Origin of the sequence: Rhizobium sp. BK650, assembly GCF_014195325.1 — a bacterium.
Classification (GTDB): domain Bacteria; phylum Pseudomonadota; class Alphaproteobacteria; order Rhizobiales; family Rhizobiaceae; genus Rhizobium.
On the sequence record NZ_JACIBK010000002.1, the window covers coordinates 733,806 to 775,131 of the forward strand.

At 59.8% G+C, this 41,326-nt stretch carries 41 protein-coding genes (1 of these 41 running past the window's edge); 27 read left to right on the forward strand and 14 right to left on the reverse strand.

Annotated elements, in window-relative coordinates; genetic code table 11:
• On the reverse strand, nucleotides 1-160 hold the 5' portion of the coding sequence (locus FHX15_RS07910) for a DUF2093 domain-containing protein (RefSeq protein WP_184395230.1). It extends 68 nt beyond the left edge of the window; the window shows 160 of its 228 coding nt (coding positions 1-160); the start codon lies at nucleotides 158-160; the stop codon falls past the left edge of the window.
• Nucleotides 161-227: 67 nt separating this feature from the next.
• Nucleotides 228-2,042, reverse strand: a complete 1,815-nt coding sequence (gene mutL / locus FHX15_RS07915; RefSeq protein WP_184395232.1) for a DNA mismatch repair endonuclease MutL — start codon at nucleotides 2,040-2,042, stop codon at nucleotides 228-230.
• Nucleotides 2,043-2,223: 181 nt separating this feature from the next.
• Between mutL and FHX15_RS07920 the strand changes: the two genes are divergently transcribed.
• Both FHX15_RS07920 and FHX15_RS07925 read left to right on the forward strand, forming a co-directional pair.
• Entirely contained in the window at nucleotides 2,224-3,942 is a 1,719-nt protein-coding gene (locus FHX15_RS07920; RefSeq protein WP_184395236.1) for a response regulator, read from the forward strand.
• Nucleotides 3,943-4,069: 127 nt separating this feature from the next.
• Nucleotides 4,070-5,440 carry an EAL domain-containing protein gene (locus FHX15_RS07925; protein WP_184395238.1) on the forward strand — a complete coding sequence of 457 codons (1,371 nt, stop codon included), beginning with the start codon at nucleotides 4,070-4,072 and terminating at the stop codon, nucleotides 5,438-5,440.
• Nucleotides 5,441-5,506: 66 nt separating this feature from the next.
• Here FHX15_RS07925 and FHX15_RS07930 read toward each other — a convergent pair whose 3' ends face one another.
• The 5 genes from FHX15_RS07930 to FHX15_RS07950 form a co-directional block, all read right to left on the reverse strand.
• Nucleotides 5,507-6,130 (reverse strand): PRC-barrel domain-containing protein, encoded by a 624-nt coding sequence (locus FHX15_RS07930; protein WP_184395240.1) that lies wholly within the window; start codon nucleotides 6,128-6,130, stop codon nucleotides 5,507-5,509.
• A 222-nt stretch (nucleotides 6,131-6,352) separates the two neighbouring features.
• Nucleotides 6,353-7,240 carry an SMP-30/gluconolactonase/LRE family protein gene (locus tag FHX15_RS07935; RefSeq protein WP_184395243.1) on the reverse strand — a complete coding sequence of 296 codons (888 nt, stop codon included), beginning with the start codon at nucleotides 7,238-7,240 and terminating at the stop codon, nucleotides 6,353-6,355.
• 4 nt (nucleotides 7,241-7,244) lie between these two features.
• Nucleotides 7,245-7,877 (reverse strand): 2-dehydro-3-deoxy-6-phosphogalactonate aldolase, encoded by a 633-nt coding sequence (locus FHX15_RS07940; protein WP_184395246.1) that lies wholly within the window; start codon nucleotides 7,875-7,877, stop codon nucleotides 7,245-7,247.
• Between the two features lie 14 nt (nucleotides 7,878-7,891).
• Nucleotides 7,892-8,809, reverse strand: coding sequence for a 2-dehydro-3-deoxygalactonokinase (locus FHX15_RS07945; protein WP_184395248.1), 918 nt, complete (start codon nucleotides 8,807-8,809; stop codon nucleotides 7,892-7,894).
• Nucleotides 8,809-9,582, reverse strand: a complete 774-nt coding sequence (locus FHX15_RS07950; protein ID WP_184395250.1) for an SDR family NAD(P)-dependent oxidoreductase — start codon at nucleotides 9,580-9,582, stop codon at nucleotides 8,809-8,811. The genes FHX15_RS07945 and FHX15_RS07950 overlap by 1 nt, the downstream gene beginning before the upstream one ends.
• Nucleotides 9,583-9,699: 117 nt before the next feature.
• Here FHX15_RS07950 and FHX15_RS07955 point away from each other — a divergent pair, with 117 nt between their 5' ends.
• The 11 genes from FHX15_RS07955 to FHX15_RS08005 all read left to right on the forward strand — a co-directional run bounded on the left by FHX15_RS07955 (nucleotide 9,700) and on the right by FHX15_RS08005 (nucleotide 20,777).
• A complete protein-coding gene (locus FHX15_RS07955; RefSeq protein ID WP_184395252.1) occupies nucleotides 9,700-10,491 on the forward strand; it encodes an IclR family transcriptional regulator in 792 nt (263 codons plus the stop codon).
• A 272-nt stretch (nucleotides 10,492-10,763) separates the two neighbouring features.
• A complete protein-coding gene (locus FHX15_RS07960; protein ID WP_184395254.1) occupies nucleotides 10,764-11,495 on the forward strand; it encodes a helix-turn-helix transcriptional regulator in 732 nt (243 codons plus the stop codon).
• A gap of 530 nt (nucleotides 11,496-12,025) precedes the next feature.
• Complete coding sequence (locus tag FHX15_RS07965; protein ID WP_184395256.1) at nucleotides 12,026-13,180, forward strand: Mrp/NBP35 family ATP-binding protein; 1,155 nt, start codon at nucleotides 12,026-12,028, stop codon at nucleotides 13,178-13,180.
• 396 nt (nucleotides 13,181-13,576) lie between these two features.
• Nucleotides 13,577-14,554 (forward strand): magnesium transporter CorA family protein, encoded by a 978-nt coding sequence (locus FHX15_RS07970; RefSeq protein WP_184395259.1) that lies wholly within the window; start codon nucleotides 13,577-13,579, stop codon nucleotides 14,552-14,554.
• A 17-nt stretch (nucleotides 14,555-14,571) separates the two neighbouring features.
• Nucleotides 14,572-16,470, forward strand: a complete 1,899-nt coding sequence (locus tag FHX15_RS07975) for a potassium transporter Kup (protein ID WP_184395261.1) — start codon at nucleotides 14,572-14,574, stop codon at nucleotides 16,468-16,470.
• Nucleotides 16,471-16,675: 205 nt separating this feature from the next.
• Nucleotides 16,676-17,854 (forward strand): cell wall hydrolase, encoded by a 1,179-nt coding sequence (locus tag FHX15_RS07980; RefSeq protein WP_184395263.1) that lies wholly within the window; start codon nucleotides 16,676-16,678, stop codon nucleotides 17,852-17,854.
• 282 nt (nucleotides 17,855-18,136) lie between these two features.
• Entirely contained in the window at nucleotides 18,137-18,475 is a 339-nt protein-coding gene (locus FHX15_RS07985; RefSeq protein ID WP_184395265.1) for an AtpZ/AtpI family protein, read from the forward strand.
• Nucleotides 18,476-18,534: 59 nt separating this feature from the next.
• Nucleotides 18,535-19,287, forward strand: coding sequence for a F0F1 ATP synthase subunit A (locus tag FHX15_RS07990; RefSeq protein WP_184395267.1), 753 nt, complete (start codon nucleotides 18,535-18,537; stop codon nucleotides 19,285-19,287).
• 68 nt (nucleotides 19,288-19,355) lie between these two features.
• Nucleotides 19,356-19,583, forward strand: coding sequence for a F0F1 ATP synthase subunit C (locus FHX15_RS07995; RefSeq protein ID WP_003545854.1), 228 nt, complete (start codon nucleotides 19,356-19,358; stop codon nucleotides 19,581-19,583).
• Nucleotides 19,584-19,661: 78 nt separating this feature from the next.
• The gene (locus tag FHX15_RS08000) at nucleotides 19,662-20,282 is read left to right on the forward strand and encodes a F0F1 ATP synthase subunit B (RefSeq protein WP_184395269.1); all 621 of its coding nucleotides are present in this window, start codon (nucleotides 19,662-19,664) and stop codon (nucleotides 20,280-20,282) included.
• A 3-nt stretch (nucleotides 20,283-20,285) separates the two neighbouring features.
• Nucleotides 20,286-20,777, forward strand: coding sequence for a F0F1 ATP synthase subunit B (locus FHX15_RS08005; protein WP_184395271.1), 492 nt, complete (start codon nucleotides 20,286-20,288; stop codon nucleotides 20,775-20,777).
• Nucleotides 20,778-21,008: 231 nt separating this feature from the next.
• Here the strand turns inward: FHX15_RS08005 and FHX15_RS08010 are convergent, their stop codons facing one another.
• Both FHX15_RS08010 and FHX15_RS08015 read right to left on the reverse strand, forming a co-directional pair.
• Nucleotides 21,009-21,701: a ribonuclease HII gene (locus FHX15_RS08010; protein WP_184395272.1), complete on the reverse strand. Its 693-nt coding sequence runs from the start codon at nucleotides 21,699-21,701 to the stop codon at nucleotides 21,009-21,011.
• 227 nt (nucleotides 21,702-21,928) lie between these two features.
• Nucleotides 21,929-23,086 carry a PA0069 family radical SAM protein gene (locus FHX15_RS08015; protein WP_184395274.1) on the reverse strand — a complete coding sequence of 386 codons (1,158 nt, stop codon included), beginning with the start codon at nucleotides 23,084-23,086 and terminating at the stop codon, nucleotides 21,929-21,931.
• 139 nt (nucleotides 23,087-23,225) lie between these two features.
• On the opposite strand from FHX15_RS08015, the gene FHX15_RS08020 reads away from it, so the two are divergent.
• Entirely contained in the window at nucleotides 23,226-23,744 is a 519-nt protein-coding gene (locus tag FHX15_RS08020; RefSeq protein WP_184395276.1) for a glycosyl transferase, read from the forward strand.
• Nucleotides 23,745-23,841: 97 nt separating this feature from the next.
• Here FHX15_RS08020 and moaB read toward each other — a convergent pair whose 3' ends face one another.
• From moaB to FHX15_RS08040, 4 genes are all read right to left on the reverse strand, one after another.
• Nucleotides 23,842-24,393 (reverse strand): molybdenum cofactor biosynthesis protein B, encoded by a 552-nt coding sequence (gene moaB, locus FHX15_RS08025; protein ID WP_184395375.1) that lies wholly within the window; start codon nucleotides 24,391-24,393, stop codon nucleotides 23,842-23,844.
• The gene (locus FHX15_RS08030; RefSeq protein ID WP_184395278.1) at nucleotides 24,393-25,286 is read right to left on the reverse strand and encodes a 4-(cytidine 5'-diphospho)-2-C-methyl-D-erythritol kinase; all 894 of its coding nucleotides are present in this window, start codon (nucleotides 25,284-25,286) and stop codon (nucleotides 24,393-24,395) included. The genes moaB and FHX15_RS08030 overlap by 1 nt, the downstream gene beginning before the upstream one ends.
• A 6-nt stretch (nucleotides 25,287-25,292) precedes the next feature.
• Complete coding sequence (locus tag FHX15_RS08035) at nucleotides 25,293-27,125, reverse strand: tetratricopeptide repeat protein (RefSeq protein ID WP_184395280.1); 1,833 nt, start codon at nucleotides 27,123-27,125, stop codon at nucleotides 25,293-25,295.
• Nucleotides 27,126-27,324: 199 nt separating this feature from the next.
• Entirely contained in the window at nucleotides 27,325-28,341 is a 1,017-nt protein-coding gene (locus tag FHX15_RS08040) for a polyprenyl synthetase family protein (RefSeq protein WP_184395282.1), read from the reverse strand.
• Between the two features lie 109 nt (nucleotides 28,342-28,450).
• On the opposite strand from FHX15_RS08040, the gene FHX15_RS08045 reads away from it, so the two are divergent.
• The gene (locus FHX15_RS08045) at nucleotides 28,451-28,678 is read left to right on the forward strand and encodes a DUF2007 domain-containing protein (protein WP_184395284.1); all 228 of its coding nucleotides are present in this window, start codon (nucleotides 28,451-28,453) and stop codon (nucleotides 28,676-28,678) included.
• A gap of 4 nt (nucleotides 28,679-28,682) precedes the next feature.
• Nucleotides 28,683-29,459, forward strand: a complete 777-nt coding sequence (locus FHX15_RS08050; protein ID WP_184395286.1) for a tRNA1(Val) (adenine(37)-N6)-methyltransferase — start codon at nucleotides 28,683-28,685, stop codon at nucleotides 29,457-29,459.
• 14 nt (nucleotides 29,460-29,473) lie between these two features.
• Here the strand turns inward: FHX15_RS08050 and FHX15_RS08055 are convergent, their stop codons facing one another.
• The gene (locus FHX15_RS08055; protein ID WP_184395287.1) at nucleotides 29,474-30,817 is read right to left on the reverse strand and encodes an Nramp family divalent metal transporter; all 1,344 of its coding nucleotides are present in this window, start codon (nucleotides 30,815-30,817) and stop codon (nucleotides 29,474-29,476) included.
• A gap of 192 nt (nucleotides 30,818-31,009) precedes the next feature.
• Here FHX15_RS08055 and FHX15_RS08060 point away from each other — a divergent pair, with 192 nt between their 5' ends.
• From FHX15_RS08060 to FHX15_RS08110, 11 genes are all read left to right on the forward strand, one after another.
• A complete protein-coding gene (locus FHX15_RS08060) occupies nucleotides 31,010-31,870 on the forward strand; it encodes a S49 family peptidase (RefSeq protein WP_184395289.1) in 861 nt (286 codons plus the stop codon).
• A gap of 18 nt (nucleotides 31,871-31,888) precedes the next feature.
• Nucleotides 31,889-32,080 (forward strand): hypothetical protein, encoded by a 192-nt coding sequence (locus FHX15_RS08065; protein WP_184395291.1) that lies wholly within the window; start codon nucleotides 31,889-31,891, stop codon nucleotides 32,078-32,080.
• Between the two features lie 60 nt (nucleotides 32,081-32,140).
• Nucleotides 32,141-32,371 carry an AbrB/MazE/SpoVT family DNA-binding domain-containing protein gene (locus tag FHX15_RS08070; protein WP_184395293.1) on the forward strand — a complete coding sequence of 77 codons (231 nt, stop codon included), beginning with the start codon at nucleotides 32,141-32,143 and terminating at the stop codon, nucleotides 32,369-32,371.
• Entirely contained in the window at nucleotides 32,371-32,763 is a 393-nt protein-coding gene (locus tag FHX15_RS08075) for a PIN domain-containing protein (RefSeq protein WP_184395295.1), read from the forward strand. The genes FHX15_RS08070 and FHX15_RS08075 overlap by 1 nt, the downstream gene beginning before the upstream one ends.
• Nucleotides 32,764-32,847: 84 nt before the next feature.
• On the forward strand, nucleotides 32,848-33,807 hold the full coding sequence (locus tag FHX15_RS08080) for a glycine--tRNA ligase subunit alpha (RefSeq protein ID WP_184395297.1): 960 nt from the start codon (nucleotides 32,848-32,850) through the stop codon (nucleotides 33,805-33,807).
• 100 nt (nucleotides 33,808-33,907) lie between these two features.
• Nucleotides 33,908-34,459 (forward strand): LemA family protein, encoded by a 552-nt coding sequence (locus FHX15_RS08085; RefSeq protein WP_184395299.1) that lies wholly within the window; start codon nucleotides 33,908-33,910, stop codon nucleotides 34,457-34,459.
• 83 nt (nucleotides 34,460-34,542) lie between these two features.
• Nucleotides 34,543-35,814, forward strand: coding sequence for a 3-phosphoshikimate 1-carboxyvinyltransferase (locus FHX15_RS08090; protein WP_184395301.1), 1,272 nt, complete (start codon nucleotides 34,543-34,545; stop codon nucleotides 35,812-35,814).
• 41 nt (nucleotides 35,815-35,855) lie between these two features.
• The gene (locus tag FHX15_RS08095) at nucleotides 35,856-37,790 is read left to right on the forward strand and encodes a DUF2207 domain-containing protein (RefSeq protein ID WP_184395303.1); all 1,935 of its coding nucleotides are present in this window, start codon (nucleotides 35,856-35,858) and stop codon (nucleotides 37,788-37,790) included.
• A gap of 191 nt (nucleotides 37,791-37,981) precedes the next feature.
• Nucleotides 37,982-39,253: a phosphoribosylamine--glycine ligase gene (purD, locus tag FHX15_RS08100; RefSeq protein WP_184395305.1), complete on the forward strand. Its 1,272-nt coding sequence runs from the start codon at nucleotides 37,982-37,984 to the stop codon at nucleotides 39,251-39,253.
• A 105-nt stretch (nucleotides 39,254-39,358) separates the two neighbouring features.
• A complete protein-coding gene (locus FHX15_RS08105; protein WP_184395307.1) occupies nucleotides 39,359-39,811 on the forward strand; it encodes a plant virulence effector HPE1-like domain-containing protein in 453 nt (150 codons plus the stop codon).
• Nucleotides 39,812-40,175: 364 nt separating this feature from the next.
• On the forward strand, nucleotides 40,176-41,326 hold a 1,151-nt coding region (locus tag FHX15_RS08110), incomplete at its 3' end, for a cache domain-containing protein (protein WP_184395309.1).

The window sequence follows — 41,326 nt, forward strand, 5'->3', positions numbered from 1 at the left end:
CTTCCTGTCGCGCTACGCTCCAATAGCGGAGCTCATCGAGCGGAACCTGCTTGCCGGTGAGTGCGCAGACAACATAGGAGCCGGGCGACAGAATCTGGAAGTCGCCGTCGAGATAACGGATTTTCGCTTCGCGGTTCCCGTGCCCTTCAAACAAGTTCATGCGCTCCATTCCCTATGGCCTGTCATCCGCTTGCCATACTCCCCGAGAGGCCGTTTTGCCAGCTTTTTCAGCTCCGGCCGAACAGCCGTTCGATATCGGCAAGCTTGAGTTCGATATAGGTCGGCCGTCCGTGATTACACTGGCCGGAGCCCGGGGTGATTTCCATCTGGCGCAAAAGTGCGTTCATTTCTTCCGGCCGCATTCGCCGTCCTGATCGCACGGAGCCGTGACAGGCCATGGTCGCGGCCACATATTCGAGCTTGGTGGAAAGACCGGAGGCCGTATCCCATTCGGCAATCTCGTCGGCAAGCTGACGGATGAGGCCCGGCGCATCCACTTCGCCCAGCATGGCCGGCGTCTCGCGTACGGCAATGGCGCCCGGCCCGAAGCGTTCGATTGCAAGGCCGAGCTCGGCAAGCTCTGCCGCATGCACCATCAGCCGATCGCAATCCTCCTCGGGGATGTCGACGATTTCAGGGATGAGCAGTACCTGCGAGGCTAGCCGCTTCGAATGCAGCGCCTTGCGCATCGCCTCGAACACCAGCCGCTCGTGGGCCGCGTGCTGATCGACGATGACGATGCCGTCATCGGTCTGGGCCACGATATAATTTTCATGGATCTGCGCCCTGGCGGCACCGAGCGGATAGCGCGCCATCGCTTCGACTGCGGCCGCCTGAGCCAGCGGCGCTTGCTCGAAAACCGGCTCGGACCGCGCCGTCGGGTGGACGAGTCCGTCGAAGGAGGCTTGCGGCCTTTCGGCAAAACCGGCTGTCGGCTGGTATGGCCGGGAAGGGGATGTTGCCGCGGACCACGGCGCCTGCGGCCGCGGTGATGCCGCCTGGAAGCCGGGTCGGAAAGACCGCAGCATGTCGCTCGCGCCAGTCGTTGCCGCGCGACTGCCGTCGCGCGCCAGCGCCTCGCGGATCGCACCGACGATCAGTCCGCGCACCAGCCCCGGATCGCGGAAGCGGACGTCGGATTTTGCCGGATGCACGTTGACGTCCACCAGTGCCGGATCGAGTGTGATCGACAGCACCGCAACGGGATAGCGCCCGGCCGGGATCGTTTCGGCGTAGGCGCCGCGAATCGCCGAGAGGATGAGTTTATCCTGCACGGGCCGGCCGTTGACGAAAGCGTACTGGTGGGCGGAGTTGCCCCGGTTGAAGGTCGGCACGCCGGCGAAGCCAGTTAGCTGCACGGCTTCACGTTCGGCGTCCAAGGCGATGGCGTTGTCGCGGAATTCTTTGCCGAGCACCTGTGCCATGCGCGCCAGGTGATCCCCGCCGGTGGCCGGAAATTCCAGGCTCGAGCGATCAGGGCCTGACAGCACGAAACGCACGCCCGGAAAGGCAATCGCCATGCGCTTGACGATCTCGGTGATTGCTGCAGCTTCCGCCTTTTCCGTCTTCAGGAACTTCAGCCGCGCCGGCGTTGCGAAGAACAGGTCGCGTACTTCGACGATCGTTCCCGGGTTGGCGGCTGTTGGGCGCAGATGCACGATCTTGCCGCCGACGACTGCAATCTCGTTGCCTGCCGCGCTGTCGCGCCTGCGGCTCGAAATACTGAGCCGCGCCACCGAACCGATTGATGGCAGTGCTTCGCCGCGGAAGCCGAGCGTGCGGATATCGTCGAGCGTCTCCGATATCTTTGATGTGCAGTGACGCTTGACGGCAAGCTCGAGATCGGCGGCATCCATGCCGGTACCGTTGTCGCTGACGCGCAGCAGCGCCTTGCCGCCGCCGGCGGTCGCGATTTCGATGCGTGTAGCACCGGCGTCAAGCGCGTTTTCGATCAGCTCTTTCGCAGCACTCGCCGGCCGTTCGATGACCTCACCGGCGGCGATCTGATTGATGAGCGTTTCTGAGAGCTGTCTGATGACCATAGGTCTATTTTCCAGGATTCGCAGCCCCGAGGAAAGGATTTTGTCAGGTTGTAGGCAACTGCTTCAGGCTTCTCCCCAAATTTGGGGGTGGTCATTGTTAAGCGGCTTTTAAGACAAGAACGGCATTTTATTCATATACCTCCGAAACTGCGAAAATCGGACAGATATGGGATGTGAATGAATGAGTGCCGGCTTCGAAAAGGCGGACACATCATCTGTGAGTGACGCGTTGCCGCCTGAGGCTGACCTTCAGACGGTACTTTTCGATGCTGTATGCGACAGTCTTTCTGCTGCCTTCGTCATCTATGATCGCAATGATCTTCTTATCTTCGTCAGCCGCCAGGTCGTGGAATTCTTTGCAGTGCCTGCGGCTGTGCTGCGGCCGGGTACACGACTTCGTGATTTTCTGGGTGCGGTCTACGATACCGGCGTCCGCGAGCAGACCCTCGCGCGCGAGGTGGTTTCGCTCAGCCGCGAGGACTGGCTGTCCCAGCGTATCGCTTCCCACTGGCGCGAACGCTTCGAATCCGTCGAACGTCACGGCGCTGATCGGTGGGTGCGTTTTTTGAAGCGTCGCCTGCCGAACGGCTACGGCGTGACCGTCATCTCCGATATTTCCGAGGCGCGTAAGCGTGAGGAACAATGGCGCTACGATCTGGAGCGCGTGCAACTCACCGAGGACATTCTCGATCACCTGCCGTTCCCGCTATTCGTCAAGGATCGCAACCTCGCCTATGTCGCCGTCAACAAGGCCTTCTGTGAGAAGTACCAGACGACGGCGGACGAGGTTCTCGGCCGCAAGAGCGGCGATCTTTTTTCACCTGACATCGCTAAGCGCTTCGAGGAAAGCGACCGTCATGTGCTGGAAACCGGCGAGATGTCGGTCGTCCGCCAGCGTCAAATTGCCCGTGACGGTACTGAGCGCGATATCGTCAGCCGCAAACACAGGATCGGCAAGCCCGGACGTTACTTCCTCGTTTCGACCATGCAGGACCTGCCGCGTGAGGGCAACGATCTCGACGAGTTTAGTGAAGCCTCTGAGATCACCACCTCCAGCAACCAGACCTATCGCCGCGCCTACGTACCGATGCCGGACGCATCACAACGCCGCGAGCCCGCAGCGATGGAGGCGATCGTTCCGGAAAATTTCTCCGGCCGTAAAATCCTCGTCGTCACCTCAGATCTCGCCGCCGAAACTGCCGCGTTGCGAACGCTCGCCAAATACGGCTTCGAATCCTGTTCCGTCCGCGGCGAGGACGAGCAGGAGCATTTCCTCGAGATCGCCAGCTCTTCCGGCATCTCGCTTGATCTTCTGATCATCGATAACCAGATGGGTATGCGCTGCCTGGAACTTGCCGAACAATACGGCATACCCGCCCTCGTCATGGATGGCTTCCAGATCGCCAACGAACTGACTTTCCAGATCGCCCGCCACTTCAACCGCAACGGACGCGGCGCCGGTGCCGACGGAGACTGGGAAATCACCACGACAGATGAGATCGGCGTGGACCTTCAGGTCCTCGTCGCCGAAGACAACGATATCAACCAGATCGTGTTCTCGCAGATCCTCGAGGGCCTCGGTTACCGCCATCTGATCGCCGCAACAGGCGAAGAAGTTGTCCGCCTTTGGGCCGAACACCGGCCGCAGATCGTGCTGATGGATATTTCACTGCCGGTCTTCAACGGCTTCGAGGCCTCACGCCTCATTCGCCAAATGGAAGAAGGGCAGGGAGTACACACGCCGATCATCGGCGTGCTGACGCAGGCTTTCGAGCGCGATCGCACCGAATGTGCAAAGGCCGGCATGGATGACGTCGTCATGAAGCCTGTCAGCCCGGATATTCTCGAAACTGTATTTCAGAAGCACCTAATGGGTGGGACCATCAAGGCGCAGAAATAAACAAAATGCGGGTCAACTCCCCAGAATTTGGGAATGCTTCGGGTTGTATCGCCGCAAATTTACTATCGAATTGTTAAGGTTTGCCGATCATTCTTTGCCCTGGTGTGGAGGAAAGCTTGGGTTTGCAGTGATGGTGTCGGCGGAAATACCATTCATGACGGTAAGTCAGAACGAGCTGCAGGCGATGGCCTATACCGATCCACTGACCGGGTTGGGAAACCGGTATCGCATGCGGGACAAGGTGATGCAGATTTCTGCCGAGCGCGCCAGCGATCCGGCACCCTTCACCATCGGCATTGCAAATCTGGACAGTTTCAAGCCGATCAACGATCTCTTCGGCTCTGCCGCCGGCGATGAAATCCTTTGCCAGGTCGCCCATCGCCTGAAGGCTTGTATTCCTGATGGTGCTCTCGTGACCCGACATGACGGCGACGAATTCGCCTTCGTCCTGCCGCTTATTTTCGAGCGCGCCAGTGCGGAGAAATTCGGCCAGATGATCCGCGAAGTCCTGTCGGCACCTTATGATCTCGGCGACCGCAACGTGCGCCTTTCAGCCTCCTTCGGCTTTGCGATCTATCCCTTTGCCGGCGAGGAGTGGGAAGAGCTTTTGAAAAGCGCAGAAACCGCGCTCTATCGCTCCAAACGTCGCGGCCGCGGTCAGATCACGGTTTATTCACGCGAGATCGCGCAGGAGATGAAGCGGGCGACCCAGCTCGAACAGGCGCTCAGAAACGCCATCATATCAGATGCGATCGACGTGCATTTCCAGCCGATCGTCTCGCTTGCTAACAATCAGGTGGTGGGTTTCGAAGCCCTTGCCCGCTGGAACGACCCCGATCTCGGTTTCGTCTCCCCCGGCGTCTTCGTGCCGCTTGCCGAAGAGCGAGGTTTCATCGACGCCCTGTCGGAAGCACTGCTGCGCAAGGCAGCGGAAGCTGCACTCTCGTGGCCGCGAGAGCTCTTCTTGTCTTTCAATCTGTCTTCCGCCCAGCTCATGGACCCGGGCACAAGCAGCAGTATTCTGTCGATCCTCGGTCGCGTCGGTTTCGATCCGCACCGCCTCGAACTGGAGATCACCGAAACGGCTGTGATGAGCTCCGCCGATACGGCGCATCGGATCCTGGCCGATCTCAGGGCGGCCGGCGTGCGCATCTCCCTGGACGATTTCGGTACCGGTCAGTCGAGCCTCGGACGTCTGCGTGATTTCATCTTCGACAAAATCAAGATCGACCGCGCCTTCGTGTCACGCATCAATTCCGATCGCGCGTCCGAGCATATCATCAAGGCGATCCTTGCCATGTGTGAAGGCCTTGAACTGGAAGTCGTAGCAGAGGGCATCGAAGATTATTCGGAAGCAGTCAAGCTGCGTATGCTCGGCTGCGGCATGGGGCAGGGGTACCATTTCGGTCGGCCCGCCGATGGCATAGCCACCCTGCGATTCCTGCACGAAAACTACTACTACCACGATACTAACGCGACGGAACGTGCCAGCGCTTAGCCGCAGGAAAAACAAAACGACGGCGCCCCAAGGACGCCGTCGCCTAGGCCTCTATAGCCATTCGAATTACTTGTTGGTCGTCGAACCTGTCGCAGTGTTGTCCGTCGGCATGCCCGTACCGGTTGATGCCGGAGCCTTTTCAGCCGACTGCATTGCCAGTGTCTTGAATTCCGGGGCAGCCTTGAGCGACTCGGCGGTTTCCGTCGTGGTCAGCTTGACGGAGCCGTCCTGAGTGTTCTGAGCGACGGTGATCTTCCCGATCGGAACAGCGACTTTCTTTTCGCCGATACCGAGGAAGCCGCCGACACCGACGACTGCTGCAACCAGGCCGCCATCCTTCTTCATGATCAGGTCATCGACGTCGCCGATGCTCTCATTGTTGCCATTATAGACGGACTGGCCGATATAGGTGTTGGCGCTGATCTGGTCTGGAGCCTGCTGCGTCAGATAGCTGCCGCCACCTGCCTGAGCCGTATCGGTGCTCGCTGCCGGGGCCGGAGCCTGAGCGGCATCACCGCCTGCAGGCACCATGGGCTTTGCCGGTGCCGGAGATGCCGGATTGGCGGGGGCGGACTGCGTCGGGGCGGCGGGATTGGCCGGCTGCGAAGCCGTCTGCGAAAATGCCGCCGGTGCGAAGGCCGTGGCAAACAAGGCGCCAGCGGCAACGGTCGTCAGAAGTTTGCGTGTCATTTCGAACCTACCTTTGTTCCTTGAGTGATCCCTAGCCCGGCAGCGCCCGTTTTCCAGGCATTCCTGCCACGCCGGTTCAAGAGTGAAATGACCTGTGCGCTTATTGGTTCCGGACGAAGACACGGAAAATTTTGCGATTTTCACGGAACTTTGTTCAGAAAACAGCCGAAAAAGCAAAAGGCGCCCTGCAATGGAGCGCCTTCTGAATTCCTGGCGTTGCCCTCAGATGACATAGGCCGGATCGAAAACGCCCTTCACCGTGATCCCGAGTTCGAGTAGCGCGCCTGCGCTCGGCTGGGCGGAGCGGGCATCCTCGTCCAGCCCCTCCCAGGCCGTCGTTACCGCCAGCCGGTCGGCATTGACGCCGATGAAGGCCGGGCAGGAAGGCTGCACCGCCGGTACCTTGTAGCGGGCAATGCGCAGACCATCGGGGCTGTAGCGGTCGACGACGCCGGCGCCCCAGCGGGCGTTCCAGATATAGCCATCGGCATCGCAGACCGAACCGTCCAGCCCGCCGGGTTCGTCCATGCTGTCGACCATGACGATCGGCTCACCAGTCGGAAGGCCCGTGTGAGGATCGACCATCACGCGCATAAGACGACTGATACGCGTGTCTGTGAAATACCCGATTGTGCCGTCGGGAGAGAAGCAGATGGAGTTCGGGATGCTGATGCCGCTGAAGATCTTCGTCACCTTGCCGGCAGCCACATGATAGATTGCACCCGCCTGCTGCTCGGCGCGCTTGCTCATCGTACTGATCCACAACGCGCCGGAAGGATGCGTGCGCCCGTCATTAGAACGGTTTTCCGGTTTGTCGTTTTCCAGCGCCGCATAGAAGGTCAGGTTGCCTCCGGCTATATCTCGTACGAAAAGGCCCTCTTCGGTCGCCAATAACTGACGGCCGGAGTCGATGCGGGCTAAAACGCTCGCCATCATTGGCAGCGGATGCACCTTCTTTTCGTCAGTCGAAAGATTGAGTTCGTGAAGCTCCTTACCGAGGATATTGAACCACCAGACGGTATTGGAAATAGGATCGTAGGTGGGGCCTTCACCGAGAACCGAATTGGTATTGCAAAGCGTTTTGCCCTCGAATTCATAAATATCAGTCATACGTCTATGCTCCTATGGCCGCGTCATAGGCTAAGATGGTTGCCTTGGCGCGCTCGGCAACCTCTGCCTCGGTCATTCCAGGCTTGTAAATGCTGGTGCCGAGGCCGAAGGCGAGAATGCCGGCTCTGGTATAGTCTGAGAAGTTCTTGTCCGACACACCGCCGACCGCCGCAATGACCAGGTCCGGTGGGAGAATGGCGCGGATCGCGGTGATGCCGGAGGGACCGAGAACGCTGGCGGGGAAGAACTTGAGGCCGGTCGCACCCGCGCGGGCAGCCTGCAGCGCTTCGGTAGGCGTAAAGACGCCGGGCATGGTTACCATGCCATAGTCGCGAGCGTGGACGATGACGTCGGGTTCGACATTTGGGGTTACCAACAGTTTGCCGCCGGCGTCATGTAGGCTGTCGACGGCTTCGGTTGTCAGCACGGTGCCGGCACCGATCAGCACATTATCAGGCGCCATCTTCGCAGCGATCTCGATCGACTTGAAGGGCTCCGGTGAATTGAGCGGGATCTCGATCGCCGTCAGGCCGTTTTCGATCAGCGCGCCGACTACAGCTTCAGTTTCTTCGGGCTTGATGCCGCGCAGAATGGCGATCAGCGGGCGCTTCATGTCGGGAAAAGGGATACGGTTCATGGGAGATATCTTTCTCAGTTCGGCCATATGGCCTGGGCAGCGGCCGAAAGGCCGCCACGAACGGCAGCATCGGCATCGATGGCGTTGAAGGCGAGGGAGAGTGTGTGAAAGGCCCGCTCATAAAGCGTTTGCAGGCGTCCGGAAGCGACGAGAGTAATGGCCGCATCCTTTCCGGCATTCTGCAGAGCGCCTGCGATTTCGAGGCCGATGAGCGTGCCGGAAAGTTTCGCCTGTGCCGCGGCCGCCGAAATACCGTGCAGAAGTTGGCCTGAACGGGCGGTGAAAATCAGGTTGGACGCGAGCGCCGGCTGTTTGAACGCGGTCGCGACCGCAGCCTCGAAGGCCGCCGCGTCGGCCGGCTGGTCCTCGGCACCGGCGACCGCATGCGTGAGGATCGTATGTTTGGTAATGGCATCGAAAAGCTCGCCCGTCATGAAGGTGGAAAAGCCGATCACCTTCCCATCACTGACATGCACCCACTTGGAGTGCGTGCCCGGCATGCAGACGGACTGCATTCCCTTACTGGCAGACCCGAGTGCGCCGAGAAGCTGCGTTTCTTCACCGCGCATGACATCGGGTGCTGCCGCATCGCGCTGTGCGAGGCCCGGTAGAATGCGGACATCGCGGCTTTCCCCGGGCACTGAGACCGCACCTGATAGAATCGAGGAAAGCGAAGCCGGCACGTCGATATAACCGGCCTCCACCCAGCCCTGCCGCGCCCCTGCCATGCCGCAGACGATGACGGGCAGTTCTGCCGGGGCGCTGATTGCCGCTAGATGTCCGGCGAGCACCTCGGAAAAGCCGGTCTTAGCGGCCGTCGTCATGCCTTCGCCGCTGCGGCGTTCCGCAAGAACGCTGCCGTCTGCGCCGATAAGCCAGAGGCGGAAGCTGCTGGTGCCCCAGTCCACAGCGACGTAAGCGGGATTTGGCATCAGAGAACACCTCCATCGACGATCAGGGACTGCGCGGTCATGCCGGCTGCGCAGTCGGATGCAAGAAACAGAGCCGGACCAACGATTGCATCCGGTTTCAAGACGACCTTCAGGCATTGCCCTTGCACGGAATGGGCAATGCTCTCCTCCGTCAGCCATAATTTCATTTGCCGTTCGGTCACCACCATGCCCGGCAGGATGCAGTTGACGCGGATATTGTCGGGGCCGAGCCTTCCGGCCATGCTCTTCGTCAGGCCGACGATCGCAGCCTTGGCGGCGGCATAGGCGGGAAAGACGCCCATATTCAGCTTGAAGGCGATCGAGGACATGTTGATGATCGCGCCGCCGCCGGCTGCCCGCATCGAAGGGACAGCGGCCTGCGAGGTGAAGAAGACATGGCGCAGGTTGACCGCCTGGTTATTGTCCCAATAGTCCTCGGTCACATCATCGAATTCGTGCCGGTCATCCCAGGCGGCATTGTTAACGAGCACCCGGATTGGCCCGGACTTTTCGACAACCTCGTTCACCGTGCGTTTGATGGCTTTAATATCGCGCAGGTCGGTACGGTAGAAGCCGACCGGATGAGCGCTCTCTCGGGAAAGGCGTTCCGCCAGTTCCCGGCTTTCCACCTCAGCGATATCGAGGAAGGAAACCCTTGCGCCCTGCTTTGCGAAACCCTCGACAATGGCAGCACCGATGCCGGAACCGCCGCCGCTGACCAGCACCGTCCGGTCTTGGAATTCTGGGAATTGTGCAGACACAGCCCTTACCATCTCCTCCCGATATCCTTACTTCCATTATTTGGAACTTAATTTGATTATATGGAATTATTCGGTTAGGCTGCGTTTCATGTCAAGGACAGAAGAGCAATAGGCAGGATCGGCCACAGCATGGCGCAGACGGATGACAAAGGCGCACGGGATACTGGCACCCTCGGCAAGCTGATGGTCCTGCTCGATCTCGTCACCCATGCTGAGGCTCCCTTGCGCTTCACCGACATCCTGGCGCTTGCCAGACAGCCGCGCGGCACGCTCCACAGGCAGCTCGGCCATCTGGTCGACGAAGGGCTCCTCGAACTTGACGCCGAAGGCCGTTATGCACCGGGCCTTCGGCTGCTAGATCTTGCCTCCCGAAGCTGGGCGCGCAACGAATTCCGTCTGATTGCCGCGCCGCATCTTGCCGCCCTGCATCGGCAGACAGGAGAGACCGTCCATCTTGGGGTGTTGCGCGGATCCTCCATTATCTATCTCGATAAGGTCGAAGGGCATCAGCCGGTACGCATGTATTCACAGATCGGAAACGCCTCACCCTGCTATTGTACTGGTGTCGGGAAGGCAGCCCTCTCGGCTCTGCCGGCAGACAAGCTCCGCGAATTGCTTCCCGGCCTGCATTTTCACCGTTTCACCCCGGCGACACATGTGAATGCTGAAAGCTTGCTGACGGAGATCGGCGATATAGTTTCTGCCGGTCATGCCTACGACCGGGAGGAGCACGAAGCAGGCATCCGTTGCGTCGCGGCCCCAATCTGGTCGGACGACCGCTCCTTCATCGGGGGCGTCTCTGTCACCGGTCCCGCTTACCGCCTGTCAATGGAACTTCTCCACGAATGGGCCGTTCCGGCCCAGATGACTGCGCGGAAAATCATGGACGAAATGCGCATCCGCCTCGGGCCGAGGCGTTGACACCGATCTGGTTGAAACCGGTCTGACCGCGTCAACTGCTGGACGTGGTGTACGTAGCATGCTTATGATGAGTGCGTTATTGAGATTTGACGGCGAATCACGCCAACTGGGTCGTCCGCGAAATCATCGACAATTCACCGGCCGAGTGCGCTGCGGCGCCCTGGCTGAATCCTATTGATCTGACGGGCGTTGTGTAAACACCTGCACCTGACCGTTTTTCCACAGGCTGCCAGCGGTTTCCCCAAAGCCCGGTTCGAAGGCGAAAATATCTGATGGCAAGCTTACCGCAAATTCCGGTGGAAGACGCCTATGTGCAGGAGGTCGCCAGTCTTAAGACCCAGTTCGACATCTTCCGACTCATGAAGCGGGTGACGGAAGCCTATCGCAGCCGAGCTTTTATGGTCCTGAACCTGCCGCCGATCACTTCCTTCGATCTGCAGGGCAATACTATCATTACGAGCTGGCCGGCAGAACTGCTGTCCACCTACGACCAGGAAGGGCTGATGATGAACAGCCCGGTCTTACGGCGGCTGCGTACCTCAACCCTGCCGTTCTTCCACGATACGGGACGGACCGCCTGGCCGCGCGATGATGGCAAAACGGGCTTGGTTGCCGCTCTCTTCGAACGCTTCAAGATGGTGCGCAGCGCTTTTTTTCCGACACATGAACCATCAGGCGCGCGCGGTGCAGTCTCCTTTGCCGGCGATCGCGAACCCTTTACGCCAGCCGAGATGCGTGAGCTCAGCTACATCGCCATCCACGTCTTCGACCGGCTCGCCGAAATTCGCAATCTTGACACACGCATGACCGATACCTTGACGGATCGCGAGATCGACTGCCTCAACTGGACGGCTGCCGGCAAGACCAGCGCCGAAATTGCCGAGATCCTGGTTCTCTCGGAACATACGGTCAATCATTATCTGAACCGCGCTACCAAGAAGCTGGATACGGTCAATCGCACGCAGGCCGTCGCCAAGGCGCTGCGCATCGGCCTCATAAAGTAAGGCGCTGCCAGCCTAAAATTACGTCAGGTGCAGCCGGGCTGCTCAATATCTGAGCGTAGTTTCCTGGCCGGTTTGCCCAAACTGATAATTGTCATCCCTTTTCAGCGAATTTCGCAACTGGCATGCTTCCTGCATTCCTTCCGGTAGAGGTCCAGAGGGGGCTTTGAAAACAGCACCAATTCAATGGTGCGACCGACACGCCGCCGCCGATATCGCTGCCGCTTTCTCCCGGTCCCGATGTCGCGGTGGCTGTTGCGTTTGGGCAACCGCCTTCAGCTGCTGTTCCGAAACCGGACAATTTCTTCGAATTTTTTCTGGTCTTTTTTTCAGCTTGCGCTAACTCGCCTCCAATTGCGCTGGTTCTCGAGGAGCCGTTGCGACCATCAGGGCGAAAGCCCGGCGGACTTGATGGTCGCAACGGGAGAGAACGCGCCGCCCTTCCACTCTATATGCGATTTGCCGTTGCCCGATTTTGGTTGGCGAAGCCACTGGCCTCCACTATCTATGACAGGAAAAGCAGTGAGGGCGGAATGACCGAGGTCACCAAAGAACAAGTTCTGGAAACGCTGAAGACCGTGCGTGGGCCGGATCTGGAGCACAACATTGTCGAACTCGGCATGGTTTCCGACGTCTTCATTTCCGATGGCAAAGTCTATTTCTCCATCACCGTGCCGGCCGAACGCGCCCAGGAGCTAGAGCCGATGCGTCTCGCCGCCGAGCGTGTCATCAAGGAAATGCCGGGTGTGAAAGGTGCGCTCGTGGCACTGACGGCTGACAAGAAGGCCGCCGCTAACGCACCTGCAGCGCGCGCTGCACCCCATGCGAGCCAAAGCCATCACGGCCACTCCCACGCACCACAGCAACAGCAGCCGCACACGGCCAAGATCGGCGTTCCCGGCATTGGCGCCATCATCGCCGTTGCGTCGGGCAAGGGCGGCGTCGGCAAGTCGACCACAGCCGTCAATCTGGCGCTCGGACTGCTGGCCAACGGTCTTCGTGTCGGCATCCTCGATGCGGATATCTATGGTCCTTCGATGCCGCGCCTTCTCAAGATTTCCGGCCGCCCGACGCAGATCGATGGCCGCATCATCAATCCGATGGAAAATTACGGCCTCAAGGTCATGTCCATGGGCTTCCTGGTCGATGAGGAGACCGCCATGATCTGGCGCGGGCCGATGGTCCAGTCTGCGCTGTTGCAGATGCTGCGTGAGGTCGCTTGGGGCGAGCTCGACGTGCTTGTTGTCGACATGCCGCCCGGCACGGGTGACGCCCAGCTCACCATGGCCCAGCAGGTGCCGCTCGCGGGCGCCGTGATCGTCTCCACGCCGCAGGATCTGGCACTGATCGATGCCCGAAAGGGCCTCAATATGTTCCGCAAGGTCGAAGTCCCGGTTCTCGGCATCATCGAGAACATGAGCTATTTTGTCGCGCCCGATACCGGCACGCGCTACGACATCTTCGGTCACGGCGGTGCCCGCAAGGAGGCCGAGCGCATCGGTGTTCCCTTCCTGGGCGAAGTGCCGTTGACCATGAACATCCGCGAGACTTCGGACGCCGGAACGCCTCTTGTCGCTTCCGATCCGAATGGCATCGTGGCCGGTATCTACCGCGCCATCGCCGCCAGAGTCTGGGAGCAGGTCGGCGAAAAGCCGCAGCGCGAAGCACCTGCGATCATCTTCGAATAGCGAGAATCACGCTGCTCACCTTGAATTGTGGGGGAAATGAGATGAAAAGGCGCAGTTCACGTAAGATGTCTTGATTATTTTCCGGCTTTGCTTCATATGCGCGCCGGCGTCATGATGGCGTCTGCAAATGCTCTGCGATGGCCGCCTGTCGATGAAGTCTCGGCCTTACTGCATGTTCGGAGTTGACTTGTCGATCGAAGGATTGGTGACTGCGATGCGGTGGAGCGACCCGGCCGGAGGCCGCATGTGGCCGGAGTTGTATGAACTCTTTTTGTCTGCTTCCGTTACGATCGATGATGCGTGCGCCTGGCGGGACCGCGCTCGCGGCCGCATGGAAGGGCTTTCGATGAAAAGGATACGAGCGGCTGCGCGTTGCCGGCGCCGGAGATGCGGATTGTGATCACCGCATATTGTTCCAACTGCAAATCGATCGAGATTCGCGATCTTGCGACCCCACCAGAGTTTCCGGCAGATGTCGTTTGGATCGACATGATCGAGCCGACTCGCGAGGAGGAACTGCATGTCGAAAAGCTCCTTGGCATCGAAGTGCCGACCCGCGATGATCTCCGGGCGATAGAACCCTCCGCGCGGCTCTATGTCGAAAACAGCGCGGTTTACATGACGGCCTCGCTGATATGGAAAGCGGAAACGGAAGCGCCGACCCTGACGGATGTTGCCTTCATCCTCGCCGGCGACAAACTGGTGACCATCCGCTATGCCCATCCGAAGTCTTTCGCGCTTTTCATTGCTGCCCTGCCTCGCATACCCGAGCAATGGCGCAGCGGCGCTGCTCTTCTTGCCAAGCTGCTGGAAACGATCGTCGACCGCACGGCAGAAGTCCTGGAAGTCTCGGTATCCCGGCTGGACATTCTGTCGGTCCACGTCTTTGGTGATCGCGCCAAGAAAGTGCGCAAACCCTCGAACTATCTGGAAGAGAAGCTGAAAGACATTGCCGGTCATCACCGCATGATCAGCAAGCTGCGCGATAGTCTCGGTTCGCTCTCGCGCCTTCTCACCTTCTTCTATACGATCCCGGTCGTGCAGCACGATCAGGAAACCAAAGAACTCTGCCGAACGATCTCGCGCGACATCCAGTCCCTTTCGGAACATGCGTCCTTCGTCGCCGGCAATATCACCTTCCTGCTCGACGCTTCGCTCGGTCTCATCAACATCGAGCAGAATGCCATCATCAAGATTTTTTCCATTGCTTCGGTGGTGTTCTTGCCGCCGACGCTGGTCGCCTCCATCTATGGCATGAATTTCGAATTCATGCCGGAGCTGCATTTGACCGCGGGTTATCCCTACTCGCTGGGGCTCATGGTGATCTCCGCCGTTATTCCCTTCTTCTTTTTCCGCTGGAAAGGCTGGCTCTGAGGAGCCTGTATTGCTTCATGTCTGAAGAAAGCCATTCTCACGAACGTAACCTTGGGCCGCGTAAGCTCTTCTATCTTGCGCTGGGTTCGGTAGGCGTCGTTTACGGAGATATCGGCACGAGCCCACTTTATGCGTTCCGCGAGGCGCTGAAGCCGGTCGCCCATGACGGTCTCACTCGTTTCGAAGTCATCAGCCTCATTTCGCTGATGATCTGGGCGCTGACCATCATCGTCACCATCAAATACGTGCTCTTCCTGCTGCGCGCCGACAACGACGGCGAAGGCGGGACGCTGTCGTTGCTCGCCCTCCTGATGAAGACCGCCAACGGCCATACCGCGCTCTTGATGCTGCTTGGCCTGATAGGCGCGGCGCTCTTCCTGGGCGACGCCATGATCACCCCGGCGCTCTCGGTCCTGTCGGCCGTCGAAGGCCTGAAGCTCGTGACTCCGAGCCTGTCGGACTATATCGTGCCCATATCGGTGGCGATCCTGGCGTTGCTCTTCGTCGTCCAGTCCCATGGCACAGGTGCCGTCGCCCGCTTCTTCGGCCCGATCACGGCAATCTGGTTCCTCGTCATGGCTGCCGCCGGCATCGCCCATATTTCGGATGACTACGGTATCCTCGCCGCCTTCAATCCCTATTATGCCGTCAGCTTTCTGTTGCATGAAGGCTTCTACGGCGTTGTCGTTCTCGGCGCCGTCTTCCTGACCGTCACCGGCGCGGAAGCGCTTTATGCGGATCTCGGCCATTTCGGTCGGCGTCCAATCCAGTGGGCGTGGTTTGTGCTGGTCTTCCCCTCACTGACGTTGAACTATCTTGGCCAAGGCGCGCTCGTTCTCGGCAATCCGGCTACGATGTCCGATCCTTTCTACCTCATGTACCCACAGTGGGCGCTGCTGCCGGTCGTCATCCTCGCGACTGCCGCCACCATCATTGCCAGCCAGGCCGTCATCACCGGCGCCTTCTCGCTCGTACGCCAGGGGATCAACCTCGGCTTCCTGCCGCGCATGGAAATTCTCTTTACCTCTGAGACCAATACCGGTCAGATCTTTGTGCCCTCGGTCAACGCGGTTCTGTTCTTCGGCGTCATCTTCCTTGTGCTCGGCTTCAAGACCTCGGATGCGCTGGCCACCGCCTACGGCATCTCGGTCACCGGCGCGATGGTCGTCACCTCGATCATGGCCTTTGAATTCGTCCGCGTCCGCTGGAACTGGTCGCTTCCGGTTGCAATCATCGCCCTGCTGCCATTGGTTATTCTCGAGCTGATCTTCCTCGGCGCCAACCTTCTGAAAATCCATGACGGCGGGTATATCCCGATCATGATTGCGACGGCCTTCACCGTGATCATGTGGACGTGGCGTCGTGGCACGGCAATCCTGACGGAAAAGACCCGTCACACCGACATTCCGCTTGCCTCCTTCGTCAGTTCCATCGAGCGCAAGAGCGAGCATTCGCCGGCCCATGTTCCCGGCACCGCAATCTTCCTGACCAGCGACCCGGATTCGGCACCTGCCGCACTGCTGCACAATCTTAAGCACAATCACGTGCTTCACGATCGCAACGTCATCCTGACGATCCGCACGGTCAACAAGCCGCGCGTCTCGCCGCAGGAGCGCTACAAGGTCGAGCAGATTTCCGAACGCTTTTCCCGCGTCGAGCTGCTCTTTGGTTTCATGGAATCGCAGAACGTTTCGCAGGCGCTGGCCGCACTGCGCAAAACTGGCCTGAAGTTCGACATCATGACGACGTCTTTCTATCTCGGCCGCCGCAAGCTGGTGCCCGATGCAAAGTCCGGTATGCCCTACTGGCAGGACCGCCTCTACATCGCGCTCGCCAATGCCGCCGCCAACCCCTCCGACTACTTCCGCCTGCCGGCCAATCGCGTGGTGGAACTGGGTTCGCACGTCATCATCTGACGAGACGGAAGGAGAGGGCGCCATCTCGTCCTCTCCTGTTTCTCTGACGGCACACAACGAGATGATCCATCTCATGGAAGCGTCAGCCGAATTAGAACATCCATAAATCCTCATGGGCATATTCCGGCACGGAGCGTTAACCAGCTATCAAGGTTAATGCGAGATTTTCTTTGGACTGTCCTGCGTCCCATGTCCGGAGTCCGCGTTGCGTCGAAATGGCCGTTCTCGCAGCAAGCTGCGTCTCTTGCCCCAGAACTGGGTCTCTCCCGCAATCTTCGGTATTGCCGGATGGCTGATCTTCCCAAGCGTCGCTTCTCATGCCGATCTCGCCACCATGCTCGCCGGTCTCGACAATGATGGCGAAAGCTGGCGCATGGTGCTGACCAATTCGCCAGCCGGCTCCATTCATCAGGCCGAACTCGCCTTTGCCGATCGCGCTGCCACCGGTTCGATCGCTGTAGGTGCCGGCATGGTGCTGCCCGACGGCCGCAAGGTTGCATTCGTTGCCGGTGAGAAAGGCAAAGAAGCGACTCCGGACGAGGACCGAGTCAACCGCAACGCCAAGAAAGGCCGCGTCGTCGCCGTCGAAAAGGTGCAGCCGCCGAAGGACTTCTCCGCCGGTTCCATCCTCGAACGCACCAGACTTCTCTTCCGCCCGGTCCTCGATCTCAAGGACAAGTCTGCTTTCGTGAAGCCGACGATCAAAGGCAAGGAAATCGAGATCGCCACGGCCTTCTATAAAAAGCAGCCGGCTCCTCACCAGGACAATGCCGTACCGGCCATGCTGGCAAGCCTGGTGACCAGCGACAAGGCGGATGTATTGGCAACGGCCTACGCACCTGCTGCGCCGGATTATTCCCGCCAATCTCCTTTCGATTCGATCCTGACCGACAAGAATGAAGGCCGCTTCGTGCCGCAGATCGGCCCGAAGGATCATGCCTGGGCTGCCAGCATCCTGCCACCCACTGTCTTTTCCGCCCGCGAGCAGCAGTGTCTTGCGTCCGGCATCTATTTCGAAGCGCGCGGCGAGTCCGTGAAGGGCCAAGCGGCCGTTGCGCAGGTCATCCTCAACCGCGTCCGCAACCCCGCCTATCCGAAGACCATCTGCGGTGTCGTCTATCAGAACGAAGACTGGCGCAACCGTTGCCAGTTTTCCTTCGCCTGCGACAACATCAAGGACCGCGTGAATTCAGAATATCATTGGCGCGTTGCCCGCGACGTCGCCATGGCCGTGACCGCCGGCAGGATCTGGCTGCCGCAGGTTGGCTCGGCCACGCATTACCATGCCGTCTACGTCCGGCCGAATTGGGCGAGGACCATGGAAAAGGTAGGCCGCATCGGCATGCATGTCTTCTACCGGACTTATGGCGGCGGTTGGAGCTGAGGCAAAGGGCTGCTGATTGCGGATTTTACGCCGACCGGCGCCGATCAAAGACGGATTCTTTGGATGAAATCGTGTCGGAGCGGCCGGATTCCGCTTAAATATTTGATTTTATGCGGTTATTTTATGGCTGGACACCGGCTCTCTACGCCTTGACTATACTAATCCCTAAAACTATGTTGCGCGCGACTTCAGAACGGGCCGGAAGGTTCTTTAACCTTTGCGTCCGTGGTTCGGAAAACCGGGGTAGCGGGATTGCGGGCGACGGGAGCGGAGGAGAGCACGATGGCGGATGACCGCGAAGAAAGTCTTGAGCAGCGCCGTCGGCAGCTGGAAGCGGAACTTGCCTCCAAGCGTGTCGATGACATGAAGGAAGAAGCGCGGGAGGCCAGCGCCGAGCAGAGCCGCAAGGGCTATGCGCAGGCGATGAAGCTCTCGAGCGAATTCATTTCAGCCATCGTTGTCGGTGCTGTGCTTGGCTATCTCCTCGACCGTTTTGTCGGTACGGCGCCTTGGGGGTTGATTGTTCTTCTGCTTCTTGGATTCTGTGCCGGCGTACTGAATGTTCTGCGCGCAGCGGGGAAGGTCGCCCAACCCCTGGATCGCAGAACGCCTGAGAAATAAGGGCCGTCTGGCCCAGTGCAATTTTCGCCGTCCGGCGGATCAAAGAGAGAGAGCAACCGGTGTCAAGCGATCCGACTCATCAGTTCAAGATCTTCAAGATTGTGCCGATCGAGATCGGCGGAATTGATTTTTCGTTCACTAACGCATCGCTCTTCATGGTGGCTTCAGCCGCTATCGCTGCTGGTTTCCTCTATTTCTCGACTTCGAACCGCGCCATCATTCCTGGCCGCTCGCAATCGCTTGCCGAAATGTCCTACGAGTTCATTGCAGGAATGCTAAAGGAGGGCGCGGGCACAAAGGGAATGAAATTCTTCCCGCTGGTTTTTTCGCTGTTCATGTTCGTGCTGACGGCAAACCTGCTCGGCATGTTCCCGTATTTCTTCACGATTACCAGCCAGATCATCGTCACCTTCGCTCTGGCAATTCTGGTGATCGGCACGGTTCTCGCCTACGGTTTCTACAAGCACGGCTTCCATTTTCTGAATGTCTTTGTGCCCTCGGGCGTGCCGGGTATTCTGTTGCCTCTGGTCGTCTCGATTGAAATCATCTCCTTCCTGTCCCGTCCGATTTCACTGTCGGTTCGTCTTTTCGCCAACATGCTCGCCGGTCACATCACGCTGAAGGTGTTCGCAGGCTTCGTCGCCTCGCTTGGAGCCCTCGGTGCTGTCGGTGTCGGCGGAGCCGTTCTTCCTCTCATCATGACGGTCGCCCTGACCGGTCTCGAGTTCCTCGTCGCCTTCCTTCAGGCTTACGTCTTTGCGGTGCTGACTTGCATGTACCTCAATGACGCGATCCACCCGGGCGGGCACTAAGGATAACGACATCGACGTCTCCAGGGCGTCAGTCATTCGCCGCAACAACCATTTCAAAGGAGTTCAACATGGAAGCGGAAGCAGCAAAGTACATCGGTGCAGGCCTGGCTTGCTTTGGTATGGCCGGTACGGCTCTCGGCCTCGGCAATATCTTCGGCAGCTACCTCTCCGGCGCACTGCGCAATCCGTCTGCAGCTGACAGCCAGTTCGGCCGTCTGGTATTCGGCTTCGCCGTTACGGAAGCTCTGGGCATCTTCTCGCTGCTCGTCGCTCTCCTTCTGCTCTTCGCCGTCTGAGATCGGTGGATTGATGGATCACGGCCTGCGAACAGCGAGCCGTGATCCTTTGCATTTGCAGTACACCTGGAGGTGAGCATGTACTTTGTGACCCCGGCCTACGCTGAAGAGGCACCGGCGGGAACCGCGACGGATGCGCATGCCGCTCCGGCTGCCGGCGAGGTCCATACCGAGACCGGCGTCGCCGAAGGCGAGCACGCGCGTGGGCCTTTCCCGCCTTTCGATTCGTCGACCTATGCATCCCAGCTTCTGTGGCTGGTGATTACGTTCGTCATTTTCTACCTGCTCATGCAAAAGGTCATCGCCCCGCGCATCGGCGCCATCCTCGAGCAGCGTCACAACCGTATTGCGCAGGATGTCGAAGAAGCTGGCCGCCTGAAGGCTGAAGCCGACGCCGCCGTCGCAACCTACGAAGGCGAGCTTGCCGCTGCCCGCGCCAAGGCGAATTCGATCGGCACCGCCGCTCGTGACGCCGCCAAGGTCAAGGCCGAGGAAGATCGTCGCGCGGTCGAGGCAAGCCTGAACGAAAAGCTGAAGGCTGCCGAGGCCCGCATCGCCGATGTGAAGGCAAAGGCTTTTGCCGATGTCGGCGCCATTGCCGAGGAAACCGCGGCCGCCGTCGTCGAACAGCTCATCGGCGGTTCTGCTGCCCAACCCGATGTCGCTGCGGCCGTTGCAGCCGCCAAGAAGGAGGCTTGATCGATGGAATTTGCTTTTGATGCAACTTTCTTCGCCTTTGTCGGCCTCGTCCTGTTCTTGGCCCTCGTCGTCTACCTGAAGGTCCCGGGCATGATGGCGAAGTCGCTTGACGACCGCGCCGATCAGATCCGCAACGAGCTGGCGGAAGCCAAGCGTCTGCGCGAAGAAGCCCAGCATCTGCTCGCCGAATACCAGCGCAAGCGCAAGGAAGCAGAAGCCGAGGCCGCTCACATCGTTGCTGCTGCTGAACGCGAAGCCGAAATGCTGACTGCCGAAGCGAAGAAGAAGACGGAAGAATTCGTCGCCAACCGTACGGCTCTTTCCGAACAGAAGATCAAGCAGGCTGAAGCCGATGCAATGAAGGCTGTTCGCTCTGCTGCAGTCGATCTCGCCATTGCAGCCGCTGAATCGGTCATTGGCAAGCAGGCCGATGGCAAGGTCCAGTCCGAGCTCTTCGGTCAGGCCGTCGGCGAAGTGAAGACTCGCCTGAACTGAACTTCAGCCCTTGCAGATTAGAAAAGCCTCGCCTCGGTGGGGCTTTTTCTGTCTTGTGGCAGATGCTTGCTGTGCCAGGCGTGAGCTCTGATGCGCAGAGCTGAAAAATAACGGATAGCTCTTTCCGGAAGATTCCCGCTGAGACCTTTTGGTGCCGGCAACGGAAATGTCCCTGTCACCTTCCTATTCCTCCGTCCTGAGGGGAAACCGCGGCGGATTTCGCACTGGAGCCTATTCCTCCAGCATCTCTCCGTTCATCTCTTCCACCACGCCGTCCTTGCGCAGTGGCCGGAAGCTCATTCGGTGCAGCGAGCACGGCCCATGTTTCTCGATGCCGGAGCGATGCTGGGCCGTGCCATATCCGACATGAGCGGCAAAACCGTACTCGGGAAACACCAGATGCGCGCGCGCCATCATTCGGTCGCGCGTCACCTTCGCAACGATGGAGGCGGCCGCGATGGAAACGGAGCGCGCGTCACCCTTCACAACGGCCCGACCTGGGCAGTCGAGCCCCATAGGCACGTCCAGCCCATCCGTCAGCACATAACTTGCCGGTATCGAAAGGCCGCAGATTGCGCGGCGCATTGCGTCGAGGCTTGCCTTGCGGATATCGGTTTCGTCGATGCGTGTGGAACTGGACGAGGCGATGGAGACTGTCGCGGTCGCAAGGATCTGGACAAACAGCTCCTCGCGCTTCTCCGCCGAAAGCTGCTTGGAATCGTTGAGACCTTCGGGAATGCGCTTGGGATCGAGGATCACCGCGGCAGCAACGACAGGTCCGGCAAGCGGCCCGCGACCAGCCTCATCGGCGCCCGCGACAGGCCAGTGGCCAGCCTTGCGGGCTTTCAGCTCCAGCCGGAAATCCGGCACGAGGGGAGCCTCTTCAAAGAGCAGAGGAGAATCGGGTGACGTGCGACGTTTCATGCGGTTGAACCTCGCACGCCAACCCGATTTCCTGCAAGCCCCCGGATCAGGGCGGCGACGGCCGGGGGCGGTCCGGCGGATGGTGCGGTCAGGGCCATCCGCGGGAAATGCGCAAGGCAGAAGACGCAGGGCAGGTCTTCTTCACGCCTTACGCAAACTCGTTATCAAAGCATCGGACCGAAATCTGTGCAGCGGTTCCGTGTCCAGAATTGCGTAAAGACAATCAGTCAGAGCAGCGAAAGTTGCACGCCACTACCATTCGGCGGTACAAAGAGGTCGTCGCGCAGGGCAAGGCTTCGACGAGTAAGCTGCAGCCGCTTTGCCGCCATCTCGAAGCGTCGGGCGATCTGCCAGGCATAGGGGCCGGCACCTTTCATGCGCTTGCCAAACTCGGCGTCGTAGTCCTTGCCGCCACGCATCGAGCGCACCAGCGACATGACGTGACGGTAGCGATCAGGATAATTCTGCAGCAGCCAGTCGCGAAACAGCGGGCTCACCTCCAGCGGCAGCCGCAACAACACATAGCTTGCCTCTTCCGCTCCTGCCGCCTTGGCGGCATCGAGAATACGTTCCAGTTCGTGATCGTTAAGTGCCGGGATAATCGGCGCCGCCATCACCGAGGTACGCACACCGGCCCCCGAGAGCCCGCGGATCGCCTCCAGCCTGCGCGTCGGCGTCGAAGCACGCGGTTCCATCACGCGCGCAAGCTTGCGGTCGAGCGTGGTCACCGAAATGCCAACACGCACGATGTTCTTCGCCGCCATTTCTGCAAGAATATCGAGATCGCGCAGGATCATCGCCGATTTGGTGACGATCGCAACAGGGTGGTTCGCCTTATTCAACACTTCGAGGATCTGCCGCATGATGCGCCATTCCTTTTCGATCGGTTGGTAAGGATCGGTGTTGGTGCCGATCGCAATGACGCGCACCTTATAGCCGGGCTTGGCAAGCTCCCGCTCCAAAAGCTTGGGCGCGTCGGGCTTGGCAAAGAGCTTGCTCTCGAAATCCAGCCCGGCCGAAAGCCCCATATAGGCATGTGTCGGCCGGGCGAAGCAGTAGATGCAGCCATGCTCGCAGCCCCGGTAGGGATTGATCGATCGGTCGAAGGAAAGATCGGGAGACTCGTTGCGGGTGATTGCCGTACGCGGCTTCTCGATCTGCACATCCATTTTGAATGGCGGCAGTTCCTCAAGTGTCTGCCAGCCATCGTCGAAGGTCTCGCGCTGTGTGGGCTCGAAGCGGCCGCTGGGGTTCAGCCCCGCGCCGCGGCCGCGCCGCCGGTCCGCCTCGATGCGCAGCCCCGAGGCCGCGATCATCGCGTCGGCAATATCTGCCTTATTGGCAGGCGCAAATGCGGCCTCCCCTGCAAGGGACTGTGGTCTCATTGGATTCTCCAGAGGCGGAAAACGCTCGATCCCGCTCGTTTTGATGATTAAATTCCTATCCGCAAAAGGAGAACAATGCAAGAACAAAATGAGGAAAGTGCCGCTGGCAATTTTTTGTGCGTCGCTCTATAAAAAGGCAATGTTGACTGTTGTTCTCGAATGCCAGGATCAGGAACCCGAGCTGGCCCAGACCCTATCCGTTTTGGTGGCAGGCGCTGTTGAGGGCCTGGTCAGCGATGTGGTCGTGCTCGATCACGGCTCTCGCGACGGCACCTCGCGGGTGGCGGATGCCGCCGGCTGCCGTTTTCATTCACAATGGGATATCAAGGACATCATCCGCTCCGCTCGCGGCGAATGGTTGCTCTTCGTCGAGCCGGGTGCGAGGCCGCAGGCGGGATGGATCGATGAGATCCTGGAATATGTTGCACTGAACAAGGTGTCGGCGCGTTTCACCGCTTCACGCGGCTATCGACGCCCCTTCTTCCAGCGCGTCCGTCGGGCAAGACCACCGCTAGAACTCGGTCTGCTGATGCCGAAGAAGCTCGCTGTCGCTACTGCAAGGAGCGGGATGGGGCTTGCCGAATTTGCGGAGGGGCAGAAGCTGCGTCAGCTTTCCAGTGAATTGATTCCTTCCTGGGTTGCCCGCGCTGCGCGGTAGCGGCGCCGCCGCTCGTAATCGCTGAAGCTACGCATCAGGCTTTCCGAAAATCGATTCCGAATCGGTGCGACGTAGGAAATGCGCTGTCGCCGCCAGCCTATTTTGCAGCGCCGCGCTTGAGATGCTCGTCGAGCCGCGGCATGATCTCTACGAAATTGCAAGGCATGTGACGATAGTCGAGTTGCGTCTTCAGGATGCCGTCCCAGGCATCCTTGCAGGCGCCGGGAGAGCCCGGCAGCACGAAGATGAATGTGGCGTTGGCAACGCCCGCCGTGGCGCGCGACTGGATCGTCGAGGTGCCGATTTTGTCATAGGAAATGCGATGGAACACGGCCGAAAAGCCGTCCATCCGTTTTTCGAAGAGCGGCTCCAAAGCGTCGGGGGTCACGTCTCGGCCTGTAAAGCCGGTCCCGCCTGTGGTAATGACGACGTCGATTTCCTTAGCTTCCGTCCAGGCGCGCACGCGCGCGGCAATCCTCTCGCGGTCGTCAGGCACGATGTCGCGATCGATCAGCCGGTGTCCGGCTTCGGCAATCCGCGCCGCCAGCGTATCGCCGGATTTGTCATCGGCCAGCGTACGCGTATCCGAAACGGTCAGCACCGCGATGCCGAGCGGAATAAAAGCTCGTGTTTCGTCCGGGCCTGCCATCATGCGCCTCCTGCGAAAGTCTCCGTCGCCTGGAAATACCAGTCCGGATGGGCCGCGTGAAGACGCTCGGCTGCACGCAGTGCTGCAATAGGCGTCTCGAAGATGCCAAAACAGGTCGCGCCCGAACCCGACATACGGGTGAGGAGCGCGCCCTCCGAAGCCAGCATGGCGGAAATCTCGGCGATTTCTGGTACCAAGTCCCGCGCGGGCGGCTCAAGATCGTTGCGTGTCGCTCGGATGGCCTCCATCCAGTGCAGTGTCCTGGGCAGCGCTAATGGGGGATTGTTTTTTGTGACAAGCCGTCGGAACACTTCGGGCGTGGAAACGCCTTTCAGAGGGTTGGCGAGGACCATGGCGAAGGAGGGCAGCGTATCGGCCGTCTCGATCTCCTCGCCAATGCCACGCGCGATTAGCGGTACGCTCCTGAGGCACATCGGTACATCGGCCCCGAGTTTCAGCGCCAGAGTGGCGATGGTTTCAGCCGGAAGAGTCAGGTTCCACAGACGCACCAACCCGCGCAACGTCGCAGCCGCATCGGCGGAGCCTCCGCCGATGCCCGAGGAAACCGGCAGGTTCTTTTCCAGATGGATGTGCACGGGCGGAGCCCCGCCCGCCGCCTCGCGCAGCAGGTCGCGCGCCTTCAGAACCAGATTGGTGCCGGGCTCGTCGGCCAGCACATCGGCGAACTGGCCTGAAAGTGTAAAATCGTCGGCATCGGCAGGCGCAAAACCCAGCCGGTCGCCATGGCGTGCAAATGTCACCAGCATTTCGAGCAGATGATAGCCGTCAGGCCTCTGGCCCGTCACATGCAGGGCCAGATTGATTTTTGCGCAGGCGTCTTCGGTAACGGCGAAATCGCCTATTACGGAAATAAGCATGCCCGTTTCAGGCATGCGGCCTCAGGACTTCTTGTCGACCGGCGGCGGCGTCACCGGCTGCGGGTCCGGCTGCTTCTTGTCGACGGTCTTGGAGTCGTCGTCCTGCGCAGGTAGGCCGTTGGCGACCTTTTCCTTGATTTTCGGGATCTGGGCTTCCTCGGGTTCGGAGGCCAGCGCCCGGTTCCACTGATAAACGGCTTCCAGCTTGCGGCCGACGCGCCAGTAGGCATCGCCCAGATGGTCGTTGATTGTCGCATCGCCGGCCTTGATCTGCGCCGCACGTTCCAATTCATCGACAGCATCGCTGTAGCGGTTGAGGCGGAAATAGGCCCAGCCGAGCGAATCGATGATGTAGCCGTCATCGGGGCGCAATTCGACGGCCTTCTTGATCATCTCAAGGCCCTCGTCTAGGTTTCGGTTCATGTCGATCCAGGAATAACCGAGATAGTTCAGAACCTGCGGCTGGTCGGGATTAAGGTCGAGCGCCTTGCGGAAGTTCGGCTCTGCCTGATCCCATTTTTTCAGCCTCTCGTAGGCGATGCCGCGCTGAAAGAAAACGCTCCAGTCCGCGCGGCCCGGCAGAGGCCCGATTATCTCGACAGCCTTGTCGTAGTTGTCAGCCATCGCCTGGTAATCCTTGGCGTCGGAAAGCACGCTGCCATAGGCGAGGTAGCTTCTAATATCTTTCGGATCGGAAGCGATCAGCGCCTGCAGATGCTTGCGCGCCTCATCCACCTTGCCGCCCTGCGCGAGCGCCAGCCCGAGCTGTAGTTCGGAGATGCGGCGCATCGGCGAATTCGCTGGCACCTTCTGGTAAAGCGCGATCGCGCGATCCATCTGGTTCTGCTTTTCTGCGATGCCGCCGAGGAGCACGAGCGTATCGGCGCTGTTCGGATCGAGCGCGTTGGCGGTCTGCAGATAGAGCGAGACGATGTCTTCAGCGCCGTCGCGGTTCAGCGCGCCGCCGACCGAGAATAGTACACCGGCCGCACCCTCTTCGGCGCTCTTGACCTGCTGTTCCTGCTTTTCACCCTTTTCGATGCTGTCGCGCAGTGCATTCAGCGGTGCGTAGTTCGGCAGCAGATTGTCCCCGACGGAGACGGCGTCAAGCGCCTTCTGCTTATTGCCCTGCGAGGCTTCCAGGCGGGCGAGCGCCATGATGGCGCGCACGAAAGTATCAGGCGCAGTCGCGCCGCCTTCCTTGTCCAGCACGGCATCGTTGAGATGCTGGCGGGCCGATTTGACATCACCGTTGACGATCGCGATCGCACCGGCATTATAGTTCTGGAAGATGCGAACCCAATCCGGCCCTTTCATCTTCTCGACCATGGTGAGCCCTTCCTTGCCGCGACCGGCGCCGACACGCGCCCAGGCAAGCAGCAAGTCGTTCATCATACGATCGAGATCGTTCGGCCCGTCATATTTCAGAATCGATTCCGCTGTCTTGAATTCGCCGCGGCGCATCGCATCCATGCCGCGCACGATCGTGGTGATGCGCTCGACGGTCGGGTCACCCTTCAGGTCATTGGCATATTTCACGCCGTCCTTTATGTCGCCGTTGAGCAGCAGAGAAATCATCAGGCGCTGGCGGATTTCCGGGTTGCCCGGCTCGATCTGCAAGGCTTTCTTGTAGAGCTCGATCGCGGTCGGATAGTCGTGGTCTACATCGGCCGTGCGGGCAGCGAGAAACGCGCCCGAGAAGGTGGTAACGCTGTCCGGATCGAAAGTCACGGTCTTGCCGGCATCATCCGCCTTGGCCGCGTCTTTGGCGTTCACGCCGCCGATCCCGCCGAGCGAAAGCACTGCCGCGACGGCTGCGCTCGAAAGGAGACGGGTGACAAATCTCTGCCGCATTAGAAAACCTTTCTTCAGGGACGGCCGACTCAACGCGCCGACCGCAAAATCAGTTGCAAACACTGATTCACAACAGGATGGCTTTTTTGAAGCGGCCCTGCAAGAAATTCAGCCCACGTTCAAGGACGTTTGATGAAAGCGCCGCGCCAAAGCGTACGGCGGCCCTGCGGCAAAGTCATGCTTCTCGTCGAGGCACACTTCAGTTCACGCGCTCGATGCAGAAGTCGATGACTTCTATCAAGGCCGATTTCCAGGGGCTGTCCGGCAGGGGTGCCAGCGCATCCCGCGCGATCGTGCCGTAATGCACGGCCCGCTGGATGGTGTCGTTGAGCGTTCCGTATTTGGTGATCAGGCCGAGCGCCTTTTCCAGATTGGCATCGCTGCTGTTGCCACCTTCGATCGCATCGCGCCAGAAAGCGCGCTCGTCCTGCGTGCCGCGGCGATATGCGAGGATGACCGGAAGGGTGATCTTGCCTTCGCGGAAATCGTCGCCGATATTTTTGCCGAGATCGGCAGCCTTGCCGCCGTAATCCAGCGCGTCATCTACCAGCTGGAACGCGAGGCCGAGATTCATGCCGTAGGATTTCAGTGCATTGCGGTTGGACTTGTTGGTCTCGGCTACGATCGGGCCGACTTCGGCAGCAGCTGCAAAGAGTGCTGCCGTCTTGGCGCGGATGACCGAGAGATAGTCATCCTCGGTCGTTTCCATGTTCTTTGCGACGGAAAGCTGCAGCACTTCGCCCTCGGCGATCACGCAGGCGGCAGAGGAAAGCACATCGAGCGCTTCCAGCGACCCCACTTCCACCATCATGCGGAAGGCCTGGCCGAGCAGGAAGTCGCCGACAAGGACGCTCGCCTGATTGCCCCAGATCGTGCGCGCGGTCGATTTACCACGGCGCAGGTCGCTTTCATCCACCACGTCGTCATGCAGCAGCGTCGCGGTGTGCATGAACTCGACTGATGTCGCGAGCTTGATGTGATTCTCGCCCCTGTAGCCGAAAAGCGAGGCTGCAGCGAGCGTCAGCATCGGCCGCAGGCGCTTGCCGCCAGAGGAGATGAGATGGTTCGCCACCTCCGGAATCATCTGGACATCGGAGCCGGCCTTGGAAAGGATGAGCTGGTTCACCCGCTCCATGTCAGCCTTGGTGAGGTCCACCAGCGGCTTGATGGAAGCCAGTTTGTTTTTGTTTTCTTCAAGCGGTATGACCACGCCCAACGACCCGGACTCCTGTTCATTCGTTGCCTTTGACAATAGAAAGGGGCGATGGAGGCGGCAAGGGGTGAATTGTCGCTGCCAGCAAATTCGGAAGGGAAAATAACGGCAAATGCATGAGCTTATCCGCGCAAACGATCCCGTTCTGCTCTCTTTTGCCGAGAGCCTCATGAAGGATGCGGGAATTGCGTGCTTCATTGCCGATCAGGGCATGAGCGTGGTCGAAGGATCGCTCGGCATGCTGCCGCGCCGTCTCTTGGTTGACGAGGCGATGGCCGATCAGGCCCGGCGCATCCTGACCGATGCGGGTCTCGGCGGCGAATTGCGCGAGCGGAAGTGAACAGATGACGCAGGCGGTGACCGACACCATAGACGCCTTTCATCGCGGCCTTTTCCATATCGTCCAGCCGAAGGGCAGGGGCCATCGCGCTGGCATGGACGCCATGCTGCTCGCCGCTCTCGTTGCCGATGATCGCCCGATCAAGGTGGCCGATCTCGGTGCCGGAGCCGGTGCAGCCGGCCTTGCCGTCGCCTCGCGCCTTGCGAAGGCCTCTGTTGTGCTTTTCGAGCGATCGGCGGAGATGGCCGACTACGCCCGCCGCAGCATCGAACTGCCTGACAACGCCCATATGGCGGGCCGCGTCTCGGTCGTTGAGGCCGATGTCACGCTGACGGCCAAGGCGCGAAACGACGCAGGTCTCATCGACGAAAGCTTCGATCACGTTATTATGAACCCGCCGTTCAACGATGCCGGCGACCGCAGGACGCCGGATGCGCTGAAGGCGGAAGCACATGCCATGACGGACGGCCTGTTCGAAAGCTGGGTCCGCACAGCCGGGGCCATCATGATACCGGGCGGACAACTGTCGCTGATCGCAAGGCCGCAATCTATCGCCGAGATCATCGACGCCTGCGGCAAACGCTTCGGCGGCATAGAGATCACTGCCATTCATCCGCGTAAAGGGGAAAACGCCGTCCGCATCCTGGTGACGGCGATCAAGGGTTCACGGGCACGGCTTTCGCTGCGTGCTCCGCTCATCATGCACGAAGAGGGGAGCCACAAGTTCTCCCCTCTCGTCGATGATTTCAACAATGGCCGCGCCGCCTATGGCAGGCTTTAAATCAGCGCCGGAAACTAGCCGCCGGTCACGAAGTCCAGGAGCAGCTTGACGTTCAGGCCGGCGATCACGACAGCGATCACGTAGGCGACGGCGCTCAACCACTTCGGCGCCACTAGCTCGCCCATCTTCGCCTTGCTGGCCGTGAACATGACGAGCGGAAAGACGGCGAAGGAAAGCTGCAGGCTGAGCACCACCTGGGTCAGGATCAGCAGTTCAGCGGTGCCCTGGTCGCCGTACCAGATCGTCACGAAAGCCGCGGGAACGATCGCGATGGCGCGGGTGATCATCCGGCGGACCCAAGGTTTCAGGCGGATTTTCAGGAAGCCTTCCATGACGATCTGCCCGGCAAGCGTGGCGGTGACCGTCGAATTCAGGCCGCAGCAGAGCAGCGCGATGCCGAAGAGCGTCGGCGCAATCGCAAGGCCGAGCAGCGGAGACAGCAGTGAATGCGCTTCCCCAAGTTCCACCACATCCGTCTTGCCGTTGGCATTGAAGGCCGCCGCGGCAAGGATCAGGATCGAGGCGTTGATCAACAGCGCGAAACAAAGTGCAACAGTGGAATCGATGGTGGCAAAGGTCAGCGCTTCCTTCTTCTCCGGCACGGTATGGCCATAGGCGCGTGTCTGAACGATGCCGGAATGAAGGTAGAGATTGTGCGGCATCACGGTAGCGCCCAGGATGCCAAGCGCCAGATAGAGCATTTGCGGATTGGTAACGACCTCGGTCGTGGGCAGGAAGCCCCTGATGACGGCGCCCCATTGCGGATCGGCGAGAAAGATCTGAATCGCAAAGCAGAGCGCGATGACGCCGAGCAGGGTGATGATGAAGGCCTCGATCCAGCGGAAGCCGAGCCTCTGGAGGAGAAGAATGAGGAATACGTCCAGCGCCGTGATGAGTACGCCGAGCTCAAGCGGAATACCAAAGAGCAGGTTGAGGCCGATCGCTGTGCCGATCACTTCGGCAATATCGGTGGCGATGATGGCAATTTCCGCAAAGGCCCAGAGCGGCACCGCAACATAGACCGGATAGGCATCGCGACAGGCTTGTGCCAGATCACGGCCGGAACCGATCGCAAGACGCGCGCAGAGCGATTGCAGCACGATTGCCATCAAGTTGGAAAGCAGGGCCACCGTCAGCAGGGCATAGCCGAACTTCGATCCGCCTGCGAGCGAGGTCGCCCAGTTGCCAGGGTCCATGTAGCCGACCGCAACCATGTAGCCGGGGCCGAGGAAGGCTGCCGCACGGCGCCACGCGGAACTGTGCCGCCCGGTGCCAACCGTACGGTAGACGTCGGAGAGCGAAGCTTCCTCACGTTCGGTCCGCCAGCCGCCCTTTGCATTCGGATTTACGATGTCCATGCCATATTTACCTGCTTAGCCATGCCGGCACTATGCCTGATTGGAATGATAATGCAAGTCATTCGCAACAAGAAAATGCTGCCTGTCCTTTTCGGAACGCAGCCATTGCGTTTGCCGTTCCAGCGCATACATGCAATGCCCTTGTAATGTGCATATGCATGCTGGCGCCGCCGATCATGTAAAGGAAGAGAAATGGCCGGATTTTTGAGAAAGCTGATGCCGAAGCGGTTTCGTAACGATGGGATCGTCATCCCCGTCGTCAGGCTGCAGGGCGCAATCATCAGTGGTGGCGGCCAGTTCCGCCCGACCCTCAATCTCGCCAATGTCGCGCCGGTTTTGGAGAAGGCGTTCGCCGTGAAGGACACGCCGGCAGTTGCGATCTCCATCAATTCGCCGGGCGGCTCGCCCGTCCAGTCCCGTCTCATCTTCACGCGCATCCGCGAGCTTGCGCGCGAAAAGCAGAAGAAGGTGCTGGTCTTCGTGGAAGATGTGGCGGCCTCCGGCGGCTATATGATTGCGCTCGCCGGTGATGAGATCATCGCCGACCCGACTTCCATCGTCGGCTCGATCGGTGTCGTCTCGGGCGGCTTCGGCTTTCCGGAACTATTGAAGAAGATCGGCGTCGAGCGTCGTGTCTATACGGCTGGCGAAAACAAGGTGATCCTCGACCCCTTCCAGCCTGAGAAGGAAAAGGACATCGAATATCTGAAGAGCCTGCAGCTCGAGATCCACCAGGTCTTCATCTCGATGGTGCGCGAGCGCCGCGCCGGCAAACTGACGGATGATGCAACAGTTTTCTCCGGCCTCTTCTGGAGCGGCACGCGCGGCCTGGAGCTCGGCCTCGTCGATGGGCTCGGCGACATGCGCCAGGAGCTGAAAAAACGCTATGGTCAGAAGACGAAGCTGCAGCTCATCACCGCTGCCCGCGGTCTGTTTGGCCGCCGTATTCCCGGTGTCTCGCCCGTCTCGCTCGAAGGTGCGGCATCCGGCCTTGCATCAGGACTTGTCGAAGCGGCGGAGGAAAGAGCATTGTGGAGCCGCTACGGGCTTTGACGGGAGAGACGAGGGGGCATGGCACAGCTTATCACGTTATTGATCATCGTCTGCGCGGGCTGGTGGCTCTATCGCCGCTTCGTCTCCGATGCGCAGAAGCTTGCCGAGCGCTCTCGTCGCGCCCAGAAGGAGCGCCAGACGGGCGCGATCGGCACGCTGGTAAAGGATCCTGTAACCGGGGAATATCGTCTCAAGCGGGAAGACGAATAGAAGCTTCCTTGGAAAAAGGCATGATGATATACATGAGAAAACGTATATCATGAGGTGGCCATGCAAGTCGCAAAATGGGGAAATAGCCTGGCGGTTCGTATCCCTGCAAAAGTTGTCGACGCTCTGGGGCTAAAGGAAGGCGACGATGTCGTCGTACGGATCACCGAGGACAAAGCCTTCGAAATAAAGAGGGACGATAGCCGTGAAAGGGCGCTGGAAAGTATTAGACGCTTTAGGCGCAAGCTGCCGTCGGACTGGAAGTTTGATCGCGACGAAGCAAACGCTCGCTGATGCCCTTTATAGACACAAACGTCGTAATCTATGCGTTCAGCGATGATGCTCGGTCGGATAAGGCGCAAGCATTGCTTGCCGCTTCACCGGTCGTCAGTGCTCAGGTACTGAACGAGTTTGCCAATATCGGCCGCAAGAAGCTGGCTATGTCATGGCCCGAAATTCGGGAGGCAATGGGAAGCATCCTGATATTGGCGTCAGCAGTTGTGGCGCTTGATGAGGATCTCACGATCGCCGCGCTCGATCTCGCCGACCGTTATCGCTTTTCATTCTATGACGCCCTGATTGTTGCTGCCGCTCTCAGAGCCGGTTGCGACCAACTCTATTCCGAAGACATGCAGGCGGGATTGATTGTCGAAAAGCAACTGACGATCGTCAATCCGTTTCTGTAGCGTACTCGGACGGCGAGGCCCTTGACCCCTGCGGCGCTGCGTGGCACCTGTCGCGCTCATATTTCAAGCAACCGGTACCGTTCCATGTCTGCTGCCATTCCCGATCACATGAACCCCAAGCGCTCCTTCCAGGCGCTGATCCTGACCCTGCATAATTACTGGGCGGATAAGGGTTGCGCGGTTCTGCAGCCCTATGACATGGAAGTCGGCGCTGGCACCTTCCACCCGGCCACTACTCTGCGCGCGCTTGGCCCGAAGCCGTGGAAGGCAGCCTATGTTCAGCCGTCCCGTCGTCCGTCCGACGGCCGTTACGGCGAAAATCCGAACCGTCTGCAGCATTATTATCAGTACCAGGTCATCCTGAAGCCGAACCCGCCGAACCTGCAGGAGCTCTATCTCGGCTCGCTCGCAGCCATCGGCCTTGACCCACTGCTGCACGATATTCGCTTCGTCGAGGATGACTGGGAAAGCCCGACGCTCGGCGCCTGGGGCCTTGGCTGGGAATGCTGGTGCGACGGCATGGAAGTCTCGCAGTTCACCTATTTCCAGCAGGTCTGCGGCATCGAATGCTCGCCAGTTGCCGGTGAACTGACCTATGGTCTGGAGCGCCTCGCCATGTATGTCCAGGGCGTCGACAATGTCTACGACCTGAACTTCAATGGCCGCGAGGGCGACGAGAAGATCAGCTATGGCGATGTCTTCCTGCAGGCCGAGCAGGAATATTCCCGCCACAATTTCGAATTCGCCAATACCGAGATGCTGCATCGCCATTTCATCGATGCGGAGAAGGAATGCCAGGCGCTGCTCGCCGCCGGCGCGCCTGGCGACAACGCCAACCAGCGCCTGCACAAATGCGTCTTCCCAGCCTACGACCAGTGCATCAAGGCCAGTCACGTCTTCAATCTGCTCGACGCCCGCGGCGTGATCTCCGTCACCGAGCGCCAGAGCTATATCCTGCGCGTGCGCACGCTTGCCAAGGCCTGCGGCGAAGCATTCCTGCTGACGGATGCGGGTGGTTTTGATCTGGTAAACGCCGCCGCCTGATCCTGCTGCGGCGCGATGAAAGATCGCGTCACCTCCTGTTTGACGATATCTGCGAAACCTGCGTAGTCTCCCGGCACATTGGCTTTTCGGGGGATTCGCGATGTATATCGCTCTTGGCGTCATCGTTCTGATCGCACTCTACGTCATCTTTATATACAACGGCCTCGTCCGTTCCCGGCAGATGGCTGAGGAAGCCTGGTCCGGTATCGATGTGCAGCTGAAGCGCCGTGCGGATCTGATCCCGAACCTCATCGAGACTGTCAAGGGTTATGCCGCCCACGAAAAGAGCACACTCGAGGAGGTCGTCGAACTCCGTAACAAGGCGCAGGCGGTTCCCGCTGGCGATGTGGCGGGCAGGGCGCAGGCGGAAGGTCTGCTCGGTCAGGCGCTCGGCCGCGTGATAGCGCTTGCCGAAGCCTATCCCGATCTGAAGGCCAACCAGAATTTCTCCGAACTGCAGGCCTCGCTGGAAACGATGGAAAGCGAAATCCAGATGGCTCGCCGTTATTACAACGGTGCTGCCCGGGACCTGAACGTCAGGGTCGAGAGCTTCCCTTCGAACCTCGTCGCCGGCCAGTTCGGTTTTGCCAAGCGCGAATATTTCGAAATCACCAACGAGGCCGATCGCGCCGTACCATCCGTCAAGTTCTGACCTTTGTCTTTGCGCAAAAACTGCTATGAGCAGTCCGACGTGGCCGTGTGCGGCCGCTGCAATGGACAGAAGAGACAAGCGCAATGAGTAAAGCCAAGCTCACCATCATCCCGCCGGGCAAACCGCTCACCGGTCGTGCCGTGGTTCCGGGCTCCAAGTCGATCACCAACCGCGCCCTGCTACTGGCAGGTCTTGCCAAGGGCACGAGCCGGCTGACCGGCGCGCTGAAGAGCGACGACACGAAATATATGGCCGAGGCGCTTAGGGCCATGGATGTGCAGATCGATGAACCCGATGACACGACCTTTGTCGTGACGGGCAGCGGCAAGCTCCTGCCGCCGAAAGCGCCGCTCTTCCTCGGCAATGCCGGCACGGCGACACGCTTTCTGACCGCGGCGGTTGCTTCCGTCGAAGGAACTGTTGTTGTCGATGGCGACGAGCATATGCGCAAGCGCCCGATCGGCCCGCTGGTCGCGGCACTCAAGTCGCTGGGACTGGACGCCGAGGCGCCGACCGGCTGCCCGCCGGTGACCGTGCGCGGCAACGGACATTTTGCATCGGGCCGCGTCGAGATTGATGCCGGACTTTCCAGTCAGTATGTGTCGGCCCTTCTGATGGCAGCACCGCTCGCCAATCCGGGCGCCAACGCGCCGGTCACCATCGCGCTCGCCGGTACCGATATCGGCGCCCGCGGCTACGTCGATTTGACACTTGCCGCCATGGAAGCCTTCGGCGCCAAGGTGGAGCAGCTCGATGCCGCGACCTGGCGCGTCGAGCCGACCGGCTACACCGCAACCGATTTCGTCATCGAGCCGGATGCCTCAGCAGCAACATATCTCTGGGCGGCCGAGGTGCTGAGTGGCGGCAAGATCGATCTCGGGGTGGCGAACGATGCCTTCACCCAGCCGGATGCCAAGGCTTATGAGACGATCGCCAAATTCCCGCATCTGCCGGCCGAAATTGACGGCTCGCAGATGCAGGATGCCATCCCAACCATAGCCGTTCTTGCCGCCTTCAACGAGACACCGGTCCGCTTCGTCGGCATCGCCAACCTGCGCGTCAAGGAATGCGACCGCATCCGCGCCCTGTCCACCGGGCTGAACAATGTCCGCGGAGGTCTTGCGGTTGAGGAGGGCGACGATCTGATCGTCCATTCCGATCCCTCTCTCGCCCGTCAGACGCTGCCAGCCGAGATAGACACCTTTGCCGATCATCGCATCGCCATGAGCTTTGCGCTCGCCGGTCTGAAGATCGAGGGGATCACCATTTTGGACCCTGACTGCGTCGGCAAGACCTTCCCGGCCTACTGGCGCACGCTTGCAGGGCTCGGGGTTGCCTACAAGGACGAAGCCTAGGATCCGACACGCAATAGGCTGAACCGCAACGGGGAGGGAATATGGTCCGGCGGTTTTTCGGCATTTGTTTCGCACTGCTGATGGTGCTGACGGCAAAGGTCGCTATCAGCGCTGAATTCATCGCCTCCTTCGATTCCGCTATCCAGCTGGAAAAGAGCGGGGCGATGACAGTGACGGAAACGATCACCGTCAACGCCGAAGGCGACCGCATCCGCCGGGGCATCTTCCGCGATTTCCCGCTGACATTTGTCGATGTGTCCGGCCGGCGCCGCAGCGTCGATTTCAGCGTCGTCTCGGTCAAGCGTGACGGCAGTGACGAGCCCTGGCACACGGAATCTATCTCCGGCGGCGTCCGCATCTATGCCGGCTCCGACGACGTAACGGTCTCTACCGGCCGCCACCAATATGTTTTCACCTATAAAACGAACCGTCAGATCCGTTATTTCGACGATCATGACGAGCTCTACTGGAACATCACCGGCAATGGCTGGATTTTTCCGATCCGCTCGGCGGTGGCGACGGTCACTTTTCCGAAGGGCGTTGTGCCCGAAGATGTCGTCGTCTTCACGGGTCCCGTCGGTGGTACCGGCAAGAATGCGCGATCGAGCGTGGATAATGGTCGACTGATCGTCGCGACCACCGCGCCCCTCGGCGCGCAGGAAGGACTGACATTTGCTGCGAAACTGCCGAAGGGTGCGATCGATCCGCCGAGCGCCGATCAGCAGAGCAGCTGGTGGTTCAGCGATAACCGAGATTATTTCATCGGTTTCGGCGGTCTCATCCTCGTCTTCCTCTACTACACACGGTCCTGGCTGAAGGTTGGCCGCGATCCGGCCCGCGAAATCGTCGTTCCGCGCTGGGATCCGCCTTCAGGCATCTCTCCGGCGCTCGTCAATTACATCGACAACAGGGGCTTTTCGGGACAGGGCTGGACGGCGCTTTCGGCTACGGCGCTTGATCTTGCCGTGCGCGGTTATGTCAGGCTCGACGATCTCAAGGACTCGATCATCATTCGCCGCACCGAAAAGCCGCTCGGCAAGGAAAAGCTCCAGGCCGGCGAGGCGGAGCTTCTGAAAGCTATTGGCGGCAGCGGGGACACGCTGATCATTGACAAGGCGAATGGAGAAAAGGTCAAATCCGTCGGCCAGAGCTTCCGTTCGTCGATCGAGCGGGAGCATCGCGGCAAATATTACAACTCCAATGCCGGTTACATCACCGTCGGTGTGATTTTGAGCGCCGTTGCGCTTGTGGCACTCTTCGTCTTTGGCTCGCTGGAGCCGGATACGATTGCGCTGATGATCATCCCGATCAGCATTTCCGTCTTCCTGTCTGTTTTCGTGGCAGGTTTTGCGAAGACACTCCACCGTGGCCGCTCGCTTGTGAGCAAGATTTTCGCTGTCATTGCCATCGCAGTTGCAGCCTTCGTGGGATTGAGCATTCTCTCGAGTCTTGTGCTGGTGCTCGCCTCATCGATGATCGAATTCCATGAGACGCCAATGCTCTTTGCCGTCGGCGGCATAGTGCTCCTCAATATCCTCTATTTCTTCATCATGGGTGCACCGACGCCGCTCGGCGCCAAGATGACGGCAGGCGTCGATGGCTTGCGGCAATATTTGACGCTTGCGGAAAAGGACCGCATGAACATGGCAGGCGCGCCGCAAATGTCGCCGCAGCATTTCGAAACCCTGTTGCCCTATGCCGTGGCCCTCGGCGTCGAAAAGCCGTGGTCGCGCACTTTCGAAACCTGGCTGGCGGCGGCTTCCGCAGGCGCTGCCGCGGCGTACAGCCCTGGCTGGTATTCCGGCGATTTCAACAGCGGCAGCTTTTCGGATCGAATTGGCGGCTTCTCGTCGTCCATGGCCTCCACAATTGCATCGACCATCCCATCACCGCCCCCCTCCAGTTCGTCCTCGGGCTTTTCCGGCGGGGGCTCGTCCGGCGGAGGCGGCGGTGGTGGCGGAGGCGGGGGCTGGTAAGCTTTCCCGCTTGACCTTTCGGGCCTTCCCGCTTAACCGCCAGACCAACAGGCCCGGCCAATAGGCCAGACCAGAGCAATTCCAGGAAAAGTGGGAACCGGTTTTCCGTCCGGAATTGCGAAAAACAATATAGAGCGCTTCCGCCGATTCCGCTTTAGCCGGAAGCGCTCTAGCAGCAGAAGGGATCAGGCATGAAGGTTCTGTTGATCGGATCGGGCGGACGCGAGCACGCACTTGCCTGGAAACTGGCGCAATCCCCGCTGATGACGGAATTCTACGCCGCGCCCGGCAATCCGGGCATTGCAGAACATGCGACATTGGTCGCGATCAATGTCGACGACCACGATGCAGTCGTCGCTTTTTGTCGCGAAAAGGCGATCGATTTTGTCGTCATCGGACCGGAAGCGCCACTCGTAGCCGGCATTGCCGATCGGCTGCGCGCCGCAGGCTTTGCGGTCTTCGGCCCGTCTGCAGCGGCGGCCCAGCTCGAGGGGTCCAAGGGTTTCACCAAGGATATCTGCGCCCGCTACGGCATTCCGACCGGCGCCTATCAACGCTTCAACAATGCGCCCAAGGCCAAGGCCTATATCCGCGAGCAGGGCGTGCCGATCGTCGTCAAGGCCGATGGTCTTGCCGCCGGCAAGGGCGTCACCGTCGCCATGACGCTGGATGAGGCGCTGGCCGCAGTGGACGACTGTTTCGAGGGAGCGTTCGGCGAGGCGGGTGCTGAAGTTGTCGTCGAAGCCTATCTCGATGGCGAGGAGGCGAGTTTCTTCTGTCTTTGCGATGGCAAGAGTGCTCTGCCGCTCGCAACCGCGCAGGATCACAAGCGCGTCGGCGAGGGTGATACCGGCCCCAACACTGGCGGCATGGGCGCCTATTCGCCGGCCCCTGTCATGACGGCCGAGATGACCGAGCGCACTATGAAGGAAATTATCGAGCCGACCATTCGCGGCATGGCCGAAAGCGGCCATCCCTTCAGCGGTGTCTTCTTCGCTGGGCTGATGATCACCGCCAAGGGACCGGAACTCATCGAATACAATGTCCGCTTCGGCGATCCTGAATGCCAGGTGCTGATGATGCGGCTGAAGAGCGATCTGCTGCCTTTGCTGCTTGCCTGTGCCAACGGCACGCTGGATCACGTCAAGGCCGAATGGACCGATGATCCGGCGCTGACCGTCGTCATGGCCTCGAAAGGCTATCCAGGCTCCTATGAGAAGGACACCCCCATCGCCGCCTTGCCGGAAGCTGGCGAAGGCGAGAAAGTGTTCCATGCCGGCACATCGCTGAAGGATGGCGTGCTTGTTGCAACGGGCGGTCGCGTCCTGAACGTGACGGCAACGGGCCGCACGGTCGGCGAGGCGAGGAACCGCGCCTATGCCCTGCTGAGGGGGGTGAAGTGGGAAAACGGCTTCTGCCGCCGCGACATCGGCTGGCGCGCAGTCGAACGCGAAAAGGCATAGCGAGCGGCCGCAACGGCTCGTTTCGCTAAATTTTTACCTTTTCTTCTGACGGGATGGAAACAAAGCGGCGCTAATCTGGCTCCTGATGTGAGACGGAGTGGCGTGATGCGTCTGATTTTCCTCAGTGCAGTATTTCTGCTGGCGGCTGGTTCCGCCATGGCTTCTTCGATCGAAGTGATCGGGCCGAACAAGCCGAAGGAGGCCGGCAGCATCGTCATTGAAACTTGCGCGCATTGCCCGCCACCTGAGACGCAAGCCTCCAAGAAGGATTACGCGGTGCCGGAACTGCGTCCCGGTGCTTTCCAGCAGGCCGAAGTCCGTGACATCGGCGGCGAGAAGAAGATTTACCGCACCGAAAACTGGATGGGCGGCTCTCCCGTTCTCTTCGTCAGCAAGGCCACCCCAGAACAGATGCTGGCGCTTGCCCCGCCGGTGCCCGCCGAAGGTATCGACAACGCGGCGACGGCAGCTGTGGTCGGTGGCGACGAGAAACCCATAGCGGCTGACATGGAGGGGGCCACTCCTTTCGACGCTTCCACCTTCCAGCTCCGTTTCTGAGCCAGTTTCCCGCTGCAGAATTTCCGAGCATTGCAAATGCGCCGGTACAAAGGACCGGGTGCATCTCTGAGTAAAGCAGGGGTGCGCGAGCCGTCATAAGTTAGAAAATTCTAATTTATTGAATTGCAGTTATAAATAACTGCAACCTGTACAAGTCTGTAAGAAGATACCGATCAATTCTACTAGGTTTCCCGAGTAGAACTGCCCTTCTCGTTAAAAGATAATTTAATCATTCACTTTAATTTTACTTACGGGGAACCGGAGGACGCATGATTGCGCTAGCTGAGCGCGCGATATTTGGCGCGCAGGTCGGGAGTTGACCGATCCGGGAATATTGCTTTTCACCTTTTCCGTGAGGTCAATCATGAAGAAGCTCAAGATTGCGCATCAGCTCTTTGCGCTGGTCGGTGTTTTGATGGCTGCATTTGCAGTCGCTACCTACTTTGAAATCCGTACATCCGAACAGGCGATCTATGACGAGCGCTTCGATATGCTTCGCACGCAGGTCGAATCCGGTATCTCCGTCCTCAACACCTTTTACGAACGCGAGAAGGCCGGCCAGATGACGCATGAGGCTGCCCAGGCCGAAGCTTTCGACATCCTGAAGCGCGTGACCTTCCAGCCATCGGGCTATCTCTTCGGCATGGACTACAACGTCGTCCAGGTCTTCCATCCAAATCCGACCAATATCGGCAAGAATATGAGCGGTCAGGTCGACAAGACAGGCGCGAAATTCAGTCAGGCTCTCGTCGACAACGGCAAGGCTGGCGGCGGCCGTACCTTCTACTACTGGGGCAAGCCCGGCCAGCCGGAAGACCAGGTGTTCCTCAAGGGCGCCTATTCCAAGGCCTTCGAACCCTGGAAGATCGTTGTCGGTACCGGGGTCTATCTCGACGACCTGCAGCAGAAGATCAATGCGACGATCTGGAAGGCGCTGACCGCCTCGCTGATCGTCTTTGTCGGCGGCATGGCCGTTGCGGCCTATTTTATCCGCGGCATATCGAATCCGTTGAAGGATGTTCACACCGCCCTGCAGGCTGTTGCCGAGGAAGACGTGTCGATTGTTATCCCGCATACGGGCATGAACAACGAGGTCGGCATGATGGCGAAGGCGACGCAGTCGCTGCAGGAAAAGATCCGGGAGCGTCATGCGATGTCGGAGCGCGAGGCGGCCCAGCAGCTGGCACTCGAAAGCGAGCGTGAGACCAACCTGCGCCATCAGCAGGACGAAGCCTCCCTGCAGGCCCGGGTCGTCAGCACCATCGGCCAGGCGCTGGAACAGATCGCTCGCGGCGACCTGACGGTGCGCTGTGCCGACATCGGCCAGAAATACGCGGCTCTGCGCGACAACTTCAACGATGCGCTCTCGCATCTGGAAGCGGCCATGGCCCAGGTCAGCGCCAAGGGCGGCGACATCGGCGTCGCCAAGGAAGAGATCCGCCGCGCCTCCAACGAACTGTCGCAGCGCACCGAGCGCCAGGCCGCCAGCCTGGAAGAAACCTCGGCTGCCCTCGA

Bases quoted from the DNA above. Each gene is read 5' to 3' on its own strand.
- FHX15_RS07950 (WP_184395250.1), bottom strand. From the start codon at position 9,582: ATGGTAAGGGCTGTGTCTGCACAATTCCCAGAATTCCAAGACCGGACG.
- FHX15_RS07955 (WP_184395252.1), top strand. From the start codon at position 9,700: ATGGCGCAGACGGATGACAAAGGCGCACGGGATACTGGCACCCTCGGC.
- FHX15_RS07965 (WP_184395256.1), top strand. From the start codon at position 12,026: ATGACCGAGGTCACCAAAGAACAAGTTCTGGAAACGCTGAAGACCGTG.
- purD (WP_184395305.1), top strand. From the start codon at position 37,982: ATGAAGGTTCTGTTGATCGGATCGGGCGGACGCGAGCACGCACTTGCC.
- FHX15_RS08060 (WP_184395289.1), top strand. From the start codon at position 31,010: ATGGCCGGATTTTTGAGAAAGCTGATGCCGAAGCGGTTTCGTAACGAT.
- FHX15_RS08075 (WP_184395295.1), top strand. From the start codon at position 32,371: ATGCCCTTTATAGACACAAACGTCGTAATCTATGCGTTCAGCGATGAT.
- FHX15_RS08015 (WP_184395274.1), bottom strand. From the start codon at position 23,086: ATGAGACCACAGTCCCTTGCAGGGGAGGCCGCATTTGCGCCTGCCAAT.
- FHX15_RS08050 (WP_184395286.1), top strand. From the start codon at position 28,683: ATGACGCAGGCGGTGACCGACACCATAGACGCCTTTCATCGCGGCCTT.
- FHX15_RS07935 (WP_184395243.1), bottom strand. From the start codon at position 7,240: ATGACTGATATTTATGAATTCGAGGGCAAAACGCTTTGCAATACCAAT.
- FHX15_RS08020 (WP_184395276.1), top strand. From the start codon at position 23,226: ATGTTGACTGTTGTTCTCGAATGCCAGGATCAGGAACCCGAGCTGGCC.
- FHX15_RS08045 (WP_184395284.1), top strand. From the start codon at position 28,451: ATGCATGAGCTTATCCGCGCAAACGATCCCGTTCTGCTCTCTTTTGCC.
- FHX15_RS07945 (WP_184395248.1), bottom strand. From the start codon at position 8,809: ATGCCAAATCCCGCTTACGTCGCTGTGGACTGGGGCACCAGCAGCTTC.
- FHX15_RS07940 (WP_184395246.1), bottom strand. From the start codon at position 7,877: ATGAACCGTATCCCTTTTCCCGACATGAAGCGCCCGCTGATCGCCATT.
- FHX15_RS07995 (WP_003545854.1), top strand. From the start codon at position 19,356: ATGGAAGCGGAAGCAGCAAAGTACATCGGTGCAGGCCTGGCTTGCTTT.
- FHX15_RS08005 (WP_184395271.1), top strand. From the start codon at position 20,286: ATGGAATTTGCTTTTGATGCAACTTTCTTCGCCTTTGTCGGCCTCGTC.
- FHX15_RS08065 (WP_184395291.1), top strand. From the start codon at position 31,889: ATGGCACAGCTTATCACGTTATTGATCATCGTCTGCGCGGGCTGGTGG.
- FHX15_RS08010 (WP_184395272.1), bottom strand. From the start codon at position 21,701: ATGAAACGTCGCACGTCACCCGATTCTCCTCTGCTCTTTGAAGAGGCT.
- mutL (WP_184395232.1), bottom strand. From the start codon at position 2,042: ATGGTCATCAGACAGCTCTCAGAAACGCTCATCAATCAGATCGCCGCC.
- FHX15_RS08035 (WP_184395280.1), bottom strand. From the start codon at position 27,125: ATGCGGCAGAGATTTGTCACCCGTCTCCTTTCGAGCGCAGCCGTCGCG.
- FHX15_RS08090 (WP_184395301.1), top strand. From the start codon at position 34,543: ATGAGTAAAGCCAAGCTCACCATCATCCCGCCGGGCAAACCGCTCACC.
- FHX15_RS08070 (WP_184395293.1), top strand. From the start codon at position 32,141: ATGCAAGTCGCAAAATGGGGAAATAGCCTGGCGGTTCGTATCCCTGCA.
- FHX15_RS08000 (WP_184395269.1), top strand. From the start codon at position 19,662: ATGTACTTTGTGACCCCGGCCTACGCTGAAGAGGCACCGGCGGGAACC.
- FHX15_RS08085 (WP_184395299.1), top strand. From the start codon at position 33,908: ATGTATATCGCTCTTGGCGTCATCGTTCTGATCGCACTCTACGTCATC.
- FHX15_RS07930 (WP_184395240.1), bottom strand. From the start codon at position 6,130: ATGACACGCAAACTTCTGACGACCGTTGCCGCTGGCGCCTTGTTTGCC.
- FHX15_RS08105 (WP_184395307.1), top strand. From the start codon at position 39,359: ATGCGTCTGATTTTCCTCAGTGCAGTATTTCTGCTGGCGGCTGGTTCC.
- FHX15_RS07985 (WP_184395265.1), top strand. From the start codon at position 18,137: ATGGCGGATGACCGCGAAGAAAGTCTTGAGCAGCGCCGTCGGCAGCTG.
- FHX15_RS08055 (WP_184395287.1), bottom strand. From the start codon at position 30,817: ATGGACATCGTAAATCCGAATGCAAAGGGCGGCTGGCGGACCGAACGT.
- FHX15_RS07960 (WP_184395254.1), top strand. From the start codon at position 10,764: ATGGCAAGCTTACCGCAAATTCCGGTGGAAGACGCCTATGTGCAGGAG.
- moaB (WP_184395375.1), bottom strand. From the start codon at position 24,393: ATGGCAGGCCCGGACGAAACACGAGCTTTTATTCCGCTCGGCATCGCG.
- FHX15_RS08080 (WP_184395297.1), top strand. From the start codon at position 32,848: ATGTCTGCTGCCATTCCCGATCACATGAACCCCAAGCGCTCCTTCCAG.
- FHX15_RS07920 (WP_184395236.1), top strand. From the start codon at position 2,224: ATGAGTGCCGGCTTCGAAAAGGCGGACACATCATCTGTGAGTGACGCG.
- FHX15_RS08030 (WP_184395278.1), bottom strand. From the start codon at position 25,286: ATGCCTGAAACGGGCATGCTTATTTCCGTAATAGGCGATTTCGCCGTT.
- FHX15_RS07975 (WP_184395261.1), top strand. From the start codon at position 14,572: ATGTCTGAAGAAAGCCATTCTCACGAACGTAACCTTGGGCCGCGTAAG.
- FHX15_RS08095 (WP_184395303.1), top strand. From the start codon at position 35,856: ATGGTCCGGCGGTTTTTCGGCATTTGTTTCGCACTGCTGATGGTGCTG.